Origin of the sequence: Streptomyces sp. NRRL S-37 (assembly GCF_000721605.1) — a bacterium.
Classification (GTDB): domain Bacteria; phylum Actinomycetota; class Actinomycetes; order Streptomycetales; family Streptomycetaceae; genus Streptomyces.
The window spans coordinates 1-54337 of record NZ_JOIZ01000030.1 but is presented as its reverse complement, the minus strand read 5'-3'; the positions used below and the strand labels follow the sequence as shown (position 1 = coordinate 54337).

The 54337-nt window shown below is 72.7% G+C and carries 49 protein-coding genes and 1 pseudogene; 27 read left to right on the top strand and 23 right to left on the bottom strand.

Features of this window, described 5'->3' with window-relative positions:
• Positions 1 to 99 precede the first annotated feature (99 nt).
• Both IH50_RS41800 and IH50_RS0133205 read left to right on the top strand, forming a co-directional pair.
• Entirely contained in the window at positions 100 to 267 is a 168-nt protein-coding gene (locus IH50_RS41800; protein WP_158801358.1) for a hypothetical protein, read from the top strand.
• Between the two features lie 95 nt (positions 268 to 362).
• Positions 363 to 569, top strand: coding sequence for a hypothetical protein (locus tag IH50_RS0133205; RefSeq protein WP_107062210.1), 207 nt, complete (start codon positions 363 to 365; stop codon positions 567 to 569).
• 12 nt (positions 570 to 581) lie between these two features.
• Here IH50_RS0133205 and IH50_RS0133200 read toward each other — a convergent pair whose 3' ends face one another.
• Positions 582 to 1415, bottom strand: a complete 834-nt coding sequence (locus IH50_RS0133200; protein ID WP_030870909.1) for an alpha/beta fold hydrolase — start codon at positions 1413 to 1415, stop codon at positions 582 to 584.
• 77 nt (positions 1416 to 1492) lie between these two features.
• Here IH50_RS0133200 and IH50_RS0133195 point away from each other — a divergent pair, with 77 nt between their 5' ends.
• The 4 genes from IH50_RS0133195 to IH50_RS38950 all read left to right on the top strand — a co-directional run bounded on the left by IH50_RS0133195 (position 1493) and on the right by IH50_RS38950 (position 9068).
• On the top strand, positions 1493 to 1948 hold the full coding sequence (locus tag IH50_RS0133195; protein WP_030870907.1) for a MarR family winged helix-turn-helix transcriptional regulator: 456 nt from the start codon (positions 1493 to 1495) through the stop codon (positions 1946 to 1948).
• A 222-nt stretch (positions 1949 to 2170) separates the two neighbouring features.
• A complete protein-coding gene (locus IH50_RS0133190) occupies positions 2171 to 4288 on the top strand; it encodes a serine/threonine-protein kinase (protein ID WP_051767544.1) in 2118 nt (705 codons plus the stop codon).
• Between the two features lie 87 nt (positions 4289 to 4375).
• Positions 4376 to 6832 carry a PQQ-binding-like beta-propeller repeat protein gene (locus IH50_RS0133185; RefSeq protein WP_158801356.1) on the top strand — a complete coding sequence of 819 codons (2457 nt, stop codon included), beginning with the start codon at positions 4376 to 4378 and terminating at the stop codon, positions 6830 to 6832.
• Positions 6833 to 6839: 7 nt separating this feature from the next.
• Positions 6840 to 9068 (top strand): protein kinase domain-containing protein, encoded by a 2229-nt coding sequence (locus tag IH50_RS38950; protein ID WP_030870899.1) that lies wholly within the window; start codon positions 6840 to 6842, stop codon positions 9066 to 9068.
• A gap of 616 nt (positions 9069 to 9684) precedes the next feature.
• Here IH50_RS38950 and IH50_RS0133175 read toward each other — a convergent pair.
• The 5 genes from IH50_RS0133175 to IH50_RS0133155 form a co-directional block, all read right to left on the bottom strand.
• Positions 9685 to 10974 (bottom strand): ArgE/DapE family deacylase, encoded by a 1290-nt coding sequence (locus IH50_RS0133175; protein ID WP_030870895.1) that lies wholly within the window; start codon positions 10972 to 10974, stop codon positions 9685 to 9687.
• 101 nt (positions 10975 to 11075) lie between these two features.
• Complete coding sequence (locus IH50_RS0133170) at positions 11076 to 12506, bottom strand: sensor histidine kinase (RefSeq protein ID WP_030870892.1); 1431 nt, start codon at positions 12504 to 12506, stop codon at positions 11076 to 11078.
• A complete protein-coding gene (locus IH50_RS0133165) occupies positions 12507 to 13229 on the bottom strand; it encodes a response regulator transcription factor (protein ID WP_030870890.1) in 723 nt (240 codons plus the stop codon).
• Between the two features lie 73 nt (positions 13230 to 13302).
• Positions 13303 to 13911: a CE1759 family FMN reductase gene (locus IH50_RS0133160; protein WP_030870887.1), complete on the bottom strand. Its 609-nt coding sequence runs from the start codon at positions 13909 to 13911 to the stop codon at positions 13303 to 13305.
• On the bottom strand, positions 13908 to 15002 hold the full coding sequence (locus IH50_RS0133155; protein ID WP_030870884.1) for an LLM class flavin-dependent oxidoreductase: 1095 nt from the start codon (positions 15000 to 15002) through the stop codon (positions 13908 to 13910). The genes IH50_RS0133160 and IH50_RS0133155 overlap by 4 nt, the downstream gene beginning before the upstream one ends.
• A gap of 158 nt (positions 15003 to 15160) precedes the next feature.
• Here IH50_RS0133155 and IH50_RS0133150 point away from each other — a divergent pair, with 158 nt between their 5' ends.
• The 3 genes from IH50_RS0133150 (at position 15161) to IH50_RS42195 (ending at position 16477) form a co-directional block, all read left to right on the top strand.
• Positions 15161 to 15496, top strand: coding sequence for a YnfA family protein (locus IH50_RS0133150; protein WP_030870880.1), 336 nt, complete (start codon positions 15161 to 15163; stop codon positions 15494 to 15496).
• A gap of 64 nt (positions 15497 to 15560) precedes the next feature.
• Positions 15561 to 16337, top strand: coding sequence for an SDR family NAD(P)-dependent oxidoreductase (locus IH50_RS0133145; RefSeq protein ID WP_030870879.1), 777 nt, complete (start codon positions 15561 to 15563; stop codon positions 16335 to 16337).
• Positions 16337 to 16477 (top strand): hypothetical protein, encoded by a 141-nt coding sequence (locus tag IH50_RS42195; protein ID WP_199822179.1) that lies wholly within the window; start codon positions 16337 to 16339, stop codon positions 16475 to 16477. The genes IH50_RS0133145 and IH50_RS42195 overlap by 1 nt, the downstream gene beginning before the upstream one ends.
• Before the next feature lie 42 nt (positions 16478 to 16519).
• Here the strand turns inward: IH50_RS42195 and IH50_RS0133135 are convergent, their stop codons facing one another.
• Complete coding sequence (locus tag IH50_RS0133135; protein ID WP_030870876.1) at positions 16520 to 17713, bottom strand: RtcB family protein; 1194 nt, start codon at positions 17711 to 17713, stop codon at positions 16520 to 16522.
• 215 nt (positions 17714 to 17928) lie between these two features.
• Between IH50_RS0133135 and IH50_RS0133130 the strand changes: the two genes are divergently transcribed.
• The 3 genes from IH50_RS0133130 (at position 17929) to IH50_RS0133120 (ending at position 21119) form a co-directional block, all read left to right on the top strand.
• Entirely contained in the window at positions 17929 to 18738 is an 810-nt protein-coding gene (locus tag IH50_RS0133130) for a hypothetical protein (protein WP_030870874.1), read from the top strand.
• A 119-nt stretch (positions 18739 to 18857) separates the two neighbouring features.
• Positions 18858 to 19715 (top strand): DUF3558 family protein, encoded by an 858-nt coding sequence (locus IH50_RS0133125; RefSeq protein WP_030870871.1) that lies wholly within the window; start codon positions 18858 to 18860, stop codon positions 19713 to 19715.
• Positions 19716 to 19805: 90 nt separating this feature from the next.
• Positions 19806 to 21119, top strand: a complete 1314-nt coding sequence (locus IH50_RS0133120) for a DUF2637 domain-containing protein (protein WP_030870868.1) — start codon at positions 19806 to 19808, stop codon at positions 21117 to 21119.
• Between the two features lie 75 nt (positions 21120 to 21194).
• Here IH50_RS0133120 and lysS read toward each other — a convergent pair whose 3' ends face one another.
• On the bottom strand, positions 21195 to 22937 hold the full coding sequence (gene lysS, locus IH50_RS0133115; protein WP_030870865.1) for a lysine--tRNA ligase: 1743 nt from the start codon (positions 22935 to 22937) through the stop codon (positions 21195 to 21197).
• 151 nt (positions 22938 to 23088) lie between these two features.
• On the opposite strand from lysS, the gene argS reads away from it, so the two are divergent.
• Positions 23089 to 24849 (top strand): arginine--tRNA ligase, encoded by a 1761-nt coding sequence (argS, locus tag IH50_RS0133110; protein ID WP_030870863.1) that lies wholly within the window; start codon positions 23089 to 23091, stop codon positions 24847 to 24849.
• A gap of 24 nt (positions 24850 to 24873) precedes the next feature.
• Here argS and IH50_RS0133105 read toward each other — a convergent pair whose 3' ends face one another.
• The 4 genes from IH50_RS0133105 to IH50_RS0133090 all read right to left on the bottom strand — a co-directional run bounded on the left by IH50_RS0133105 (position 24874) and on the right by IH50_RS0133090 (position 29720).
• Entirely contained in the window at positions 24874 to 25716 is an 843-nt protein-coding gene (locus IH50_RS0133105) for an arylamine N-acetyltransferase family protein (protein WP_030870859.1), read from the bottom strand.
• A 49-nt stretch (positions 25717 to 25765) separates the two neighbouring features.
• Positions 25766 to 27028, bottom strand: a complete 1263-nt coding sequence (locus tag IH50_RS0133100) for a PLP-dependent aminotransferase family protein (RefSeq protein ID WP_030870856.1) — start codon at positions 27026 to 27028, stop codon at positions 25766 to 25768.
• A 68-nt stretch (positions 27029 to 27096) separates the two neighbouring features.
• Positions 27097 to 27999 carry an SAM-dependent methyltransferase gene (locus IH50_RS0133095; protein ID WP_030870854.1) on the bottom strand — a complete coding sequence of 301 codons (903 nt, stop codon included), beginning with the start codon at positions 27997 to 27999 and terminating at the stop codon, positions 27097 to 27099.
• Positions 28000 to 28127: 128 nt separating this feature from the next.
• Positions 28128 to 29720: a helix-turn-helix domain-containing protein gene (locus IH50_RS0133090; RefSeq protein WP_030870852.1), complete on the bottom strand. Its 1593-nt coding sequence runs from the start codon at positions 29718 to 29720 to the stop codon at positions 28128 to 28130.
• Positions 29721 to 29920: 200 nt separating this feature from the next.
• On the opposite strand from IH50_RS0133090, the gene IH50_RS0133085 reads away from it, so the two are divergent.
• Positions 29921 to 30652, top strand: coding sequence for a DUF4232 domain-containing protein (locus IH50_RS0133085; RefSeq protein WP_030870849.1), 732 nt, complete (start codon positions 29921 to 29923; stop codon positions 30650 to 30652).
• Positions 30653 to 30760: 108 nt separating this feature from the next.
• Here the strand turns inward: IH50_RS0133085 and hemB are convergent, their stop codons facing one another.
• Positions 30761 to 31753: a porphobilinogen synthase gene (hemB, locus tag IH50_RS0133080; RefSeq protein ID WP_030870847.1), complete on the bottom strand. Its 993-nt coding sequence runs from the start codon at positions 31751 to 31753 to the stop codon at positions 30761 to 30763.
• 115 nt (positions 31754 to 31868) lie between these two features.
• Positions 31869 to 32183: a hypothetical protein gene (locus tag IH50_RS0133075; RefSeq protein ID WP_030870844.1), complete on the bottom strand. Its 315-nt coding sequence runs from the start codon at positions 32181 to 32183 to the stop codon at positions 31869 to 31871.
• A gap of 617 nt (positions 32184 to 32800) precedes the next feature.
• On the opposite strand from IH50_RS0133075, the pseudogene IH50_RS38160 reads away from it, so the two are divergent.
• From IH50_RS38160 to IH50_RS0133030, 8 genes and pseudogenes are all read left to right on the top strand, one after another.
• A pseudogene (locus tag IH50_RS38160) lies at positions 32801 to 34000 on the top strand (DUF6531 domain-containing protein); the annotation flags it as partial.
• A gap of 20 nt (positions 34001 to 34020) precedes the next feature.
• Positions 34021 to 34341 carry an RHS repeat-associated core domain-containing protein gene (locus tag IH50_RS43635; RefSeq protein WP_420709155.1) on the top strand — a complete coding sequence of 107 codons (321 nt, stop codon included), beginning with the start codon at positions 34021 to 34023 and terminating at the stop codon, positions 34339 to 34341.
• 535 nt (positions 34342 to 34876) lie between these two features.
• Positions 34877 to 35836 carry a D-2-hydroxyacid dehydrogenase family protein gene (locus IH50_RS0133055; protein WP_030870840.1) on the top strand — a complete coding sequence of 320 codons (960 nt, stop codon included), beginning with the start codon at positions 34877 to 34879 and terminating at the stop codon, positions 35834 to 35836.
• Between the two features lie 69 nt (positions 35837 to 35905).
• Positions 35906 to 37084: an MFS transporter gene (locus IH50_RS0133050; protein ID WP_030870837.1), complete on the top strand. Its 1179-nt coding sequence runs from the start codon at positions 35906 to 35908 to the stop codon at positions 37082 to 37084.
• Between the two features lie 137 nt (positions 37085 to 37221).
• Positions 37222 to 37827 (top strand): LysE family translocator, encoded by a 606-nt coding sequence (locus IH50_RS0133045; protein ID WP_030870835.1) that lies wholly within the window; start codon positions 37222 to 37224, stop codon positions 37825 to 37827.
• 1 nt (position 37828) lies between these two features.
• On the top strand, positions 37829 to 38560 hold the full coding sequence (locus tag IH50_RS0133040) for a B3/4 domain-containing protein (RefSeq protein WP_030870832.1): 732 nt from the start codon (positions 37829 to 37831) through the stop codon (positions 38558 to 38560).
• Between the two features lie 23 nt (positions 38561 to 38583).
• Positions 38584 to 40083 carry a PLP-dependent aminotransferase family protein gene (locus tag IH50_RS0133035; protein ID WP_037873328.1) on the top strand — a complete coding sequence of 500 codons (1500 nt, stop codon included), beginning with the start codon at positions 38584 to 38586 and terminating at the stop codon, positions 40081 to 40083.
• A gap of 149 nt (positions 40084 to 40232) precedes the next feature.
• On the top strand, positions 40233 to 40868 hold the full coding sequence (locus tag IH50_RS0133030) for a DUF4232 domain-containing protein (protein ID WP_030870824.1): 636 nt from the start codon (positions 40233 to 40235) through the stop codon (positions 40866 to 40868).
• An 85-nt stretch (positions 40869 to 40953) separates the two neighbouring features.
• On the opposite strand, the gene IH50_RS0133025 is transcribed toward IH50_RS0133030, so the two are convergent.
• Positions 40954 to 41847, bottom strand: a complete 894-nt coding sequence (locus IH50_RS0133025; RefSeq protein ID WP_078914182.1) for a helix-turn-helix domain-containing protein — start codon at positions 41845 to 41847, stop codon at positions 40954 to 40956.
• Between the two features lie 462 nt (positions 41848 to 42309).
• Here IH50_RS0133025 and IH50_RS0133020 point away from each other — a divergent pair, with 462 nt between their 5' ends.
• Positions 42310 to 42831, top strand: coding sequence for a hypothetical protein (locus tag IH50_RS0133020; RefSeq protein WP_030870817.1), 522 nt, complete (start codon positions 42310 to 42312; stop codon positions 42829 to 42831).
• A 2-nt stretch (positions 42832 to 42833) separates the two neighbouring features.
• Here IH50_RS0133020 and IH50_RS0133015 read toward each other — a convergent pair whose 3' ends face one another.
• Both IH50_RS0133015 and tgmC read right to left on the bottom strand, forming a co-directional pair.
• The gene (locus IH50_RS0133015) at positions 42834 to 43262 is read right to left on the bottom strand and encodes an ATP-binding protein (protein ID WP_030870815.1); all 429 of its coding nucleotides are present in this window, start codon (positions 43260 to 43262) and stop codon (positions 42834 to 42836) included.
• Positions 43263 to 43349: 87 nt separating this feature from the next.
• Entirely contained in the window at positions 43350 to 44561 is a 1212-nt protein-coding gene (gene tgmC, locus IH50_RS0133010; RefSeq protein WP_030870810.1) for an ATP-grasp peptide maturase system methyltransferase, read from the bottom strand.
• A gap of 206 nt (positions 44562 to 44767) precedes the next feature.
• Between tgmC and IH50_RS0133005 the strand changes: the two genes are divergently transcribed.
• From IH50_RS0133005 to IH50_RS0132995, 3 genes are all read left to right on the top strand, one after another.
• Positions 44768 to 45607, top strand: coding sequence for a helix-turn-helix domain-containing protein (locus IH50_RS0133005; RefSeq protein WP_030870807.1), 840 nt, complete (start codon positions 44768 to 44770; stop codon positions 45605 to 45607).
• Positions 45604 to 45807: a DUF397 domain-containing protein gene (locus tag IH50_RS0133000; RefSeq protein ID WP_030870804.1), complete on the top strand. Its 204-nt coding sequence runs from the start codon at positions 45604 to 45606 to the stop codon at positions 45805 to 45807. Before IH50_RS0133005 ends, IH50_RS0133000 begins: the two co-directional genes overlap by 4 nt.
• Positions 45808 to 45902: 95 nt before the next feature.
• Positions 45903 to 46502: a nucleotidyltransferase family protein gene (locus IH50_RS0132995; protein ID WP_030870802.1), complete on the top strand. Its 600-nt coding sequence runs from the start codon at positions 45903 to 45905 to the stop codon at positions 46500 to 46502.
• A gap of 57 nt (positions 46503 to 46559) precedes the next feature.
• Here the strand turns inward: IH50_RS0132995 and IH50_RS0132990 are convergent, their stop codons facing one another.
• From IH50_RS0132990 to IH50_RS0132965, 6 genes are all read right to left on the bottom strand, one after another.
• The gene (locus IH50_RS0132990) at positions 46560 to 47267 is read right to left on the bottom strand and encodes a class I SAM-dependent methyltransferase (RefSeq protein ID WP_030870800.1); all 708 of its coding nucleotides are present in this window, start codon (positions 47265 to 47267) and stop codon (positions 46560 to 46562) included.
• A gap of 208 nt (positions 47268 to 47475) precedes the next feature.
• Entirely contained in the window at positions 47476 to 49173 is a 1698-nt protein-coding gene (locus tag IH50_RS0132985; protein WP_030870798.1) for a uroporphyrinogen-III synthase, read from the bottom strand.
• A complete protein-coding gene (gene hemC / locus IH50_RS0132980) occupies positions 49170 to 50129 on the bottom strand; it encodes a hydroxymethylbilane synthase (RefSeq protein WP_030870795.1) in 960 nt (319 codons plus the stop codon). The genes IH50_RS0132985 and hemC overlap by 4 nt, the downstream gene beginning before the upstream one ends.
• Positions 50126 to 51829, bottom strand: a complete 1704-nt coding sequence (locus IH50_RS0132975) for a glutamyl-tRNA reductase (protein WP_030870792.1) — start codon at positions 51827 to 51829, stop codon at positions 50126 to 50128. The genes hemC and IH50_RS0132975 overlap by 4 nt, the downstream gene beginning before the upstream one ends.
• The gene (locus tag IH50_RS0132970) at positions 51826 to 52593 is read right to left on the bottom strand and encodes a redox-sensing transcriptional repressor Rex (RefSeq protein WP_030870790.1); all 768 of its coding nucleotides are present in this window, start codon (positions 52591 to 52593) and stop codon (positions 51826 to 51828) included. Before IH50_RS0132970 ends, IH50_RS0132975 begins: the two co-directional genes overlap by 4 nt.
• Before the next feature lie 301 nt (positions 52594 to 52894).
• Complete coding sequence (locus IH50_RS0132965) at positions 52895 to 53173, bottom strand: glutaredoxin family protein (protein ID WP_030870787.1); 279 nt, start codon at positions 53171 to 53173, stop codon at positions 52895 to 52897.
• A gap of 104 nt (positions 53174 to 53277) precedes the next feature.
• Here IH50_RS0132965 and IH50_RS0132960 point away from each other — a divergent pair, with 104 nt between their 5' ends.
• Entirely contained in the window at positions 53278 to 54189 is a 912-nt protein-coding gene (locus IH50_RS0132960) for an HAD family hydrolase (RefSeq protein WP_030870785.1), read from the top strand.
• Positions 54190 to 54337 lie beyond the last annotated feature (148 nt).

Here is a 54337-nt window from a genome sequence, read left to right as displayed (position 1 = left end):
TCGCCCACTCTGTCAGCTTCACACCCTCACAACGATGCTCACCCAATCGAAGTTACGCTCAGTCAAACAACCTTGAAGGCGAACAGTTAACTACCCCTGGTGACGGAGATCGAACCTCTCGGCTGGATCGCCGACCAGGTGATCACGGACGCCTGCCGCATCATCACCGAACAGCCCGGGCGCTGGGGCACGCTCGACCGGGACGACCCTTCCGAGGAGCCCCCCTCCTCCCTGGAGCCGTCGCCGGGGCGGCACGACCGCCGGTGACCGCCCGGCCGGCGACACCCGGCCGCGGAGGACCGTACCGGCCGCCTTATCCTCCCTCTCCGGGACACGAGCGGTCGTCGAGGAGGCCGGAAACGATGGTGGCGGGACGTATGGCGGCGGTGGTGCTGGCCACCTGGACCGTGCTGGTCCTGCTCCTGCTCGCGCCCTCGCTCCTGCCGGAGCGGTGGCAGTACTACGTCTACTCACCGGCGAGCGTGGGCCTGTGGATGCTGACCGTGCTCGTCGCGCCCGTCGTGACCTGCTTCGTCTTCTGGCCCTGGATCAGGACGGGCAACAGGTGACGTCCGGCGCCGTCAGCCCAGGAAATCCCTCAGCCGGTCGTTCAGCTCCTTCGGCTCGGTGAGCGGCAGGGAGTGGTGGGTGGCTCCGGGGAGCAGCGCCACCTCGCCCCGCGGGAGGGTCCGGCGGGCCCTGTCGGCGACCTTGGCGGCGTCGTGGGCGCGTCCGCGCCCGGCGAGCAGGACCAGTACCGGCATGCGGAGACCGGCGGCCCGGGGGCGGGTGCCGGCGATGAGTTTGCGGCCGGGGACGGTGGTGGCCAGCGCGTAGAGGCGCTGCCAGGTCTCGTCGGGGTGGGTGTCCGCCGTCTCCCAGGCGAGGAAGGCGCGGGTACGGGCCTGGCTCGGGCGGATCAGGGTGGGCAGCGCGCGCAGCAGGTAGCCGGGGCGGAATCCGGCGAAGACCTGGGTGGGATCGACGAGGGCGAGGCGGTCGACCCGCTGTGGTGCGTGCAGGGCGTACCTGACGGCCAGCCAGGCGCCGTAGGAGTGGCCGCACAGGTGGGTGCGGGTGAGCCCGAGCCCGTTCAGCAGTGCGTCCAGCCAGGCGGTCAGGTCGTCGGCGTTCCTCAGCGGTGCGCCCCGGCGTTCGGTGCGGCCGGCGTCGCCCAGCAGGTCGACCGCGTGGACCCGGTACCGCCCGCCGAGGGCCGGTGCGTTGGCGAACCAGACCAGGCCGGTGGCGGAGCCGCCGGGCAGCAGCACGAGCGGGCTGCCGTCCGCCGGGCCGTACACATGGACCCGGGTGCGCCCGTACGGCGTGGCGACGTCACGCTCCTCGGTGGAGTCGGGCCAGCGGGCGCGGAGTTCGTCGTAGGCACGGTCGAAAGCCGACGGGGACACGGACATTCCTCTCGCACAGCGATAATCTCGCTCAGCGATAATCTCGTTCAGCGAGAGAATATGCAAGGGGCCGAGGAGTGTGCATGGACGATCAGAGCCCGGTGATGGGGCTGGTTCACTCGCTGCGCGCGGTGACCATGGAATTCGACCTGCTCGGCGCCGAGTTCGCCGCGCGCCACGGGCTGCATCCCACCGATGTGCGCGCGCTGATCCACCTGCTGGACGCGGCACGGGCCGGTACCCGTGCCACACCCGGGTGGCTCGGCGAGCAACTGCGCCTGAACTCGTCCGGGACCACCGCCCTGGTGGACCGGCTGGAGCGGCTCGGGTGGGTCCGGCGCAGCAGGGACACGGCCGACCGGCGACGGGTGCTGCTGGAGGTGGAGGAGGAGGCCACACGACTCGGGTGGGCCTTCTTCGGGACGGTGATCGGCGAGGTGGTGACGGCCGCGGAAGGCTTCGAGGAGGGCGAGTTGGAGACGGTACGCCGCTTTCTGGCCTCGGTACTGGAGGCCACCAGGCGGGCGCGTTCGGCCTGACGGGTCCGCGGCACGCCGAAGCGGGAGGGAGGGCGGGCCCGGCAAGGCCTCCGAGCTGATCCTGGACGTCAGCCGCGACGGCCGACCGGTCACCGACCTGGAGCCCTGCCTCGGCGCCTACGGCCACCTGGTCGCCCCGCGCTCCGGCGACCTCGCCCACCCGAACGGCGAACCCGGTGACGGCACCACCGCACCCGGCCCCGACCCCCTACGATCGGCGCCGTGACGGAACTGGTGCGGCCGCTGGGGACCGGCGATCCGGAACGGCTCGGGCCGTGGAGGCTGCTGGGGGTGCTCGGGGCCGGCGGCATGGGGACCGTCTACCTGGGGCAGGCGGGACGGCGGCTGGCCGCGGTGAAGACCCTGCGGTCCGAGAACGCGGGCGACCCGCACTTCCTGGCACGCTTCAGGCGCGAGATACGCGCGGCCGGCGCCGTACGGAATCCGTGCGTGGCGCGGGTGTACGACGCCGACCTCGACGGCCATGTGCCGTGGTTCGCCGGGGAGTTCGTTCCCGGGCCCACGCTGGAGCGCACCGTCACCGACCGGGGACCCCTGCCGCCGGAGACGGTCCGGGTGCTGGGCGCCCTGCTCGCGCACGCGCTGCGGGCACTGCACGCGGCCGAAGTCGTGCACCGGGATCTGAAACCGTCCAACGTGCTGCTGACCGCCAACGGTGTGCGCGTCGTGGACTTCGGCATCGCGCGCCTGCCGGACGCGACGGCCCTCACCCTGACCGCACAACGGCCGGGTTCCGCGGGCTACATGTCACCGGAACAGGTCCTCGGCGGTGAACTCGGTCCCCCGAGCGACATCTTCGTCCTGGGAGCGCTGCTCGCCTTCGCGAGCACCGGACACCACGCGTTCGGCGCCCACGCCGCGCTGGTGGACTTCGCCATCGCCCACGAGGAGCCCGACCTCACCTCCGTACCGGACGGGCTGCGCCAGGTGCTCGCCCGGTGCCTGGCCAAGGATCCCGCGCTGCGGCCGACGGCGGCGGAGCTTCAGGAGCTGTGGAGCGGGGACGGCGGCCGTGCGTTCCCCGGGCGGGCGGCCGCCCGCGTCCCGGTTCCGGCGGACTGGCTGCCGCCGGGCGTCCTGCTGGACATCGCCGCCCGCGAGCGCCGCGCCGCCGAACTGGCCGGGCACCCGGTCCCCGCGGGACGCCCGGGCGGCCGGCGGCCGCTCCGCCGGCGCTCGGTGCTCGCCGCGGCCGGCGGGTCGCTGCTGCTCGCCGGCGCGGGCACCGCGGCCTGGCGGTGGTACGCCGACGACGACGCCCGGAGCGACCCGGACGCGGCTCCCGTACCGCGCTGGACGGGCGCCCCCGGCACCCAGCCGGATCCCCTGTGGGAGGTCTCCGGCCTCGCGCCCGAGCCGCCGTTCGCGCCGGCCGCGGCGGGAGCACTGCTGCTGGCCGCGCTCCCCGGCGACGGCGTGGTGGCGCTCGACGCCCGTACCGGGAAGGAACGCTGGCGGACGGAGGACATCCGCGCCGTGGTGACCGCCGAACAGCCCCTCGCCCTCGCCCTCGACGGAGACGGTGCGCCGGTCGCCCTCGCACCGGACACCGGAACCGTACGCTGGCGCGGCTCCGGCGGACTGCGCGCACTCCTGGCCGCCGACGGCGACACCGTGTACGCGCTCGACGGCTCCGGCGGGATCACGGCCGTGCGCACCGGGGACGGCACCCGGCGCTGGCGGCGGACGGCGCCCTCCGGCACCGGTGCGTCCGCGCGGGCCACCGTCGCGCACGGACTGCTCCTGCTCGCCGGGGACGACGGCGTGGTGCACGCGCTGCGCACCCGGGACGGCGCGGAGGCCTGGCGGCAGGAGACCGGCGCCGGCGCCGCGCTGCGGCCTGCCGCGGGCGACGGCGCCGTTCACCTGGGCGGCACGCGGCTGCGCGCCCTGCGGTCGGCGGACGGCACACCGCTGTGGGAACTGCCGAGCCAGGACTCCGCCGAGGGCTCCGCCGGTTTCGGGCCGCCCACGGTGCACGGCGACCACCTGTACGTGACGGACGGCGACGTCCTGCGCAGGGTGGCGCGCCGGGATCCCGCCTCCGGCACGGAGTTCGACATGAGCGGGGAGTGGGACCCGTTCGGCAGCCGGCCGGGGCCGCGTGCCGGCGCCGCTCCCGTCGTCGCGGGCGACGGCGTCCACCTGACGCCGGCCGATCCGGCGGCCGGTGTCCTCACCGTACGGATCAGCACGATGGAGGAGCAGTACCGTTTCGTCCCGCCGGGCGATCCGGCGGACGCGTGGCTGGTGACGGTGGTGCGCGGCATACCGGTCCTGCAGTGCGGGGAGCGGCTGTTCGCCCTGCCTCCGCTGTGACCCGGTTGTGACGGCGCGGGCCGCCACCTGCCGTCGTGGTGTCCTAGGATTTCCCACCGTCCTTGCAACAGAGGGGGGTTGGGGACCGTGAGGGATCTGAACGGGGCGGACCCACGGCAGTTCGGCCCGTACCGGACACTCGCGGTGCTGCGGGAGGCGGGCACCACCCGCGGCTACCTGGCGCGCGGGGACGACGGACGCACCGTCACCGTCACCGCGGCGGAGCCACGGCTGGCGGCGGTCCCCGTCTTCCGCCGCCGCTTCCGCCAGGAGCTCGCGACGGCGGCACGGCTGGCGGGGCCGTGGGCGCAGCCCGTGCTCGCCTCCGCGCCGGACGACCCGGTGCCCTGGTTCGCCTCACCGTTCGTCCCCTCCCTCTCGCTCGCCGAGGCCGTGGCCCTGGCGGGGCCGCTGCCCGAACCGGTCGTACGGGCCGTGGGCGCGGCCCTCGCCGAGACGCTCGAACGCATTCGCGCGGCGGCCGGCGGGGCGTTCCAGGGGCTCGGTCCCGAGGTGGTGCTGCTGGCCGCCGACGGTCCCCGGATCAGCGCGTTCGGCCCGCTGGGCGCGGCCACGGCGGCGGCGGAGGGGCCGGGAGGCGGACTGTCCGTGACGCTCGGCTACCTGACACCGGAGCAGGTCGCCGGCCACCGGCCGGGGCCGCCCGCCGACGTCTTCGTCCTGGGCACCCTGCTGGCGTACGCGGCCACGGGCACGAACCCCTTCGACGTGGACACCGCGGGCGCGGGCCCTCTCGGCGCGGACACCGCGGGCCCGGACACCGCGGGCCCGGACACCGCGGGCCCGGATCCCGCGGGCGCGGACCCCGCCGATGCGCGTCCCGCCGCCGGGGACGTCTCCCCGAGCGCCGCACGCCACCGGGCCTCCGAACGCATCGCGCACCGGGAGCCCGCTCTCGCCTCCGTCCCCGAGGGGCTGCGTCCGGTGCTCGCCCGGTGCCTGGCCAAGGACCCGGCGCGGCGGCCGGAGCCGTCCGTGCTCGCGGCCGTCCTCGCTCCCTCCGGCGCGGCGGCGGCGGTGGAAGCGGGCCCGCTGCCGGCCCGGCTGACCGCCGCCCTGGCGGAGCAGGCGTCGGCCGTGCTCGGGCTGGAGGCGCGGGAGGACCGGGACGACCGGAAGGGAGCCGTGCCGGCCGTCCCGGCCACACCGACCGTGCCGGACGCGAGCCCGGCACCCGAAGCCGGCCCGGCGGCCGGGCAGGACACCCCGCCGGACCGGTCCCCCGCGCGCCGTGCCGTACGCCTGGACCGCAGGACCCTGCTGACCGGGGCGCTGTCCGGCGCGGCGGGGCTGGCGCTCGGCGGCGGCGTCACGGCGTGGGCGACCGACGACCGCCCGAGCCCCGCCGCGGCGGGGAAACCGGCCGCGCGGAAGCCGCGCAAACCCGTCCCCGGAGTGCCCCCGGCGGCGCTGTGGGCGCACGACATGCCGGGCACGCTGCTCCACGGCAGCCCCGCCCTCCACGGCGACGTGCTGCTGCTGCCGGGTGACTCCCTCGTCGCCCTGAACGTCCGTACCGGCAGGGAACTGTGGCGGCGCAGGGAACCGATGGACCTCCCTTCCCACCCCGTGCGGGTCGACGACGAACTCCTCGTGACGCTGGGCGTCCAGGGGCTGCTGTGGCGCTCCGTGAAGGACGGCGCCCGCCGGCACAAGGTCCCCTACGAGCAGATCCTCGAAACCGGCGAGGACATGGCCGGCCCCGAACTGGTGGCCCGGGACGGTGCGGTGGTCTGGTTCAAGGGCAACGTCGAGAAGACGGCCGGCACCGGCACGAAGACCGACGGCACCGACGGGAAGACCCTCACCCTTTTCGCATACGACGTCGTACGGCGCGAACCGCTGTGGCGAAAACCCCTCGCGGAGAACGAGTACGTCGCCTGGGCCGTCCCCCACCGCGGCCTCCTGGTGTCGTCGCGGGACGCGCCCCGGCCCAAGGACGAGAAGGCACGGAAGAAGCAGCCCGAGGGACTGCAGGAGTTCTTCGCACTGGACCGCGCCTCGGGCAAGGAGGCGTGGGCGAGAACCATCGATGATCTGACCATCAGCGCCTCGTGCGCCCTGTCCGGCACGGGAACGCTGTACGCCGCGCAGGACAACGAGCTGCGGGCGTACGAGCTGCGTACCGGCCGGGAGCTCTGGCGCAAGCGCCATCCGTACCCGGACAGCAGGTTCGGGGAGCCGCTCCTCACCGGGGACACCCTGTACGTCGCGGACAACGACCCGACCGTGTACGCCCTCGACCCGGCCGACGGACGGCAGCGGTGGAGCCGCGGGACCGGCTTCCTGGCCGGGAGCGGCGCACCCTCCTCCGTGGCCGTCAGCGCGTCCGGCGCCACCGCGCTCTCCCTCGACGCCGTCCAGGTCACCGCGTTCGCCGCGGCGAGCGGTGAACGGCTGTGGAAGTTCCAGGCCGTGGGCGAGCAGGACTCCGGCGGCCTCGACCCGTACGAGCTGCTGACCGTCGAGGGGATCTGCGTGGTCCGGTACGGCATGTCCTTCTACGGCGTCCCGGTGGAGTGAGCGCCGTATGAGCACTGTGCGGCCCCTCGCCCACGACGACCCCGACCGCCTGGGCCGCTACCGGCTGATCGGCAGGCTGGGCAGCGGCGGCATGGGGACGGTCTTCCTGGCCCGTACGCCCGGCGGGCGCACCGTCGCGCTCAAGACGGTGCACCCGCGGTTCGCCGCCGAACCCGAGTTCCGCGTCCGGTTCCGTCTGGAGGCGGAGGCGGCCCGCGCGATCGGCGCCCGGCACGGCGCGGCCGTGGTCGACTGCGATCCCGACGGGGCCGTGCCCTGGCTGGCCACCGAGTACCTGCTCGGACCCGCGCTCGACGAGGCGGTGGGCCTGGCGGGACCGCTGCCCGAACACACCGTGCGGGCCGTGGGCGCCCGCCTCGCGGACGCGCTCGACGAGATCCACCGTACGGGCATCGTGCACCGCGATCTCAAGCCGTCCAACATCCTGCTCACCGCGGCCGGACCGAGGATCATCGACTTCGGCATCGCCCGCGCGCTCGGCGCCCAGCGGCTCACCGCGACCGGACAGGTCGTGGGCACCCCGGCCTACATGTCACCGGAGCAGGCGACGGGGCACGACCACGGCCCCGAGGGCGACGTCTTCGCCCTCGGCGGTGTGCTGCTCTTCGCCGCGACCGGACACCCGCCGTTCCCGGGGGACAGCGCGGCGGACATCCTGTACCGCGTCCGGTACGGGGAGCCGGACCTGACCCACGTCCCCGACGGCCTGCGGACGGTCATCGCGTCCTGCCTGCGCAAGGAGGCCGCCGACCGCCCGGCGCCGGCCCTGCTCTCCTCGGAACTCGGGGCGGGCGGGGGCACGTTCGCGGAGTCGCTGCCGGAGGCGGTCCTCGCCGACCTCGCCGCCCGCACCACGCGCCTGTGGGATCCGCACCCCGTACGCGCACCGGCACCCGCTCCGGACCCCGGCGCGCGTACGGAGACCGGCGCGCCGCCGGCGCCACGGCGCCGGGCCCTGTTCGCGCTGGGCGGAGGGCTCCTCGCGGCCGGCGCCCTGACGGCGGGCGCCGTCGCGTACACCCGGCGGGGGCGGCAGGGCCCCGGGAACGGCGAGCGGACCGCGGCGGACGCCGGGTCGGGCCCGCCCGAGGCCGCCTGGACGTTCACGGGGTCCTTCGACCACAAGGTCCGGCCCGTGGCGGCGGGCGGTGTCGTCCTGGTCAGGGACGCGCTCCGGCCCCGCTACACCGCCGTGGACGCCGCCACCGGGCGGAAGAAGTGGACGCGGGACCCGCTGCGGGACGTCCTGGACACGGACGGCGGACTGCTCGCCGTCCTCGACGAGGACGGCAGCCCGGCGGGATCGTCCCCGGTCCGCCCCGCGCTCCTCCGGCTCGACCCGGAGACGGGCCGCACGAGCCCGCTGCACGACTCCCTGGGCACCCCCGCCCTCGAACCGACGTTCCTGCTGACGGCCGACCGGCGGACGGTCTACGTCCTGGCCCGACTGCCCGGCCCGGGCGGGGAGCCCGCGCGGCCGTTCCTGAGCGCGTACGACCTGGTCAGCGGCGCGGAGCGCTGGCGCGAGGCACTGCCGGGGAAGGGGGTGGGGGCCGAACCTCTGAGCGCCGTCACCGAGGGCGGGCGGCTGGTCTGCGTCACCCGGCTCGGACTGGTCGTCCGCGCCGCCGACACCGGCCGGACGCTGTACGAGGAGCGGCTGGTCGACCCGGCCCGGTACGACGTGGACGAGGAGAGCGACCTGCCGGCGCCGAGCGCGGCCGCGGTACGGGACGGACGGATCCACGTCAGCCAGGGCGAGGTGCTGGCACTCGACGCGCGCAGCGGCGAGACGCTGTGGCGCTGGGGGGCCGAGGAGCCCAGCACCTGGCCCGGCGGCCCGGTCTACGGCGCGCCGGCCGTCCAGGACGGCACGGTGTACGTCGTGGCGGCGCCCGAGGACACCCAGGGCACGGCCGAGCAGGCCGCCTGGCGGCTGATCGCGCTGGACGCCGCGACCGGTGAGTTCCGCTGGGACCACCGCGCCCCGCTGCGGCTGTGGCCCGGCCCGCCCCTGCTGCACGGCGGACTGGCCCTGCTGGCCCCCTTCGACGAGCGCCGGCTGCTGTACGCGGTGGACCTGCGGGACCACAAGGCCGCGTGGACCTTCTCCGGCCCCGCGCGCGACACGGCCTCCCCCTCCCTCACGACGACGTCCGGCCACGTCCACGTCCTCCGGGCGGGCGAACTCACGGCACTGCCCCTGCGGGAGTGAACGGCGGCACGTCCACGGTCACGGCCGCCGGGGACGTCGCCCGCATCCGGCCGCACGGGGTACGCCTCCCGGGGCGGCCGACGGGAAACCCCGGGTCGACGTCCCCTCGCCGCCCGTCGCCGCACGCGTGGCGGGACTTCTCGCACCGGCTGCACGAGTCGGGGCGTCGGGCTTGCTGCCCGGAGTGGCTCCGCGCCGGGGTTCTCACGGATCGGGCGGGGCTTTCGGGGCCCGCCCTCGTCCCGTGCCGGGAGGGGGCACCTTGCCGAAGGCGCGCATGGCGAGAGCACCGGGCGCGAGGAGGAGGAAGGCGTACTCCCGGCCGAGGGCGTTCGAGGGTGAAGACCGGCTCCCGGTCCGGCGGCGGGACGGCCGGGCAGGTGAACATGCCGGCGAGTTCTCCCCGGCCGGACAACCGGAATGGCGCCGAGACCCACCTTCATGACACGGGGGGAGTCGGGTGTCCCGGCTGGCGACCTGTGCAACCGTGAGCATGTGGCAGCCGAGTGTCCACCAGAAGCTCATCCGAGCGGCATATGAGCAACACGGGCCGAAGTGCTCACGGTTCTCCAGCAGACACACCACTCCCCCGCCGCCCGAGCGGACATCCCCTTCCCTACGGACCGGCAGGCATGTCGGCTCGCTTCGTCCCGACGGTCCGCAGCACCGTCAGCACCAGGGTCCGGGCCGCCTCCACCGTCTCCCGGAGGGACACGTGTTCGCGGTCGCTGTGGGCCACCGTGATGTCCCCGGGGCCGTACTGCAGCGTCGGTATCCCGGCGCCGGTGTAGTGCCGCAGGTCGCTGCCGTAGGTGGCGCCGCGCCGCCTGGGCCGGGGGCGGCCCGTCGCGTCGGCGTACGCGGAACCGGTCACGTCCGCGAGGACGTGGCCCTCGGGCAGCCGGCCGCTCGCGAACTGCCCGCCCGGCCAGCTCACCACGGCCGGATGGTCCCGCAGCCAGGGGTCGGCGGCGCACGCCTCGGCCACGCACCGTTCGAACTCGGCGCGCGCGTCCGTCGGTTCCTCACCGAGGCGTACGCCGAACCGCCCCTCGGCGACCAGCAGGCCGGGCACGCTGCTCGCCCAGTCCCCGGCACGCACGGTGCCCACCGACAGGCCGTACGGGATCGGGTACTCGGCGAGCAGCGGGTCCGGGTCCCGGTTCCGTCCGGTCTCCAGCGCGGCCAGCGCCCGGTGCAGGGGAAGGTAGGCGTCGACGGCACTGACTCCCTGCTCCCGTGAACTGCCGTGCGCCGCCCTGCCGGGCACGGCGATGCGGAACGTCAGCGCGCCCGCGTTGGCGGTGATCAGCGTGCCGGCGGTCGGTTCGGCGATGACGCAGGCGTCGCCGCGGTGACCGCGCCGCAGGGTGGCGTAGGCGCCGAGGCCGCCGTCCTCCTCGCCGACGACGAAGTGCGCGGCGACCCGGCCGCGCAGCCGTATCCCGGCGGAACGTATCGCCGCGAGCGCGGCGAGGTGCGCCGCGAGCCCGGCCTTCATGTCGCAGGCCCCGCGCCCGTGCACGAGGTCCCCGGTCACCCGGGGCACGAACGGGTCACCGTCCCACGCGGCGGGATCGCCCGGCGGTACGACGTCGACGTGGCCGTTGAGGATCAGGGTGGGTCCGTCGCCCCCGTCGGGGGTGGTCCCGACCAGCCCCCACGCCTCCTCCCGGGGCGCCTCCGTCCCCGGGAAATCCGGTTCGGCGCGCAGCGCGGGCAGGTCCAGCGACCACAGGTCGACCTCCATGCCGAGCCACTCCAGCCGCCCGGCCAGCTGGTGCTGAAGCTCCGACTCGGCGCTGCTCCCGATCACGCTGGGCACGGACACCAGCTCCAGCAGCGTCCGCCCCAACGCCTCCTCGTCGACGGCCGCCAGCGCGGCGGCCTCCTCATCGGTCAGCATGCGCGCCCTCCCCTCACCGGGAAACGGCCCTCCACCGTCCCCCGCCCCCATACCTGCACGCCACACCTCCCGCCTACGCCTACCGCGCCCCGCCGCACCGCTCACCCGTCCGACGGCCGCCCGGCCACACCCCCCACCGTGAACCCGATCACCGTCCCCCCGCCCTCGCGGGAGAACGCGTACGGCGCCCCGCCGTGCGCGAGCGCCACCTCCCGCACGATGGACAGCCCGAGCCCCGACCCCGGCAGGGACCGCGCATCGGCGGCACGGTAGAACCGGTCGAACACCCGGACCAGATCGTCCTCGGCGATCCCCGGCCCCCGGTCCCGCACCTCCACCCGCACCGCCCCCGCCCGGGCCGGCCCCGCGACCCGGATCTCCACGGGAGCACGACCGCCCCGGTCGAACTTCACCGCGTTCTCGACGAGATTGGACAGCGCCCGCGTCAGCATCCCCGGCCGCCCGTCGGTCGCGGTGTCACCGCTCGCCTCGACCACGATCTCCCGCCCGGTACGGCGCCGCGCGAGACCCGCCACCTCCTCCGCGACGTCCGCGAGGTCGACCCGCTGCGGCGGCTCGGTGTCGGACTGCCCGGCCGCGAGGTCGACGAGTTCGTTGACGAGGTCGGTCAGCTCGCGGGCCTCCTGCGTGAGGTCGGCGACGAGTTCCTCCCGGGTGCCGGGCGGCAGCTCGTCGATACGGCGCAGCAGGGAGATGTTGGTGCGCAGCGAGGTGAGCGGCGTACGCAGCTCGTGCCCGGCGTCCTGGACCAGCCGCCGCTGGTCCTCCTCGGACTGGGCGAGCCGCCCCAGCATCCGGTCGAAGGCACGGCCGAGCCGCCCCACCTCGTCGTACCCGGCCACCGGCACCTGGATGCCGAGCCGCCGCGTCCGGGCGACGGCCTCGGCGGTGTTGGTGAGGACGACCAGGCGCCGGGTGATCCGCCGGGCCACCCACCAGCCGAACAGCCCCGCCCCGACCACCACCGCCGCCATCAGGATCAGCGTGCGCCGCTGAAGGGCCCGCAGCAGGTCCTCGGTGTCGCTGAACTCCTGCGCCACCTGCACCGCGCCCCGCTCACCGCCCAGCGCGACGGTCGCCACCCGGTAGACGTCGTCGCCGACGTCGACGCCCGTGTGCACGACCACCCGCCCCGCGGTCGCGGCGCCCGCGACCCGCCGGTCGGCGTCCACCACCGGCAGGCCGGGGTCACCGGGGTCGAAGACACCGCCGTCGGGCCCGAGCACCTGCACGTCGGTCCGCGCGGGCCGCACCAGGTCGTGGCCGGGCGCGGCGGAGGAGAAGTCGTGCGGCGACATCCGGTTCTCCCGGACCTCGTCCCGCAGGTCCTGCACGACCTCGTCGAACACGGACTGCTGGTCCACCCGCACCAGCCGGGCGGCGGCGTTGTACGACAGGATCCCGACCAGCACGGTGACCGTGGCGGTCACCGCGGCGAACGCCACCGCGAACGTGGTCCCCAGCGACAGCAGCCGCAGCCGCCTGCGCGAGACCGGCCGCCCGTACGGCACTCAGCCCTCCCGCAGCACGTAGCCCACCCCGCGCACGGTGTGGATGAGCTGCGGCGCGCCGGGCTCGTCGAGCTTGCGGCGCAGATAGCCGACGTAGACGGCGAGGTTCTTGGAACCGGGGCCGAAGTCGTAGCCCCAGATGCGGTCGTAGATGGTGGAGTGGTCCAGGACGATGCCCGCGTGGCGGATCAGCAGCTCCAGCAGCTCGAACTCGGTGCGGGTCAGCTCCAGTTCCCGCCCGCCCCGCCAGGCCCGGCGCGCCTGCGGGTCCATGCGCAGCCCGGCCGCCTCCACGAACCGGCCGACGGGTTCCGGCCGCGTCTCCGCGACGGGCTCGGGCACCGGGGCCGGTGCCGGGGGCACCCGGCGCAGCAGCGCGCGCAGCCGGGCGAAGACCTCCTCGACGTCGAACGGCTTGACGACGTAGTCGTCGGCGCCCGCGTCCAGGCCCGCGATCCGGTCCGCGGTCTCCACCAGCGCGGTCAGCATCAGCACCGGCGTGCGGTCGCCCTCGGCGCGCAGTACCCGGCACACCTGGAGCCCGTCGATGCCGGGCATCATCACGTCCAGGACCAGCACGTCGGGCCGGCTGCGGTGGGCCTGCGCGAGGGCCTCGACGCCGTCGGCGACGGCCGTGACCCGGTAGCCCTCCAGGGTGAGGGCGCGCTCCAGGGCGTTGCGGATGGCGCGGTCGTCTTCGGCGAGCAGAAGGGTGTGCGGCACCCGTCCAGTCTGCCAACCGCCACCGTCCCGCGGCCCCGGCGGCCGGTACCGGGGCCCGCTTCTTACTCCGCTCTCACCCGGTGGGCCGCAGCGCCGCCAGCCGCTCCTCGAACGGGGTGACCTCCTCGAAGGAGTCCCGCCGCGACGGCGGACGGGCGGCGGCCGTCCCGGCCGTCAGCGCCACCAGCTCCCCGGCCGCCCGCTCGATACGCCCGTCCAGGCCCTCGGCACCCCAGTCCTCGGAGGCGGCGTAGACACCGGTCGGGACGACGACGGCCTTGAGGTGGGAGAAGAGCGGCCGCAGCGCGTGGTCGAGGACCAGCGAGTGCCGGGCCGTACCGCCGGTCGCCGCGATCAGCACCGGCTTCCCGGCGAGCGCCTCGGGATCACCGGCGCCCAGCGCGTCGAAGAACGACTTGAACAGCCCGCTGTACGACGCCGAGAACACCGGCGTGACCACGATCAGCCCGTCGGCCCCGGCCACCGCCTCGAACGCGGCGGCCAGCGCCCGGCCCGGGAACCCGTTGGTGAAGGTGTGCGCGATCTCCACGGCGAGGTCGCGCACCTCGACCACCTGGACGTCGGCCGGGACCCGCGCGGCGGTCGCGGCGGCCAGCCGGTCACCGAGCAGCCGGGTGGAGGACGGGACGCCCAGCCCCGCCGAGACGACGACGAGCCTCATGCCCGCGCTCCTTCCTTCCCCCGGGCGGCGGCCAGCAGCGAACCGTGGGTGGGCGCGTCCGGCACGTCGGCCGGGCGGTTCTTGGCGAACTCCTTCCGCAGCACCGGCACGACCTCCTCGCCCAGCAGGTCGAGCTGCTCCAGGACGGTCTTCAGCGGCAGACCCGCGTGGTCCATCAGGAAGAGCTGACGCTGGTAGTCACCGGCGTACTCGCGGAACGACAGCGTCTTCTCGATCACCTGCTGCGGGGAGCCCACGGTCAGCGGGGTCTGCTCGGTGAACTCCTCCAGCGACGGCCCGTGCCCGTAGACCGGCGCGACGTCGAAGTACGGCCGGAACTCGCGCACCGCGTCCTGGCTGTTCCTCCGCATGAACACCTGCCCGCCGAGCCCGACGATCGCCTGCTCCGGGGTGCCGTGCCCGTAGTGGGCGTACCGGGCCCGGTACAGCTCGACCATCCGTTTGGTGTGGTCGGCCGGCCAGAAGATGTTGTTGTGGAAGAAGCCGTCGCCGTAGTACGCGGCCTGCTCGGCGATCTCCGGCGAGCGGATCGAGCCGTGCCAGACGAACGGCGCCACGCCGTCCAGCGGGCGGGGCGTGGAGGTGAAGCCCTGCAGCGGGGTGCGGAACTTCCCCTCCCAGTCGACGACGTCCTCACGCCACAGCCGGTGCAGGAGGGCGTAGTTCTCGACCGCGAGGTTGATGCCCTGACGGATGTCCTGCCCGAACCAGGGATAGACCGGGCCGGTGTTCCCGCGCCCCATCATCAAGTCCACCCGGCCGTCGGCCAGGTGCTGGAGCATCGCGAAGTCCTCGGCGATCTTCACCGGGTCGTTGGTGGTGATCAGGGTGGTGGCGGTGGACAGCACCAGCCGCTCGGTGCGGGCCGCGATGTAGCCGAGCATGGTGGTCGGCGAGGACGGCACGAACGGCGGGTTGTGGTGCTCCCCGGTCGCGAAGACGTCCAGGCCCACCTCCTCGGCCTTCAGCGCGATAGCGACCATGGCCTTGATCCGCTCACGCTCGGTCGGCGTACGCCCCGTCGTCGGGTCCGGTGTGACATCCCCGACGCTGAAGATCCCGAACTGCATGGCCGCTCACCCTCCAGGTTGTTTACGGTTCAACTATACCCCTGGAACGACCCCCCGCCCCCACCTATTCCACCCCCGGCCCCACAGCCACGGCACCACCGCCAGCAGCCGCACCGGGCGCCGCCCCTCACCCGACCCCCGCATGCGAGGCTTCCCCCATGCCGATCCTCCGCTCCGCCGCCCTGTTCGTCCTCGCCGCGATCCTGGAGATCGGCGGCGCCTGGCTGGTCTGGCAGGGCGTACGCGAGCACCGCGGCTGGATGTGGGCGGCCGGCGGCGTCCTCGCCCTCGGCGCCTACGGCTTCGTCGCCACCTTCCAGCCCGACGCCCACTTCGGCCGCGTCCTCGCCGCCTACGGCGGCATCTTCGTCGCCGGCTCGCTCCTGTGGGGCGCGGTCGCCGACGGCTACCGCCCCGACCGCTGGGACATCACCGGCGCACTGGTCTGCCTCGCCGGCATGGCCCTGATCATGTGGGCCCCGCGCAACGGCTGACACCTCACCCACCGCCCCCGCTTATGCTGGCCGGGACCGGCCCCGACCGCCCGAGGAGCAGCCCATGGCCACCGCCGCACCGCCCGCCGCGTCCCGTATCGCCGTCGTCACGGGTGCGAGCAGCGGCATCGGCGCCGCCACGGCCCGCCGCCTCGCCGAGGCCGGCTACCGCGTCGTCCTCACCGCCCGCCGCAAGGACCGCATCGAGGCACTCGCCGAGGAGATCACCGCGGCCGGCCACCAGGCCACCGCCTACCCCCTCGACGTCACCGACCGCACCGCCGTCGACGAGTTCGCCACCGCCTTCAAGACCGTCGGCGTCCTCGTCAACAACGCCGGCGGCGCACTCGGCGCCGACCCGGTCGCCACCGGCGACCCCGACCAGTGGCGCACCATGTACGAGACGAACGTCCTCGGCACCCTCAACCTCACCCAGGCCCTGCTCCCCAAGCTGGACGCCAGCGGCGACGGCACGGTCGTCGTCGTCTCCTCCACCGCGGGCCACGCCACCTACGAGGGCGGCGCGGGCTACGTCGCCGCCAAGCACGGCGCCCACGTCCTCGCCGAGACCCTCCGCCTGGAGATCGTCGGCCGCCCGGTCCGCGTCATCGAGATCGCGCCCGGCATGGTCAAGACCGACGAGTTCGCCCTCACCCGCTTCGGCGGCGACACGGAGAAGGCCGCCAAGGTCTACCAGGGCGTCGCCCAGCCCCTCACCGCGGACGACGTCGCCGACACCATCACCTGGGCCGTCACCCGCCCGCCCCACGTCAACATCGACCTGCTGGTGGTCCGCCCCCGCGCCCAGGCCTCCAACACCAAGGTCCACCGGGAGCCCTGATGTCCGACGACGCCGAAAAGCGCCGCCTCGTCCTGGAGAAGAAGCGCGAACGCTACGTCTGGTACTACCTCGGCTACTTCCTCTTCGGCATCCACATCGTGGCCTTCGTCATGATCTACGCGGTGACCCACGCGAAGTAGCGGGCCCCCGGCGGGGCCCGCTCTCCTCGTCACCTCGTCGCGTCAGCCCTTCACGCAGACGACCTGCCTCAGCTTCGCGACGACCTCCACGAGGTCCCGCTGCTGGTCGATGACCTGCTCGATCGGCTTGTAGGCGCCCGGGATCTCGTCCACGACGCCGGAGTCCTTGCGGCACTCCACGCCCCGCGTCTGCTCCTCCAGGTCCTTCGTCGAGAAGCGCCGCTTCGCCGCGTTGCGGCTCATCCGCCGGCCGGCGCCGTGCGATGCCGAGTTGAAGGACTTGGCGTTCCCGAGGCCCTTGACGATGTACGAACCCGTGCCCATGGAGCCCGGGATGATCCCGTACTCGCCGGAACCCGCGCGGATCGCGCCCTTGCGGGTCACGAGCAGGTCCATGCCCTCGTAGCGCTCCTCGGCCACGTAGTTGTGGTGCGCGCTGATCTCCGGCTCGAAGACCGGCTTCGCCTTCCTGAACTCCTTGCGGATCACGTCCTTCAGGAGCGCCATCATGATCGAGCGGTTGTACTTCGCGTACTCCTGCGCCCAGAACAGGTCGTTGCGGTACGCCGCCATCTGCGGGGTGTCCGCGATGAAGACGGCGAGGTCGCGGTCGACCAGATTCTGGTTGTGCGGGAGCTTCTGGGCGATGCCGATGTGGTGCTCGGCGAGCTCCTTGCCGATGTTCCGGGAACCGGAGTGCAGCATCAGCCAGACGGAACCATCCGTATCAGTACATACTTCTACAAAATGATTTCCGCTGCCCAAGGTACCCATCTGCTTCGTGGCGCGTTCCTCGCGGAACTTCACCGCGTCCGCCACCCCGCCGAACCGGCCCCAGAAGTCGTCCCAGCCGGCGGTCGCGAAGGCGTGGAAGCGGGACGGGTCGACCGGGTCGTCGTGCATGCCGCGACCGACCGGAATCGCCTGCTCGATCTTCGACCGCAGCCGCGACAGATCCCCCGGCAGGTCGTTCGCCGTCAGGGACGTCCTCACCGCGGACATGCCGCAGCCGATGTCGACGCCCACCGCCGCGGGACACACCGCGCCCCGCATCGCGATGACCGACCCGACCGTCGCGCCCTTGCCGTAGTGCACGTCCGGCATGACCGCCAGGCCCTTGATCCACGGGAGGGTCGCCACGTTCCGCAGCTGCTGGAGGGCACCCTCCTCCACTGTCGCCGGATCCGTCCACATCCGGATCGGTACCTTCGCACCCGGCAGTTCCACGTACGACATAACGTCCTCGTTCCCCCGAAAGCCAACAGAAGTCATGGATCGCAAAACCGGTGCCAAGGTCGGTGAAAAGGGATGACGGACCGGCGTCCACGGTGTTGCGTGCGATACACATTGTCTGCAGGGGACGCCCCCGTGCGGCAAGCGATTAACCAGCGGGGACACTGGGGAGACCCGGCGGGCACCGGCCCGCACCCACCGTCGAGAGGAGCCCGACCGTGCAGCGGAAGGCGTACGTACCCGGCGTCGCCGCGCTCCTGGCGGCCGTCCTGGCCGGCTGCACCGGCAGCTCGGAGGACGGCGGCCGGTCGGACAGCTCCAACCCGGGAAGCGCCGGTACGGCCACCCAGGCCGCCCAGCCCGGCAAGTACGCCACGCTCCCCGAGCCCTGCGGCGTGGTCGAGGAGGCGACACTCGACCAACTCCTGCCCGGCATCGGGGAGTTGACCGACGAGGCGCAGCGCGAGAAGGCGTACGCGGGTACGGCGACCCTCACGTACGACACGGACCGCAAGGTGGGGTGCCGTTGGAAGGTGGAGTCGGCGGAGGCGACCGACCATCTGCTGGTCGATTTCGAGCGGGCCGTCTCCTACGACAACGCCGTCAGTGACGACAGTCAGGCCGAGGAACTCTTCGCGAAGAAGCGGGAGGCGGCGGATCTTCCGGAGCCGGTGGTGACGGCGACGGAGTCGGGTGCGCCGTCCATCGGCCCTTCCGGGAGCCCGAGTTCGTCTCCTTCGGCCGGGTCGTCCGCCACCTCCTCCTCGCCGTCGGCGGCTCCTTCCGATCTCCAGCCCCGTCTGCTGGAGGATCTGGGTGAGGAGGCGTTCCTCGACGACGAGCTGAACAGCTCCGGTTCGACCGCCCAGCAGCGCACGGTGACTGTGGCGTTCCGCACGTCCAATGTGATCGTGACCGTCGAGTACGCGGAGCAGCCGGTGACCGTCGGGGTCGTCCCGGACAGCAAGGAATTGCAGGACAGGGCACGGAAACTGGCGTCGGAGCTGGCCGATTCGCTGAGCGGTTGAGTGTCGTCCGGGGGCCCTTCGTCCTGTTGCGTGAAGCGTGCGTTGGGCGGCCGTGCGGGTGGCTCACCGCGTACCGTGACCCCTCGGACCCCGTTTTGACCGCAGGGAACACGAGCGTCATGAGTGAAGGAACCATGCAGCGACGAGTACAGCGAGACCCGCGATCACCGCGAGCGAAGCGTTTTGCCCGCGTCCTTGTCTGCGCGGTCGCCGTCCCCCTGGTCGCCGCCGGCTGCTCCTCGGACTCCGGCTCCGACGAGGGCAAGGACAAGGGCGCCTCCGCCTCCGCCTCGCAGTCCGCGAGCCCGTCCCCGACGGTGCGGGCGGCGGCGTACAGGACGCTTCCGGAGCCGTGCGAGGTGTTGTCCGAGAAGACGCTGGACGATCTGGTGCCGAAGGCGAAGAAGGGCAAGGAGGGCTCCTCGGACGACGTCTCCACCCGGGGGAGCTGTTCCTGGAACAGCCTGGACAACAACGGTGTGAAGGGTTCGCAGTTCCGCTGGCTGAACGTGTCGTTGCTGCGCTTCGAGTCGGACACCACCCGTGGTGCGGGTGACGAGCTCGCCCAGGAGTACTACGACAAGCAGGTGCGGGACGCGCAGTCGTCCGAGGGTGCGAAGAGCGTCAAGGCGGAGCCGGTCGACGGTGTCGGTGACGAGACGACCGCGGTGCGTTACGAGCTGAAGAAGAAGGAAGGCACCTTCAAGCAGCAGACGGTCGTGGCGCGTGTGGAGAACGTGGTCGTCACCCTGGACTACAACGGTGCCGGTCTCGCGGGTGACAAGACGCCGGACGCGGATGACCTGATGAAGGACGCGCGGAAGGCGGCCGAGGAGGCGGTGGCCTCGGTGACGAAGGCGAACGGTCCGGGTGCCGCGGCGTCCGGTTCGGCGTCCGCGTCCCCCTCGGAGTCGGCGTCGAAGTCTCCTTCCGCGTCCGCCTCGAAGTCCGCTTCGAAGGCGTCGAGCAAGGGCTGACCCGGTTCTGAACGGGAACCGGCCACCCGTCCTCCGTACACATGTGCCACTCTGTTGCGCGCAACAACACGCATCGGGAGGGGAGTACGGGTGGCCGCGCCACTGCAGCTGACACGGATGCACCGGGTTCTCATCGGCGTGGTCGTCTTCGGTGCCGTGATCATCGCCGGAATCGGCTTCGCGGGTTCGTACGCGGCCGTCCGTGAGCTCGCCCTGAAGAAGGGCTTCGGGGATTTCAGTTACGTCTTCCCGATCGGTATCGACGCCGGTATCTGCGTCCTGCTGGCCCTGGATCTGCTGCTGACGTGGATCCGCATCCCGTTCCCGCTGCTGCGGCAGACGGCGTGGCTGCTGACGGCGGCGACGATCGCGTTCAACGGTGCGGCGGCGTGGCCGGATCCGCTGGGTGTGGGCATGCACGGGGTGATCCCGATCCTGTTCGTGGTCTCGGTGGAGGCGGCCCGGCACGCGGTGGGCCGGATCGCCGACATCACCGCCGACAAGCACATGGAGGGTGTCCGGCTCACGCGCTGGATGCTGTCGCCGGTGCCGACGTTCCTGTTGTGGCGGCGGATGAAGCTGTGGGAGCTGCGTTCCTACGAGCAGGTGATCAAGCTGGAGCAGGAGCGGCTGGTCTATCAGGCCCGTCTGCGTTCCCGTTTCGGCCGTGCCTGGCGCCGTAAGGCCCCGGTCGAGGCCCTGATGCCGTTGCGTCTCGCCAAGTACGGCGTGCCCCTGGCCGAGACGGCTCCGTCGGGGCTGGCGGCGGCGGGTATAGAGCCGGCGCTGATACCCCCGGCGCCCGAGGCGCCGGAGATGACCGTGGGCGGTCGTGCCGACGCGGTCGCGGGCGGTCGTGCCGCCGGGGCGGCACGGGTGGGCGCGGCGGTGTCTCCCGGTGAGCAGCGTCTGGAACTCGAGGGTGACTCCGCCCCCGAGCCGCAGGAGGACACCACGGGCAATCCGTGGCTGCACGCCCGCGACCCGCAGGCCGTCGAGTACCACGGTGGCTACGACCCCACCTACGATCCCGACGAGGAGTACGCCCGCTGGTACGCGGAGCAGCAGCAGGCGGAGCAGTACGAGGACCAGTACCAGGAGGAGCCGCCTCTTCAGGAGCCCTCTCCGGAGGAGACCGGCAGTTTCCCCATTCCGGTGGTTCCCGGTGGCCGCACCCGTGAGCTGGGTGAGGGGGGCGGCACTCCCGTCGCGGATCCGGACGAGGAGGCGTACTACCAGGTGTTCCGTCAGTCGATAGACGGCAGCTATCCGACGCCCCGGGTCCTCGGTGACAACATCCAGGCGACCTACGGCACGACGCTGAACCCGAGTGAGCTGAAGGCCCTGGCCGAGCGTTTCCAGCAGCGTCACACGGCGGAGCTGGAGGAGGACCACATCGCGTGAGGCGCGAGCCGCGGATATGACGACAGGGGGCGCCCGGCCGGTACCGGGCGCCCCCTGTCGTCGTGCGGGTGGAGGTTACTCCCCGAGCAGGGTCCGCACTCGCTCCTGGCCCACCGCGAGCAGCAGGGTGGGCAGGCGCGGGCCGGTGTCCCGTCCGACCAGCAGGTGGTAGAGCAGGGCGAAGAACGACCGCTGGGCGGTCTTGATCTCCGCCGGCAGTTCCTTGGGGGTGGCGTCGGCGGGGAAGCCGGCCTGGACCTTGGGGACGCCGTAGACGAGGTGGGTGAGTCCGTCGAGGGACCAGTTGTCGGCGAGTCCGTCGAGCAGCAGGCGCAGGGACTGCTGTGCCTGGTCGTCGAGGGACTTCAGCAGTTCGGTGTCGGGTTCCGCGCGGACGATGGTGCGCTGGTCGGCGGGGACGTGGGTGTTGATCCACGCCTCGGCCTTGTCGTAGCGGGGGCGGGCCTCGTCCAGGGAGCCGAGCGGGTTCGACGGGTCGAGGTCGCTGAGGATGCGCAGGGCCTGGTCCTCGTGTCCGGCGGTGATGTCGGCCACGGAGGCGAGGGTGCGGTACGGCAGCGGCCGGGGTGTGCGCGGCAGCTCGCCGCTCGCGGTGCGGACCGCGCGGGAGTGTGCGGCGGCGTCGGCGGGCAGGGCGGAGCCGTCGGCGACCTTGGCGTCGAGGCGGTCCCACTCGTCGTAGAGGCGCTGGATCTCCTGGTCGAAGGCGATCTTGAAGGACTGGTTGGGGCGGCGGCGGGCGTAGAGCCAGCGCAGCAGCTGGGGTTCCATGATCTTCAGTGCGTCGGCGGGGGTGGGTACGCCGCCCTTCGAGGAGGACATCTTCGCCATGCCGCTGATGCCGACGAAGGCGTACATCGGTCCGATGGGCTGCTTGCCGTCGAAGATCCCGACGATCTGTCCGCCGACCTGGAAGGAGGAGCCGGGTGAGGAGTGGTCGACGCCGCTGGGTTCGAAGATCACGCCTTCGTAGGCCCAGCGCATGGGCCAGTCGACCTTCCAGACCAGCTTGCCGCGGTTGAACTCGTTGAGCCGGACGGTCTCCGAGAAGCCGCACTCGGTGCAGGCGTAGGTCAGCTCGGTGGAGTCGTCGTCGTAGGCGGTGACCGTGGTGAGGTCCTTCTCGCAGTTGCCGCAGTACGGCTTGTACGGGAAGTAACCGGCGGTGCCGGAGCTGCCGTCGTCCTCGGCGGCGGCGCCGGAGCCCTCGGCGGCCTCCAGTTCGGCCTCGTCGACGGGCTTCTGCTGCTGCTTCTTCGCCGGGGCCTTCTTGGTGCGGTACTGGTCGAGGATCGCGTCGATGTCGGCGCGGTGGCGCATGGCGTGCAGGATCTGCTCGCGGTAGACGCCGGAGGTGTACTGCTCGGTCTGGCTGATGCCGTCGAACTCCACGCCCAGCTCGGCCAGGGATTCGACCATGGCGGCCTTGAAGTGCTCGGCCCAGTTCGGGTACGGCGAGCCCTTGGGGGCGGGGACGGAGGTCAGCGGCTTGCCGATGTGCTCGGCCCACGTCTCGTCGACGCCGGTGATGCCGGCCGGGACCTTGCGGTACCGGTCGTAGTCGTCCCAGGAGATCAGGTGCCGGACCTGGTGGCCGCGGCGGCGGATCTCGTCGGCGACGAGGTGGGGGGTCATGACCTCGCGGAGGTTGCCCAGGTGGATCGGGCCGGAGGGGGACAGTCCGGACGCGACGACGACCGGTTTGCCCGGGGCCCGACGCTCCGACTCCTCGATGACCTCATCCGCGAAACGGGAGACCCAGTCGGTGGTCTCGGTGCTCTGAGCCACGATCGGCACGTCCTTCTTTCTGCTCGGGCAGCCGGTACGGTCGCACGGCTGACCGTTCCATTCTCCCAGTCCGGCCCGTATCCGCGAAAACCGCTTTTCACCGCGTGGGATACTCGGTTTCCGTAGCAGTCCACGAACCCGAGAGAACGGCAGCCACTCCATGGCCTCGGTCACGTCCCTCACCGACTCCGTCCAGCAGCATCTCGCGTCCGCCCTCTCGGCCACCCGGCCCGAGGCGGCCGGCGCGGACCCGCTGCTGCGACGAAGCGACCGGGCGGACTTCCAGGCCAACGGCATCCTCGCGCTGGCGAAGAAGGCGAAGGCGAACCCGCGGGAGCTGGCGGCCGAGGTCGTCGCCCGCATCACCACCGGCGACGACCTGATCAAGGACGTCGAGGTCTCCGGCCCCGGCTTCCTGAACATCACCGTCGCCGACCGGGCGATCACCGCGAACCTCGCGGCGCGGCTCGCGGACGGCGACCGGCTCGGTGTGCCGCTGAAGGCGGACGCGGGCGTCACGGTCGTCGACTACGCCCAGCCGAACGTGGCGAAGGAGATGCACGTCGGCCATCTGCGGTCGGCGGTCATCGGTGACGCCCTGCGCGGCATGCTCGACTTCACCGGCGAGAAGACGATCGGCCGGCACCACATCGGCGACTGGGGCACCCAGTTCGGCATGCTCATCCAGTACCTGTTCGAGCACCCGGGTGAGCTGGCCCCGCCGGAGGAGGTCGACGGCGAGCAGGCCATGTCGAACCTGAACCGGGTGTACAAGGCGTCGCGTGCGCTCTTCGACGCGGACGAGGAGTTCAAGGAGCGGGCCCGTAAGCGGGTCGTCGCCCTGCAGTCCGGCGACAAGGAGACGCTGGAGCTGTGGCAGCAGTTCGTGGACGAGTCGAAGGTCTACTTCTACTCGGTCTTCGAGAAGCTGGACATGGAGATCCGCGACGAGGAGATCGTCGGCGAGTCCGCGTACAACGAGGGCATGCCGGAGACCGCCCGCCTCCTGGAGGAGATGGGTGTCGCGGTGCGCTCCGAGGGCGCGCTGGTGGTGTTCTTCGACGACATCCGCGGCAAGGACGACCAGCCGGTGCCGCTGATCGTGCAGAAGGCGGACGGCGGCTTCGGTTACGCGGCGTCCGACCTGACCGCGATCCGCGACCGGGTCCAGGGCCTGCACGCGACCACGCTGCTGTACGTCGTGGACGTGCGTCAGTCGCTGCACTTCAAGATGGTCTTCGAGACGGCCCGGCGGGCCGGCTGGCTCGGCGACGAGGTCACCGCGCACAACATGGGCTACGGCACGGTGCTCGGCGCGGACGGCAAGCCCTTCAAGACGCGTGAGGGCGAGACCGTACGCCTGGAGGACCTCCTCGACGAGGCGGTGCAGCGGGCGGCGGAGGTGGTCCGGGAGAAGGCGAAGGACCTCACCGAGGACGAGATCCGGGAGCGGGCGGCGCAGGTCGGCATCGGGGCCGTGAAGTACGCGGACCTGTCGACGTCGCCGAGCCGCGACTACAAGTTCGACCTGGACCAGATGGTCTCGCTCAACGGTGACACGTCCGTGTACCTGCAGTACGCGTACGCCCGTATCCAGTCCATCCTCCGCAAGGCCGGCGAGGTCCGCCCGGCCGCCCACCCGGAGCTGGCGCTGCACGAGGCGGAGCGCGCGCTGGGCCTGCACCTGGACGCGTTCGGGGACACCGTCTTCGAGGCGGCGGCGGAGTACGCCCCGCACAAGCTGGCCGCGTACCTGTACCAGCTGGCGTCGCTGTACACGTCGTTCTACGACAAGTGCCCGGTGCTGAAGGCCGGTTCGCCGGAGCAGGTGGCCAACCGTCTGTTCCTGTGCGACCTCACGGCCCGCACGCTGCACCGGGGCATGGCCCTGCTGGGCATCCGGACGCCCGAGCGCCTCTGACGTCGCCGCCGGGGCCCGGCCCCGTCACCGCAGGAGCGTCAGGCCCGCCGGTGCGTCGATGCCGAACTCCTCGGCCAGCACCCGGCGGGCCTCCGTCTCGTCGGACAGCTTCCTCTCGGTGACCGTGCCGTCGTCGGTGCGCGTCACGGTGAGGCGGTCGCCGTCGAGGAGCAGGTGGGCGTCCGGGGTGAGGCGCTGGACGTAGGGGCGCCGGGAGAACGGGGAACGCGGGTTCGTGGCGATGTGCCAGTTGATCATCTCGTAGTCGGACGGCTCGAACGGCTCCAGGGTGAAGGCGTACTGCGCCTGCCAGCCGCCCGCCACGTGCGCCTGGAGCACCCATGTCTCCAGCGGCCCCCGGCGCGGTGCGTGCACCAGCCGGTGCCGGCGTCCGGCGTCGTGGAACTCGGTGTCCGCCGTGAGCGGCACCGGTTCCAGCAGCGAGCCGATGGCGCCGAAGCCGACGTCGGCCAGGTGGGGCCGGGGGTCGCCGGGCAGCTCGGCGAGGAGGGCCATGTGGGTGCGCGGGCGGTCCTCGAAGCGGTCCGCGCCGACGACGACCCGTGCGGTCAGCCGGGTCACCCGGACGCCGAGCGCCTCCAGGGCCGCCGCGAACAGCGTGTTGTGCTCGTAGCAGTAGCCGCCGCGCCGGCGGCCGTGGACCAGCTTGGCCGTCAGGTCGGAGAGGTCGAGGGAGGGGGCACGGCCACCGAGGGCGTCGAGGTTCTCGAAGGGGATGGCCCTCAGGTGGGCGAGCTGCACGCCGCGGAGCGTGGCCGCGTCGGGGTGCCGCCCGCCCTCCCAGCCGATGCGCTCGACGTAGGCGTCGCGGGAGAAGGGTGTCGTCGTCCGTGCGCTGTCAGACATGGCATCACGGTACGTGCGGCGGCGGCATCCCCGCCCTCGTCCGTTGGTCCTACGCCGGGGACCGCCGCAGGTCCCGGGCCGTCCGGTGCGCCGCCGTCCGCAGCCCCTCGCCCAGCCTGCGCAGCCCTTCCGCGATCTCGTCCGGGGTCTGCGTCACGAAGCACAGGCGGAGTGTGGCGCGGTCCGGCGCACCGGCGTGGAAGGGCGCGCCGGGGACGTACGCCACGTCGTGCCGGACCACCTCGGGGAGCAGGGCCGTGGTGTCGTACGGCTCCGGCAGCCGGGCCCAGAGGAACATGCCGCCCTCGGGACGGGTCCAGGTGGAGCCGGCCGGGAGGGCGGCGGGCAGGCCCGCGAGCATCGCGTCCCGGCGGGCGCGGTATGCCCCGGCGACCCGTGCGATGTGGGCGTCGAGGTCGTTGTCGGCGAGGTAGCGGGCGGCGGCGAGCTGGTTGACGGTGGGGGTGTGCAGGTCGGCGGCCTGCTTGGCGACCGTGCAGGCGCGGCGCAGCTCGGCGGGGGCCCGCAGCCAGCCCAGGCGCAGGCCGGGGGCCATGACCTTGGAGAAGGAGCCCAGCAGCACGGTCCGGTCCCGGGCGCCCTCGTAGGAGGCGATCCACGGCACCCGTTCGCCTTCGAAGCGCAGCTCCCCGTACGGGTCGTCCTCGACGATCCACAGCCCGCACCGCCCGGCGACCTCGGCGACGGCGGCGCGGCGGGCGGCCGGCAGGGTGCGGCCGGTGGGGTTGGAGAAGGTGGGGACCGTGTAGAGCAGCTTGGGGTGCTCGCGCACCACCAGTTCCTCCAGTGCCCCGGGATCGATCCCGTCCTCGTCCCCCGGCACGGCCACCACCCGGGCGCCCGCGAGGCCGAAGGCCTGGAGCGCGGCCAGGTAGCAGGGGCGCTCGACGAGGACGGTGTCGCCGGGTTCGAGGAGGGCGGTGGCGAGGAGCGACAGGGCCTGCTGGGAGCCGGTGGTGACGAGGATGTCGTCGGCGTCGGTGGCGAGTCCGCGTGCCGAGGTGCGGGCGGCGAGCGCGGCCCGCAGGGTGGGGTCGCCCTCGGTGGTGGAGTACTGCAGGGCCCGCGCGGGTGTCCCGTCGAACACCGCGCGGTACGCCGCCGCTATGCCGTCGGTGTCGAACAGTTCGGGGGCCGGCAGCCCGCCCGCGAAGTTGATCACTTCGGGGCGGGCGGTGACGGCGAGGATGTCCCGTACGGGCGAACCGCCGGTCGACCGGGCCCTCGCGGCCAGCGGCGGCAGCGGAGCGGTCACGGCGGTGGCGGCGGTGGCGTTCTCGGTCACGGTCATGCACGCACCCTAGGGAAGTACGTGCTGTCTACAAGGGACTTTCCGCGATCCGGACAGCCGGGCCCGTCTCAGCCCTTCGTGGCGACGGCTCCGTAGACGTTGATGTCGGCGTCGGTCACGTCGTTGATGTCCTCGTAGCGGACCCGCTCGATGGGGTCGAGGCCCTCCAGGTAGGAGGGCTCCGGCCGCTCGGGGACGGGTGCGGCGCGGTCGGGGCGCCAGTGGTGCACGGGGACCACGCCCGGGTCCACGACGTCCAGGGAGTTCTCGGTGAAGAACCGCTCCACCTGCGCCCGCGTGCGCAGCACGAACGTGAACCCCCGCTCGGTGTAGGTCCGTTGGACCGCCCGGATGCTCTCGGGGTTGAGGTCCTCGGTGAGGTGGCTGAGCACCACGCGGCTGCCGGAGGGCAGGGCGCCGACGAGTTCGCGCACGATCGGGTACGCCTCCTCGTCCTCGACGAAGTGCAGGACGGCGACCAGGCACAGCGCGACCGGCCGGTCGAAGTCCAGTGTCTTCGCCGCCCGTTCGAGGATGGCGGCCGGGTCCTTCAGGTCCGCGTCGAGGTAGTCCGTACGCCCCTCGGGCCCGCTGGTGAGCAGGGCGCGCGCGTGCGCCAGCACCACCGGGTCGTTGTCGACGTACACGACGCGCGACTCGGGGGCGACGCGCTGGGCGATCTGGTGCACGTTCTCCGCGGTGGGCAGGCCGGTGCCGATGTCGAGGAACTGGCGAATGCCGTCGTCCGCCACCAGCCTGTTCACCGCGCGCCGCAGGAAGTCCCGGTTGTGCCGCACGTCGAGGTACCCGCGCGGGTTCGCCGCCAGTCCCGCGGCCGCCGCCGACAGGTCCGCGGGGTAGTGGTCCTTGCCCCCGAGGAACACGTCGTAGACCCGGGCCGGATGCGCCTTGCCGCTGTCGATCCGCCGCTGGAACTCGGCGGGGTCCTGGCTGAGCGCGTCACCGGACACGGGCTTCTCCCTCACGGTTCGTACGGGACGAAACGGTGCGCACGCACCCCTGCCGGGAGCGGCGCCCCACCCGATCACCTTACGCCGGGCGGCAGTTGGGCCGCCGCCCGGACGCGCCGTCCGCCGGATCAGGTGCCCTCGAAGTACTCCCAGGTGTTGCCGCCCAGCATGTACCCGTAGTACTCGGTCTTCGAGGCGCTGGTGCGGAACGGCTTGCCGTGGTCGTCGACCCGGATCGTGCCCTTCCGCGATCCGCTGGACCAGTCGAGCTCCAGGTACCAGCGGACGTCGCGCCCGGAGGTGTGCGCGTCGACGTAGAAGACCTCGGGGTCGGACTCGGTCACGCTGTAGGGGAAGTTCCGCTGCCCGTTGATCGGGGTGACCGTGGCGTCACCCAGGTCGAGCGACGCGTCGAACGACTTGGTGGCCACCTCGCCGCCGCAGCCGACGCCCGCCGCGTACTTCTTCCATTCGAGCGGTGCCCCACTGCTCGCCACGCGCAGGTGCAGCCCCTGCACGACGACGGTCTCCTCGCCCGTGCCCTGCACGGTGAGCGCGACCATCTGCCGGTCGGCGGCGACGGCACCGAGCGGGGTGACCCAGCCGACCACGCTCTGCTGGGAGGGCGGGGGCGGCATGTTCTGCGGGCTGCGGTCGACGAGGAAGCTCTGCTCGCAGGGGGACTCCCAGTAGTACGGCGTGGTCTGGACCGTGACCGGGACACCCCCCTCTTCCCCGCCGTCCCGGCCGGTGGAACCGCCGGCGTTCCCGCCCCGGGAGGCCGAAGGGCTCGCCGTCGGTCCGTCCTTCGCGGACGCGGAGGCGGACGGAGTGGCCGACGTGCTCGTGCTCGTGCTCGGGGAGGCCGACCGCGCGGTCCGCGACGGTGAGGGGGACTCCGAGGGGGAGACGGTGGCTCCGGCGGCGTCGGCGGAACCGTCCCGTCCGGTCCCCCCGTCCGGGAGCAGCGTCGCTCCGAGCGCCACGGCGACGACGAGGGCGACGGCCGTGCCGGCGTACAGGGCGGTCCGCCGTGAGAGCCTGCGGCCCCCCACCGGCGTACCGGACCGGGCCACGTCACCGACCACGGTGACGGCCTCCTCCTCGTCCCCCGGGGACGCGCCGGCGGGGGGCGTGTTTCCGGTGCGGCCGGGCTCGGCCTGCTCCTCGGAGGGCTCGGCCTTCTTATCGGCGGACTCGGCCCGCCCCTCGGAGGGCTCGGCCTTCTTATCGGCGGACTCGGCCCGCCCCTCGAAGGGCTCGGTTCCTCCCGCGGCCGGCTCGGCTTGCCCCTCGGCCGGTTCGGTTCCTCCCGCGGCCGGCTCGGCCCGCCCCTCGACGGACTCGCCCTCCTCCGAGGACGTGGCCTTCCGCTCCTCCGCAGACTTGGCCTTCTCCCCCTCCGGGGACTTGGCCTTCTCCCCCTCCGCGGACTTGGCCTTCTCCTTCGGGCCGCTGTCCTCCTTCACGCCCCGCAGGGCGTCCGCGCGGATCCAGCGGCGGTGGAGCTCCAGCAGTTCCTCGGGGGTCGCCCGGCACAACCGGGCCATCCGTTCCACCGGGGCGAACTCCACCGGTACGACCTCACCGCTGACGTAGCGGTGGAGTGTCGACGCACTCATGTGCAACCGCTTGCCCAGCGTCCCGTAACTGAGGCCGGAACGCTCCTTCAGCTCCCTCAGCAGCCCCGCGAAATCGTCCCCCGCCACCGTCTCTCCCATTCCCGCATCCCCGCACCACGTCCCAGCGGGACGCCGTTTCCCCAGCTCAGAGCCGTTTTCGTCATTCCATTGTCCCGCATGTCCCGGCGTGGCTGGCGACCGGGACGGACCGTGCCACACGCTGTGGTCATCCAAGCAGCCGTTCCTGACCACCAGTTGAGCGGCCCGCACACTCCAGCCACATCCGAAGGGGTTCCACCATGTCCGTACGCACCGTCCGCACCCGCCTGTTCGCCGCGTCCACCGTCGCCCTGGCGGCGCTGGCACTGACGGCCTGCGAGGGCGGATCGGACACGGGCGCCGACAGCCCGTCCTCCTCCACCACGGCCACCGCCGAGGCGAAGCCGTCCACCGCGGACTCCGCCGGCACGTCCGGAGACAACGGCTCGAACGGTACGGACGCCCAGGGCGACAAGGGCGGTTCGTCCGGCTCCTCGGGCGCCGGCGAGAACAACGGCACGGCAGGCGGGTCCGGGAACGGGAACGAAAAGGGCTCCGGGAACGACTCCGGCACGCAGGACAAGGGCACCCTCGGCAAGTGCTCCGCGTCCGCCGTGAAGATCACCGCCACCGAGGTGGAGCGCCCGGTCAACCACCTGCTGCTGACCGCCACCAACACCGGCTCGAAGAGCTGCTACCTGCCCGCCTACCCGCAGGCGAAGTTCGGCGAGGCCCAGTCCGTGCCGCCGGTCTTCGAGGAGACCAAGCCGCAGGCGGTGACGACCCTGGAGCCCGGCAAGTCCGGTTACGCGGGCGTGCTGCTGTCGGCCGCCGACGGCAGCGCCGGGAACGGGCACACGGTGAACACCCTCACGATTCCGTTCGGTGACGGCTCGATCGCCACCGTGAGCCTGCCCTCCGGCGGCGTCCACGTCGACGACGCCCTGCAGGTCACCTACTGGCAGTCCACCATGGACAACGCCCTGTACTAGAACGCGGCCCCCGCCCTGCTCCCCGGCCCGCCCGTCCCGCCCGGCCCGCTCCTCGGCAGGCAGGGAGGGACGGGCCGCGGGCATGCGGCAGGGGTCAGGGGCCAGGCGTCAGCGCAGGGCGCGGGCCGCCTCGACGGCCCAGTAGGTGAGGATGCTGCGCGCACCGGCCCGCTTGATGCCGGTCAGCGACTCCAGGATCGCCCGGTCCCGGTCGATCCAGCCCTTCTCGGCGGCGGCCTCGATCATCGAGTACTCACCGGAGATCTGGTACGCGGCCACCGGCACGTCCACCGCGTCCGCGACCCGCGCCAGGACGTCCAGGTACGGGCCCGCCGGCTTCACCATCACCATGTCGGCGCCCTCCTCCAGGTCGAGCGCCAGCTCGCGCATCGACTCGCGGAGGTTCGCCGGGTCCTGCTGGTACGTCTTGCGGTCGCCCTTGAGCGAGGAGCCGACGGCCTCCCGGAACGGCCCGTAGAAGGCGGAGGCGTACTTGGCGGTGTAGGCGAGGATCGCGACGTCCTCCCGCCCGATCTGGTCGAGGGCGTCGCGGATGACGCCGATCTGCCCGTCCATCATCCCGCTCGGCCCGACCACGTGGGCGCCCGCGTCGGCCTGCACCTGGGCCATCTCGGCGTACCGCTCCAGCGTGGCGTCGTTGTCGACGCGCCCCTGCTCGTCGAGGACCCCGCAGTGCCCGTGGTCGGTGGTCTCGTCGAGGCACAGGTCGGACATGACGAGCAGGTCGTCCCCGACCTCGGCCCGCACGTCCCGCAGGGCCACCTGGAGGATCCCGTCCGGGTCGGTGCCCGGCGTCCCGACGGCGTCCTTCTTGGACTCCTCCGGCACGCCGAACAGCATGATCCCGGAGATCCCGGCCGCCACGGCCTCCGCCGCCGCCTTCTTCAGGCTGTCCCGCGTGTGCTGCACGACACCCGGCATCGCCGCGATCGGCACCGGCTCGCCCGCGCCCTCCCGCACGAAGGCCGGGAGGATGAGGTCGGCGGGGTGCAGCCGGGTCTCGGCGACCATGCGCCGCATGGCGGGGGTGGTACGCAGACGCCGCGGCCGCGTGCCGGGGAAGGATCCGTACGTCGTCATACCACCTACGCTACGCCCGCCCCACCCGTGCCTTTGCCGACGCGCAGTCGGCCCGCGCCTCCGGGGGCCGAGCCCGGCGTCTCCCCGGACCACGGCCATGTCACGCGCGTCCCTCTCAGGCCGCCGTGTCCCACTTCCCGGGAAGGTCCTCCTCGTCCGGCGGCCGGTGCGCGGCCTTCTCGCGGGCGCGCAGGACGGCCCAGGCGAGGAGGGACGCGCAGGTGAGGTACCAGGGCAGCGGCCAGAGGACGGGCCACCAGCCGGCTGACGGTGCGAGGAGGAGGTCGGCCGCGGCCGCGGCCATGCCGGCGGCGAGGTTCCAGCACAGCAGGCGCCCGGCCCACCGGACAGGGCCGGTGAACCGGTTCGGGGCGGTGGGGCGCCGCGTACGGGAACGGCAGGAGGGCAGGGATCTGCCGGGTTCGCTCATCGCGGGAGGGTCCTTCACGGAAAGGGGGCGAACGTGGCCGGATCGGCCGGACGCGATCAGTGTGCAAGCCGTGGGACCGCTCCCACAGAACCGTCACGGAGCGAACACGCTCTCTGAGACAACTTCCCGCCAGGCGTTTTCCCGCATCCGCCCCGAGAGGACCGCGCAAGCGCTGTCCGCATGGTCGGGTCACCCCGTCGCGAACCTGGCCGAAAAAACCCTCTGGAGAGCGGCAAGCATTCCGAATTGTCCCTACCTTGAAGCTTTTCGGTCGATGCCGTCCTGCGAAAAGGGTAGAGGGCGGACAATTTCACGCCTCTGTCGGTCCACTTCGCCCAAGAACACCCCTACTTGCCACCGCTAAGCGGTAGGGCTGATTCCGGCCCGTATGCATATGACGTTCGAGGGCACGCCGCGTCGCCTTGTGTGCGTCCTGTGACACCTTGTGGGGCGCCGGTGACCGTGGGGGTCTCCGGTTCCGACTGTCTGCCTGTCGTACTCCTGACTCCCTGTGGGGGAAGCTGATGCACTCGCGTGCCGCGCGCACGCCGTCGTGGCGTGCCCGGAGAACACACAGAACCGCCCTCGTCGCGGCGATCACCACGGCCGCCGTGGTGATCGCCGCGGCACCCGGCCTGGCAGCGACGCCGAAGCCCGTGCTGCCGGAGCCGGAGAGCCCGTGGACCGAGCCGACCAAGGTCGAGGCCCCGGTCACGCCGGCGGGTTCGACGAAGCCTCCGGTCTCCCGCGCGGAGGCGGAGCCGTCCGCGGAGGTCGCCGCATGGCATGCGGCGCAGGAGGCCCGCACGGCCGGAGAGGACGCCACCGCCCGCGCGACCGGAAAGGGCTCTCCCGCCCGTACGGCCGCTGCCGCCGAGACGGCGTACGTCCCCGAGGGGCAGGGCGAGGTGCCCTGGCACCGCATCCTCGACACCCGCCTGAACGACGCGCTGGTGGCGCGGGTGAACGTCTCCGACGGCAACCTGATGCTGGCGGCCACCGACTTCGACATCGCCGGGGTGGGCCGGAAGCTCCGGCTCACCCGTACCTACAACTCCCTCGACGCGCCCTGGGGGAAGGTGTCGCAGCGCTGGTGGCAGGCCTACGAGCGTTATCTCCAGGTCGGCGAGGGCGAGGTCGTCGTCTTCGACGCCACCGGCGACGCCCTGCGCTTCGAGGAGACGAGCACGGGGGGTTACACCACCCCGACCGGCTACTCCAAGGACCTGAGGAAGAACGCGGACGGCACCTACACGCTGACCGACCGCAAGTCCGGCACCCGGGACACGTACGACGAGCACGGCACACTCACCAGGGTCACGGACAGGAACGACGGCACGATCACCGTCGACCAGTACGACGAGGGCAGCGAGCACAAGGGCTTCAAACTCACCGAGACCCGCTCCGGCCGCTGGATCGACCTGGTCAAGACCTACGGCAACCAGTGGCAGGCCAAGGACCACACCGGCCGCACCGCCGTCCTCGACCTCGACGCGGCCGGCAACCTCGTCAAGGTCACCGACACCGCGGGCAAGGCCACCGCCTACGAGTACGACTCCTCACGCCGGGTGACGAAGGTGACCACCCCCGAGGGCACGGTCGCCCTCTTCACCTACGACGGCCACAACCGCGTCACCTCCGTGCAGCGCGCCACCGAGTCCTCCCCCAGCGGCCACACCGGCCCGACCTGGCGCTACGACTACAGCGCGGCCACCCCGTCCGACGCCGGCACCACGACGGTCACCGACCCCGACGGCGACGAGACGGTCTACACGCACAACGCGGACGGCGAGGTCACCAAGGTCACCGACCCGCTGACCCCACCGGCCTGTACAAGATGGGCCACCGCTACTACGACCCCGCCCTCGGCCGCTTCACCCAGCCCGACCCCTCCGGCCAGGAGGAGAACCCCTACCTCTACGCCGCCGGCGACCCCGTCAACCGCGTCGACCCCACCGGACTCCTGTGGGACGACATCGCCGGGGCGCTGAAGTCGGGAGCGAAAACCGTGGGGCGCTGGGCGAAGCCGACGCCCGGCTATGTCGCCGCCTGCTACACCACGAATTCGATACTGGACGAAGACGGTAGCGACTGGAGCGAAGAAATGGGGGACCTGTGGGCTTGCGCTGATCCCACCGGCGGGTTCATCCCCGACTGATCGGGGCAAGGCAGGAGGGCGGGGGCCGAGATCCCCCGCCCTTCCCACCTCTCCGCACGACGTCTTGACAACGGGAGGAAGGCCATCTCATGGAGAACTCCAAGAAGATACGGGTCGCCCTCTGGGTGATCGCGATAGCAGTTGGCGTCATCGTCGGTATCTGGACGGTCGACTGAGCCCTCACGGGTGCCACCGCGGGTGCCCGTGCCGTCGTGCCGGCGTCCGGTACGGCTGGAACCGCCGGCGCCGGTGCCGGGTCGTGCCCATGGTGACGGCGGTGACCGTCCGGGAACGCTCGATCCGCCCGCCCCGCCGCCCCGGACTGCGCCGAACCTGGACGACGAACACCGCGCTCCTCCCCGCGCCGGCCCGCGCGCCCTGCTGCTGGACCCGTGGGTCCCAGGCGGACTGATCGTCGGCTGCGAGGCCCTGTTCATCTCCCACGCCCCCGGCCACGACCGCAGCTCATGCCGGACAATCCAGGGGCGCCCGCCCGAGCCGTGGCGGGGGCACCGGCTCACGGGAAAGGACCGACATGCGGCTTCGCTGTGCCGTGCTCGACGACTTCCAGGACATCGCCACCACGATCGCCGACTGGAGCCCCCTCCACGACCGCGTGGAGGTGACCCCCTTCACCGAGCACTTCGCCACGGAGGACGAACTGGCCGCGGTGCTCGCGGACTTCGACATCGCGGTGACGCTGCGGGAACGCGTCCCGTTCCGCGCCTCCCTGCTCGACCGGCTCCCCCGGCTGAAGCTGCTCGTCGCGTCCGGCATGCGCAACTCGGTCATCGACTACGCCGCCGCCGAACGCAACGGCGTCACGGTCTGCGGCACCCAGAGCTCCCCCACCCCGCCGGTGGAGCTGACCTGGGCGCTGCTGCTCGGGCTGGCCCGCGGCATCGTCCCGGAGAACAACGCCCTGCGCACGGGCGGCCCCTGGCAGTCGACGGTCGGCGCGGATCTGCACGGCCGCCGCCTCGGTCTGCTCGGACTGGGCAAGATCGGCAGCAGGGTGGCGCGGGTGGGCCTCGCCTTCGGCATGGAGGTCACCGCGTGGAGCCCGCACCTCACCGAGGAGCGCACGGACGAGGTGGGCGTCGAACTGGCCCCCTCGAAGGAGGAACTGCTCCGCACCGCCGACTTCGTGTCGCTCCACCTCGTCCTGGGCGACACCACCCGGGGCATCCTGGGCGCCCCCGAACTGGCCCTGATGAAGCCGACCGCCCACCTGGTCAACACCTCCCGCTCGGCACTCGTCGACCAGGACGCCCTGCTCACCGCGGTGCGCGAGGGCCGTATCGCGGGCGCGGCGGTCGACGTCTTCGACACGGAGCCGCTCCCCGCCGACCATCCGATGCGCACCGCCCCCCGCCTCCTGGCCACCCCGCACCTCGGCTACGTCTCCCGGCTCAACTACCGCACGTACTACGGCCAGGCGGTCGAGGACATCGAGGCCTACCTGTCCGGCACCCCGATCCGCCGCCTCGGCTGAGGTCGCGGGGCGCTAGAGTGTGCGCGTTGGCCTTCGACGCCCCCGCGGGAGCGTTCGAAGGCTTTTTTCATGCCCTCCGACACCTCCGAACCCACCACGTACCGCGCGTTGCTCGGCAACCGCGAGTTCACCGGCCTGTACGCGAGCTTCACCCTCACGGTCGCCGCGAGCACGCTGTCGGGCTTCGCGCTCGCCACGCTGGTCGACCGGCAGACCGGCTCCCCGTTCCTGACGGCCGTGAGCATGTACGGCGCCGCCTTCGCGACCGTGCTCGGCGCGATGACGCTGATGTCGGTCGCGGACGGGAACCGCCCCCGCCGCACCCTCGTCGCGCTCCAGTGCGTCTCGCTGCTGGGCGTGGCCGCGCAGGCGGTCCCCGGACTGCCACTGGCCGTCCGCTTCGCCCTCCTCCTGGTGCTGGGCTTCTTCCAGTCCCTGGGGACCGGCACCCGGATGGGGCTGCTCGCCGAGGTGGTGCCGGCCTCCGCGTACGTCCCGGCACGTTCGCTGATGAACATCACCTCGGGCGGCATGGCCGTCCTCGGCTACGCGCTCGGCGCCGTACTGCTGCGGTACCTGAGCCCACAGGACGTCTTCGCCGCCGCGACGGCCCTGACCGGCACCGGACTGGTCGTGGTGGCGACGACCGTCCGGGAACGCTCGATCCGCCCGCCCCGACGCCCCGGCCTGCGGCAGACCTGGACGGCCAACACCGCGCTCCTCTCCCGCTCCGGCCCGCGTGCGCTGCTGCTGAACCTGTGGGTCCCCAACGGACTGATCGTCGGCTGCGAGGCCCTGTTCATCTCCTACGCCCCCGACCACGCCGGTGTCCTCCTGGCCGCCGGATCGGCGGGCATGCTCCTCGGCGACCTGACCGTCGGACGGCTCCTCACCGCCGAACGGCGACGCCGCTGCGCGTTCGCCCTGCGCCTGCTGCTCGCCGCCCCCTACCTGCTGTTCGTCCTCCACCCTCCCCTGCCTGTGGCGACGGCCGCCGTGTTCGTCGCCAGTGCCGGTTTCGCCGCCACCCTCCCCCTTCAGGAGCGGCTCCTGACGCTGACCCCCGACCCGGTCCGCGGCCAGGTCCAGGGCGTCGAGTCGGCCGGCCGCATGACGTGGCAGGGCATCGGCGCCGCGCTGGCGGGCGGCATCGCCCAGCACCTCGCCCCCGCCACGACGATCACCGCGCTCGCCGCGGTCTCCGTCACCGTCACCGTGCTCTCCCGCCCCTTCGTGGCCCGCACCTGAGCCGCCGCCCGACGGGGGTGGCGGGCAGGCCGGCACCCCGCGGCTTTTGGACCGGTCGGACCGGTGCCTTTTGGCTCTGCCCATCGGACCATGACCGCAGCAGGCTGGGAGGACCGTCGACCTCCCGGAGGGTTCCCTTGAGTCCCGCGTTCCTGCTGACCACCCTGGTCGTGGTGGTCACCCCCGGCACCGGCGTGGTGTACACCCTCGCCGCCGGGCTGTCCCACGGCCGCCGGGCGAGCGTGGTGGCCGCGCTCGGCTGCACCCTCGGCGTCGTACCGCACCTGGTGGCGACGATCAGCGGTCTCGCCGCGCTGCTGCACACCAGCGCCGTCGCCTACTCGGTGGTGAAGTACCTCGGTGTCGGCTACCTGCTGTACATGGCGTGGGCGACGCTGCGCGACAAGGACGCACTGGCCGTCGAGGCGGAGGCCGAACCGCGGCCGGCGCTCCGCGTGATCACCTCAGGAGTCCTGATCAACGTGCTGAACCCGAAACTGACGATGTTCTTCGTCGCGTTCCTCCCCCAGTTCGTCCCCGCCGGCACGCCCGGCTCCCTCGGTCTCATGCTCCAGCTCGGCGCGGTCTTCATGGCCCTGACCTTCGTCGTCTTCGCCGCGTACGGCATGTGCGCCGCGGCCGTGCGCGACCGCCTGACGGCCCGCCCCCGGATCATGACCGGCGTCCGCCGGGTGTTCGCCGTCTGCTTCGTGGGCCTGAGCGCACGGATGGCGGTGGCGTGACATGCGGTTCCGGCACACCGACGCCATCTGGTCCGACCACCCCCACCTCGCGGCGGGCGCGCTCCACACCACCGGCGTCGGCCGGGCGGCCGACACCGGCCCGCGCGTCGCGGAGTACACCGCCCGCGCCCTGGCCCGGCTGGCCGACGCCCCCGAGGGCCGGTTCCCCGAAGTCCTCGCCTGGCGCCGGGTCTTCGCCCGGATGGGGCTGAAGCCGACCCAGTACCGGTGTGCCTCGGAGTCCCTGCTGCGGCGGCTGCGCAAGGAGGGGACACTGCCGCGCATCCACCCGGTGGTCGACCTGTGCAACGCGGTCTCCGTCGCGTACGCCGTGCCGGTCGCGGTGCTCGACGCCGACCGCGTCACCGGCCCGCTGCTCGAAGTGCGCCACGCCCGCGGCGACGAGGAGTACACGACCTTCGGCGGCGGTACGGAACACCCGGCACCCGGCGAGGTGACGTACGCCGACTCCGCCGGGCGGGCGCACGCCCGCCGCTGGACCAACCGGCAGAGCGGCCACTCCGCGGTCGGCGATCACACCAGCCGGGTCTTCGTGGTGGTGGAAGCCGTACACGACGGCGGAGCGGACACCGTCGCACAGGCGCTGCGGACGATCGCACGGGAACTCACCGCACACTGGCAGGTCACCCCGACGACGGCTCTTCTCACCTCCTCGGAAAGGGAGTTCACGTTCGGCGACGAGCCGTTGTCCGGCACTCGGGCGGCCCCGTAACGGTGCGCGGCACCGGTGGCACCATGGGTGCGGTGAGCGAGCGGGAGACACCGACGAGCGGCACGGCGGCGCACGGCTCCGACTTCCTGCAACTACGGCCCGAGGACGCGCCCTCGGGCGGCAAGGCGGACTGGCTGGCCGGACGGCTGCGGCAGGCGATCACCGACCGCCGGCTGACCGTGGGCAGCAGACTGCCGGCCACCCGGGTGCTCGCCGCCGAGCTGCGCGTCTCCCGGGGCGTGGTCACCGAGGCGTACCGGCGGCTCGCCGAGGACGGCCACGTCGAGGGGCGCCGACGCGGCGGCACGGTGGTGGTCGCGGCGCCCCCCGCCCGTGAGGAGCCGAAGGTCCCGCCCGCCGGTCGGGCAGCACCCCACTCCCCCTTCACCGGCGAGCCCGGCGCCGACGTCTTCGACGCGCTGCGCGCCGCCGACGCCCGCGTCGACCTCACCCCCGGCCGCCCCGACCTCTCCGCATTCCCCCGCACGGCCTGGCTGCGCGCCGAACGGGCCGTGCTCGCCGAACTGTCCACCGCGGACCTCGGGTACGGCGATCCCCGCGGTGCCCCGCGGCTGCGCCGCGCCGTCGCCGACTGGCTGGCGCGCAGCCGCGGCATCCGGGTGGAGCCGGACGGGATCCTGATCGTCGCCGGCACCGCGCAGGCGCTCACCCTGCTGCACCCCGTGCTGTCGGCGGACGGCGTCACCGGTGTCGCGGTGGAGGACCCCGGCTCGCTCGGCACCCGCCAGCACCTGCACAACGGCGGCCTGGCCACCCCGCCGGTACCGGTCGACGACCAGGGCCCGCGCGTCGACGCGCTGCGCGCCACCGGCGCCCGCGCCGTGCTCCTCACACCGGCCCACCAGTTCCCCACCGGGGTCGTGACGAGCGGCGAGCGCCGCCGTGAACTGCTGCGCTGGGCCGCGGACGGCGGCCTGATCCTGGAGGACGACTACGACGCCGAGCACCGCTACGACCGCCCTCCCGTACCCGCGCTGCGCTCCCTGCTCGCCGACCGCCTGTGCTACATGGGCAGTGTCTCCAAACTCCTCGCCCCCGCGCTGCGGATCGGCTGGATGATCCCGCCGCCCCACCACCTGGACGCGCTGACCGACGCGAAACGCTTCACCGACCTGGGCAACGCCGTACTGCCGCAACTGGTCCTCGCCCGGCTGATGGAATCGGGCCAACTGGAGCGCCACCTACGGCTGCTCCGCGCCCGCCACGTCCGCCGCCGCGACGCGGTGATCGACGCCGTCACCGCGCACCTGCCGGGCGCGGTCGTCCACGGCGCCTCGGCGGGCCTGCACCTGACGGTCACGTACCCACAGGACGTCCCCGACACCGCACTCGCGGCTGCCGCCCTCACCCACGGCGTGAAGTGCCATCCCCTGTCCTGGCACCGCCAACTCCCCGGCCCTCAGGGCCTGGTCCTCGGCTACGCGGCCGACCCGCCCGGAGTCCTCACCGAGGGCGTACGGACCCTCGGCCGGGTGCTGCGCGAGCTGACCCGGCGTTCCTGAGCCCCGTGTCACCGTCTCTCTCCATCTGTAACAGGGGCGTAGTAGCGGACGGCCGGACGAAACGCGGGACCGGACCGGCCGCTCTTGGTGGGTGGAAACGCCGCCCGGACCGACGGGCCGGCACCCCTACCGACACCGAGGAAGACACCATGCGCGTCAACAAGCTCACCATCGCAGCCCTGGCCGTCGTCGCGGGCCTCTCGCTCACCGCCTGCCAGAACGACGACGCCGCCGCCACGGGCCGGAACGACTCGCCCGCCACGTCCTCCTCTTCCTCCTCGAAGGGCGGTTCGGGTTCGGGCGGCTCGGCCCAGGGAACCGCGGAGGACGCCGTCGGGGAGGGCTCGGACCAGGAGCAGAACGCGACCGGCACGTGCCGCACCGACGAACTGGAGGTCACGGCGCAGGACAACACCATCGGCGGCGACGAGACCAACAGCGTCGCGGTGACCTTCACCAACGGCGGCGGCCGGGACTGCACGCTCGCGGGCTTCGCCGGTGTGGACCTGAAGACGAACGCGGGGACGGTGTCCGCGAAGCGCACGGGTGAGCCGGCCCCCGCGACCGTCCTGAAGGACGGCAAGTCGGTCTCCTTCTTCATCTCCTACCCGGCCAACGACACGGGCGGCTCCGGCGTCCGCATCACCGGGTTGGTGGTGACCCCGCCGAACGAGACGAAGTCGGTCACCCTCGACTGGCCGGGCGCCGCCTCGCTCCCCGTCACGGACGGCTCCGGCACCCCGGTCCAGGTGGGTCCGATCGGCAGCGCCGGCCAGGGCGGCTGACCCGTGCCGGCCCCTCCGCCTCACGCGGGGGAACAGCACACGACGTACCGGGCCGCCTCGGCGGACGGTACGGGCGGGCACGGACTCAGGCCGCGCTCGCCGCCCCGCTCGTTGCCGTCGGTCCGTACCGGCAGTCGCGGCAGCGGCCGGGTTCCGGGGCGCGGAACACCCGCTCGCAGCCGTCGCAGTCCTGCAAGGGGTGCGGACGGCGGGCACCGGCCGTGACCGGTGGAGGCGCCGGGGCCGCGGGAAGCGGCGGGGGCAGCAGTTCACGGAGGCGGTAGGCGAGCACGCCCGTCGGGTGCTTCACGGTGACGGGCAGGTCGGCGGTCAGGACATGGTGAACGGCGGCGGGGCCGACGCCTCGTTCGAGCCAGTCGACGACGCTCGGGGCCAGTCTGTTCACGTCCCGCTGGGACAGGGTGAGGCGCCCGTCGGTGCGGCGCAGGCCCGCGAGAAGGGCGACCGCCTCCTCGTACCGCCGCCCCGGGCGGACGGGCTCGCGCGGCGGGTCCACGGGGGCGGAAGCGGGTACGGACGCCTCGAGAACCTCCACAGACGCGTCCGGAACAACCGGGACAGCGGGAACAACCGGGGCAGCGGGGACAACCGGCTCACCTGGGGCTTGGTCGTCCTCCTGGGAGATCTCCCGGCCACCCGTGCCCTCCACCGGGCCCCGAGCGCGGGCACGGCCCGTCCCCGCGCGCCCGGCCGTCCGCGCGGACAGCGGCGTGTGGTGGGCGTACGTGCGCGTCACCAGACGGCCCGCCTCCGTGTGCTCGCGCACCCGCTCCAGGTAGCCGTGCGCCTCCAGCTCCCGCAACGCGAACGCGATCCGGTCCCGCCCCTCGGGGAAACGCTCGGCGAGACTGCGGATGTCGACCGGCGTGCCCTCGGGCACCGACAGGATGTGGGCCGCCAGCCCGATCGCGGTCAGCGACAACTCGCGGTGCTGGGCGAGGTGGTTGCCCACCACCACGTACTGACCGGACTGGTGCGTGCGTACGTGGATGACACCGGAGGGTGTGGCGGATCGTCGAACACCCTGAATCGGGAGCGGGGCAGGACTAGGCTTCTTCTCAGCCATGGGGAAGCTCTCTTTCCTCGTTGGTCAGGCCCTCGCCTCGGGAGTGCTAGTCCCGGCGGGGGCCGATGCATGTACGGGCTTGGGGGAGCGCCGAGTTGCTCCGGCCGCTCCTGTGCCGAGACTGCCCGCCCGAACCACCACCGCGCCAGCCAGTTCGACGCGTTTCACCCGCTCGGGTGACCTACGCGAGGTTTGGTTGGGTTGGTTGGTTTTTACCCTTGGTTCTTAGGTCTTTTACCGCCCGCAGCCCCGGCGCTCACACCACCGGGTCCCGCCGCACCCGACTCCGGTGCTCCACCACCCGAGGCATCCCCCTCCGGCCCTGCTGTCAGCGACAGTGGTTACGGTGCCCAGGTGACCACCGCTGACGACCGCGCCCTTCCCCCCGCCCTCGCCGACCTGGCCCGCACGGAGATCGACTACGCCGACGGCGAGGGGATCGACTTCGAGCCCTACGACGCCTTCGACCCGGCCGAGAAGACCACCGACTGGCTGCGCCAGTGGACGGGGAACCACGCACTCGACGGCGACGCCTACCGGGTGTTCGGACAGGACGGAACCGGCGGCCTCGCGGCCCTCTGGTACGGGCGGCCGGGCCGCCCCCTCGCCGAGCAGCCCGTGGTCTTCCTGGGCTCGGAGGGCGAGCGCGGCGTAGTGGCCGGGAACCTCTCCGACTTCCTGTGGATGCTGGCCGACGGCTGCGGGCCTTTCGAGGCCGTGATGTACGGAGCCGACGCGTCACGCCCCGACGCGGCCCTCACCGCACTCGCCGAACGCCACGCCACCACCCCCCGCCGCCCGGCCCGCGACATCCTCGCCGAGGCCCGCGCCGAGTTCCCGGCCTTCGCCGAGGACATCGACGCACTCTGCCGCTGAGGTCACCGGAAACGGCCGAGCTCCAGCTCGGCCCAGACGGTCTTGCACGGGAACAGCCCCGGCAGCACACCCCACCGGTCGGCCGACTCCTCGACCAGCAGCAGCCCGTAGCCCGACTCGGCGGGCTCCGGCGGAGCGTCACGGGCCACGGGCGCGCTCTCGCCCCTGGGGTCGGTCACCTCGATGCGCAGCACCCCGGCCACGGTGACGGTGAGGGTGAGCCGGAAGCCCCGGCCGGGGACACGGCCGTGCACGACGGCGTTCGCGGCGAGTTCGGCGACGATCAGCCGGGCCGGGTCCAACGGAAGCCCCCAAGCCTCCAGTTGCTCGGCGGCGAGCAGCCGGGCGAGACGGGCACCCCGCCGCGTGCCGGAGAGCGGCACGGTGAACTGGTGGAGCGGGGTGCGCGGTGCGACGATTCCTCGATTCATGTCACTCAGAGTGTTCAGTCACATTCCGCTTGTGAAGGCGAGCGACCCGTGCGACCGGAGGCTGCCCGGCCCCGTCCGGGTCGCCGCTCAGGGTGACGGCAGCGGAAGGCAGGGCACGTGCGGGTGCCGCAGGTGCTGTCCGCCGTCGTAGACGCACAAGCTGAAGGTCTCCGGCCCCGGCCGCCCTGCCGCGTCGTAGGCGTCGAGAACGCACTCGACCCGTTCCCACAGCCGCACCGGACCCCCTTCCCGCACCTGCCACGCGCCGTCGCCGTCGCCGTCCGGTGTGAGCGCGGCAGCCGACCCGCTCACCACGTCGACCAGGTGCACGACGTCGCCGACCGTGACCAGTTGGGCGTCGGGTACGGCACTCTGCACGAGGAAGCGCAGGTGGAAGGCATCCTTGGTCGCGGCGGTGATCCTCTCGGGACCGTGCCGGGCGACCCGCGCCCTCCCCGGCAGCCCGGCCGCCACCCAGTGGGCGGGGTTGCCGAAGGCCGGCGCCGCGTGCGTACGCGCCGGCATGAAGGAGACCGTGCCGCCCAGCAGACGCCCCTCGGCGGTGCCGTCCCCGGTGACGGTGAGCAGGACGCGGGCGTACCCGTGGAGCCAGCCGGAGAGCGTCAGCAGGATCTTCCCGCCCGGCCGGGTCTGTGCCACCAGGGCTGGGGGTACGGCCCGGAAGGAGCAGGCGGCGACGATCCGGTCGAACGGGGCCTCGGGCCAGTACCCGTACAGCCCGTCCGCGACCGCGAGGGTGGGCGCGTGACCGCAGCCGTGCAGCGCGCCCGCGGCCCGCTCCAGCCGGTGCGGGTCCACCTCGACGCTCGTCACGCCGGCCGATCCGAGGCGTTCGCAGGCGAGCGCGGTCGAGTACCCCGTCCCGGTGCCGATCTCCAGCACCGTGTGCCCCTCCCGCACGTCGGCGTCGGCCCACATCCGCACCACGAGCGACGGCAGCGTGGAGGACGAGGTAGGGGTCCCTCCGTACCGCTCGGCCGGGTGCTCCCAGTCGGGTTCGTCACCGTCGAACTGTGTGACGAGCGTGATGTCGGAGTACGCGGCGGCCAGCCAGCGCCCGTGGTCGAGGCGGGCGGTGACCGGCTGCCACCGGGTCGGCCCCTGCCCGTCGCGCTTCTCGCCGGGCAGGTAGAAGCCGGGCACGAACCGGTGCCGGGGCACCGTCTCGACGGCCGCCCGCCAGCCCGGATCGTCCAGCGCCCCGCGTACGGCGAGGTCCTCCGCCATGATGGCGCGCAGCCGCGCGGCATCGGTTTCGAGGTCGACGGGCAGCACCATGGGGCCCCTTCTCTCTCCGCGACGCAAAATTTCCCGATTTTCGCCACTCAATGTGCTCGCGCATGTGCGCATTGTGAATCAGGGCAGCTCGTACGGCTGATGGCTGTACGCCAACTGTCCGGTTTCTGCCCGCCCTGCCCGGGGTGACCGGGCACGGGCGGCCGGAGTTGGTCCGGGGAAGGGCGTGCGACGGGAGGACGGCGAGCATGAGCGGGTGGGAAGCGGGGCTGGACGACGAAGAGGCCGGGGCCGTGATGCGTACGGTCACACGGCAGTTGAAGCTGTGGCGGGAGGCGGCCGGCCTCACCCAGGCGGAGTTCGGGGCGGCGATCAAGTACGGGGAGGAAATGGTCTCCTGCGTGGAGCGGGGACGGCGGATTCCCCGGCCGGAGTACCTGGACGCGGCGGACAAGGTGCTGGGCGCGGGCGGCAAGATCGCCGCGATGAAGAAGGACGTGGCGGAGATCCGGTACCCGAAGAAGGTACGGGACTTGAAGAACCTGGAGGCGGAGGCTGTTGAGCTGTGCGCGTACAACAACTCCGTCATCCATGGGCTGTTGCAGACCGAGGACTACGCACGGGCCGTGTTCAACGCACATCGACCGGTGCTCACCGAGGAGGAGGTTGAGCAGCAGGTCACGGCACGCTTGGCACGCCAGGAGATCCTTGATCTCATGACTGGGCGGCGCGTCTTCAGCTTTGTGCAGTGCGAGTCGACGCTTCGCAGGCCCATGGGAGGCAGAATGGTGATGCGCCAGCAGCTCGAACGGCTGTTGGAGGTAGCTCAGTTGCGCAACGTGGACCTTCAGGTCCTCCCCCTGGACCGCGAGGTGAACTCCGGGACCGGCGGTTCGTTCCGGCTGCTCAAGCTCAAGGGCGGAACCACAGTCGCGTTCAGTGAATCGCCCCTCAGCAGCAGAGCGACGACTGACCCCAAGGAAACGACGGCCCTCGACATCCGCTATGGAGCTCTGCGCGCCCAGGCTCTCAGCCCGCAGGATTCGTTGCCCCTGATCGAGAAAGCACTGGGAGAGACAAGAACATGACGCTCAATGCCTCTGAAACCGACACCAAGCCGGAATGGATAAAGAGCAGCTACAGCACGTCTGACGGTCCCGACTGCGTCGAGGTGGCCACCGCCCCCGCCCGCATCCTCGTCCGCGACTCCAAGGACCCGGACGGCCCCCGCCTCGCCCTCACCCCCACCACCTGGGCGACCTTCCTGCCGTACGCATCCGAGCACTGACGCGCCCGAGCGGACCGGTCGCCCGCGCGACGCCCCCGGAAGCGTGAGCACTCCGGCGAGAAGTGCTCACGCTTTCGTCGTGGTAGGCATGCGCGGTGATCGGTCGCCTTCCGCTGGACGAACAACTCGCCGCCCTGAAGAGCACGCTGTCCCGCAACGAGACCCTGCTGGAGGTGCTCGACCGGACCGCGGTGCTGGACCTGCCCGGCTGGTACCTGACAGCGGGCTGCCTCTTCCAGACCGTGTGGAACGTCGTCACGGGCAGACCTCCCACCGAAGGGATCAAGGACTACGACGTCTTCTACTTCGACGACCGCGACCTGTCCTGGGAGGCGGAGGACGCGGTGATCCGCACCGCGGCCGAGACCTTCGCGGACCTCCCGGCCGAGGTCGAGGTCCGCAACGAGGCCCGCGTCCACCTCTGGTACGAGCAGAAGTTCGGCGTCCCGTGCCCCCCGCACACCTCCACCGAGGCGGCGATCGACAGCTTCGCCGCGACCACCTGCTGCCTGGGCGTACGGCTGGAACCCGGTGGCCGGTGGCGCGTCTACGCGCCGCACGGGCTCTCCGACGTGTTCGGGCTCGTCGTACGCCCCAACCCGGTCCTCGCACCGCGTGCCGTGTACGAGGCCAAGACGGCACGCTGGCGCCGGCAGTGGCCCGAGCTGACCGTGCTGGAGTGGCCCGCGGCGTGAGCCGTACCGCGCACCCGTCGGGATCAGGTCGTCGACCGGAACCCGGGCCGACGTGAGTCACGGCAGCGGACCGCGCCATGCGGTGAGCAGCAGGGTGTCGGCCGCTCGCGGCCCCTGCCCGGCGGGCAGGAGGTCGCCGCTGATCCGGGTGAACCCTGCCTCGTCGAGGAGCTTGGTCCACACGTGCTCCTGGAGCACCCAGCGGCGCATCGTGGCCGGCGCCCCGTCCGGGGCCCTGGCCGGAATGTCGGCGTGCTCCACGTCGGGCTGTGCGGGTGCCCCGCCGAGGTAGTGGGCGAGGGTGGAGAACACCAGCCGTCCGCCCGGCCGCAGCGCGGACGCCGCCGTCGGCAGCAGGTGGTGCGGCTCGGTGAAGTCGACCGCGCCGAACACGCTGTAGAGCACGTCGTACGTGCCGGGCGCCGCCCGCAAGTGCTCCACGACGTCCGACCGCACCAGTCGCAGACGCGGCGCGAGACGGCCGTACAGGTCCGTGGCCATGGCGTGCTGGGCGGGTGAGGCGTCGACGGCGACGACCCGGGCGGGCCGGTGGTGGACGGCCAGGTGGGCGGCGTGCCGGGCGGCGCCCGCGCCGAGGTCGGCGACGCACAGCCCGGACAGGTCACCGAGGATGTCCGGGCCGGGCCCGCGGTCCTGGCCCCAGGCCCACCGGAACGTGTCGGGCACGGTCCGGTCGGTGGTGTGGCGGGCGCGGCCGTAGTGGTGCCACAGGTCTGCGGAGGTGGGGGCTGTCACCCGCCCCATGGTGACGGGCACGGCCTCCGGGCGGGCCGGTTCGCGGGAATGTCACCCGGGCACGTTCTGGACTCCGGCCGACCAGGTCCAGAGGGCTGTCGCCCGTCTCCCGAACCCGCTGCGGCGTCCCGGCGTAACACGGTCAACGGGGTTCCGTGGTGGTGACGTCGGAGGCCGGACGAAGAGGGGCGCCCCCGGAAGGGCGCCCCGTCTCACCTCAGGTCGTCGACCGCCGCCTCCGTGCCCCCGGCCGCCGCTCACTCGGGCGGGTGACCGGGTCACCCGCGTCCAGTGCGGCCAGCCGGCGTCGCGTGCCGAAGTCGGCCAGGGCCTCCGCCAGCTTGTGGACCGACGGCTCGGGGGCCATCACGTCCACCCGCAGGCCGTGCTCCTCCGCCGTCTTCGCCGTCGCCGGGCCGATGCAGGCGATCACCGTCACGTTGTGCGGCTTGCCCGCGATGCCGACCAGGTTCCGGACCGTCGACGACGACGTGAACAGCACCGCGTCGAAACCGCCGCCCTTGATCGCCTCACGGGTCTCCGCCGGGGGCGGCGACGCGCGGACCGTGCGGTAGGCGGTCACGTCGTCGACCTCCCAGCCCAGGTCGATCAGGCCCGCGACCAGGGTCTCCGTGGCGATGTCGGCGCGCGGCAGGAAGACGCGGTCGATCGGGTCGAAGACCGGGTCGTAGGGAGGCCAGTCCTCCAGGAGGCCGGCCGCGGACTGCTCGCCGCTCGGCACCAGGTCCGGCTTCACGCCGAAGGCGACCAGCGCGTTGGCGGTCTGCTCGCCCACCGCCGCGACCTTGATGCCGGCGAAGGCACGGGCGTCGAGGCCGTACTCCTCGAACTTCTCGCGGACCGCCTTCACCGCGTTGACCGAGGTGAACGCGATCCACTCGTAGCGGCCCGTCACCAGGCCCTTGACGGCCCGCTCCATCTGCTGCGGGGTGCGCGGGGGCTCCACGGCGATCGTCGGGACCTCGTGCGGCACCGCGCCGTAGGAACGGAGCTGGTCGGAGAGCGACGCCGCCTGCTCCTTCGTCCGCGGCACGAGCACCTTCCAGCCGAACAGCGGCTTGGACTCGAACCACGAGAGCTGGTCACGGCGGGCGGGGGCGCTGCGCTCACCGACCACGGCTATCACCGGCCGGCCGCCGTCCGGGGACGGCAGCACCTTCGCCTGCTTCAGCGTCTGCGCGATCGTGCCGAGCGTCGCCGTCCAGGTGCGCTGCCGGGTCGTCGTACCGGCGACGGTCACCGTCAGCGGGGTGTCGGGCTTGCGTCCGGCGGACACCAGTTCGCCCGCCGCGGCGGCCATGGAGTCCAGCGTGGTGGAGACGACCACCGTGCCGTCCGACGCGCCGACCTCCGTCCAGCAGCGGTCCGATGCCGTGCGCGCGTCCACGAAACGGACGTCCGCGCCCTGCGCGTCGCGCAGCGGCACACCGGCGTACGCGGGGACGCCGACCGCCGCCGCGACACCGGGGACGACCTCGAACGGCACCCCGGCCGAGGCGCACGCCAGCATCTCCTCGGCGGCGTACGCGTCGAGCCCGGGGTCACCGGACACCGCACGCACGACCCGCCTGCCGCCCCGCGCGGCCTCCATGACAAGATGTGAGGCATCCCGCACAACGGGAACACCAGCGGTTGTTGACGCGCCGTCGACGACCGTCAGCTGGGGCGTGCCCGTGCCCGGAACCGACGTGTCGGCATCCGTGCGCACCTCGGCGACGCCCTGCCTCGCGTGCGTGCGTACGACGTCGAGCACCTCGTGCTCGGCGACGAGGACGTCCGCGTTCGCCAGCGCCTCCACGGCGCGCAGGGTCAGCAGTCCCGGATCCCCGGGTCCGGCACCGAGGAAGGTGACGTGCCCGTGTTCCGGAGGGGCGGGAAGGGTGGTGGGGCTCACTGTGCTCGCTCCCCCATCAGACCGGCCGCGCCCTGCGTGAGCATCTCGGTGGCGAGTTCGCGACCGAGCGCCATCGCCGCTTCGTGCGTCTCGGGCACGGGACCGGTGGTGGACAACTGCACCAGCGTCGAGCCGTCGGTCGTGCCGACGACGCCGCGCAGGCGCATTTCCTTGACAGACTGCCCGTCGGTCAGGAGATCGGCCAGCGCCCCCACGGGTGCGCTGCAGCCGGCCTCCAGAGCGGCGAGCAGGGAACGCTCGGCCGTCACGGCGGCCCGCGTGAGCGGGTCGTCGAGTCCGGCGAGCGCGGCGATCAGCTCCGCGTCGTGCGCGGCGCATTCGACCGCCAGTGCCCCCTGGCCGGGGGCGGGCAGCACCGTGTCGACCGACAGGACGTCGGTCACCTCGTCACTGCGCCCGATCCGGTTCATCCCGGCGGCGGCCAGCACCACGGCATCCAGGTCGCCCTGGTGGACGTACCCGATGCGGGTGTCGACGTTGCCCCGGATCGGGACCGTCTCGATGTCCATGCCGTGGCTGCGCGCGTACGCGTTCAGCTGCGCCATGCGGCGCGGCGAACCCGTGCCGATGCGGGCGCCGCGCGGCAGGTCGGTGAGCTTCAGCGCGTCGCGGGTGACCATCACGTCGCGCGGGTCCTCGCGCACCGGGACGGCCGCCACGACCAGTTCGTCGGGCTGCGTGGTCGGCAGGTCCTTCAGCGAGTGCACCGCGAAGTCCACCTCGCCCCGCGCCAGTGCCTCGCGCAGCGCGGCCACGAACACGCCCGTGCCGCCGATCTGCGCGAGGTGCTCGCGCGAGACGTCGCCGTACGTGGTGATCTCGACGAGCTCGACGGGCCGTCCGGTCACCTGGCTCACGGCTTCCGCCACCTGCCCGGACTGGGCCATGGCGAGCTTGCTGCGCCTGGTCCCCAGCCTCAGTGCCTTCTCAGTCATGCCGGCCCTCGGTTCCTTGCGTTCTTCTCGGTGCTTTCCCCGGCCCGGGAGACGGAGGCCACCGTCTCGGGGTCGAGGTCGAACAGGGTGCGCAGCGCGTCCGCGTACCCGGCGCCGCCGGGCTCGGCCGCGAGCTGCTTGACCCGTACCGTCGGCGCGTGGAGCAGCTTGTCGACCACCCGCCGCACGGTCTGGGTGATCTCCGCGCGGTGTTTGTCGTCCAGGCCGGGAAGCCGCCCCTCCAGTCGGGCGATCTCGCCGGCCACCACATCGGCCGCCATGGTGCGCAGGGCGACGACGGTCGGCGTGATGTGCGCCGCCCGCTGTGCCGCCCCGAACGCGGCGACCTCGTCGGAGACGATACGCCGCACCTGGTCCACATCGGCAGCCATCGGGGCGTCCGCGGAGGCGTCCGCGAGCGATTCGATGTCGACGAGGCGCACGCCGGCCAGGCGGTGCGCGGCCGCGTCGATGTCGCGCGGCATCGCCAGGTCCAGCAGGAACAGCACGGGCGCGGGGCGCGGCGGCTCGGCCACCGGCTCCGGGCGGCGCCGCTCGGGGATCCGGCCGACGGCGGAGACGGTCGCGGCGAGCGCGCCGATCAGCTCGGCGTCGGCCTCCGGGCCGCCGCGGCCGGTCCGCTCGTCGTGCCGGCGGCCGGCGGTCGTGCCCGCGGCCCACGTGGCGTGCTGCTCCAGCGTCGCCGCGTCCATTCCGGCGACGGCGGCCTCGCCCATCACGGAGAAGCCGGGCCGTACGGCGGACAGGTCCAGCGGGCAGCCCTCCTCCGTGCCCACGGAGGTGGGCGGGAGCGGTGCCTCCCCGGCCGGGACGGTCCCGGCGGCCGGCTGCTCGCCGATCCGGCCCTCGACGCCCGCGGCGATCGCGTCGGCCGTGAGGACCAGGCCCGTCGCGCCGGTGCAGGAGACGACGACGTCGGCACGTGTCAGCTCGAACGGCACCGATCCCATCGGGACCGCGCGGGCCAGCACGTCCGTGTCGTCGCCCTCGGTGAGGATCTCCGCCAGGCGCTCGGCGCGCTCGGGGGTGCGGTTGGCGATCACTATCTCGGCGACACCGGCCCGCGCGAGCGTGGCCGCGGCCAGCGACGACATCGAACCGGCACCGATGACCAGGGCCTTCTTGTCCCGCGCCCACGTCTCGACGGGCGCGCCGACGGCGAGCTGCTCCAGGCCGAAGGTGACCAGGGACTGCCCGGCGCGGTCGATACCGGTCTCGGAGTGGGCCCGCTTGCCGACCCGCAGCGCCTGCTGGAACAGGTCGTTCAGCAGCCGTCCGGCGGTGTGCAGCTCCTGCGCGCGGGCGAGCGCGTCCTTGATCTGGCCGAGGATCTGCCCCTCGCCCACGACCATCGAGTCCAGCCCGCAGGCCACCGAGAACAGGTGGTGGACGGCCCGGTCCTCGTAGTGCACATAGAGATAAGGAGTGAGCTCCTCCAGGCCGACCCCGCTGTGCTGGGCGAGCAGCGTGGACAGCTCGGCGACACCGGCGTGGAACTTGTCCACGTCGGCGTAGAGCTCGATGCGGTTGCAGGTGGAGAGGACCGCGGCCTCGGCGGCCGGCTCGGCGGCGACCGTGTCCTGCAGCAGCTTGATCCGCGCGTCCTCGCTCAGCGAGGCCCGCTCCAGCACGCTGACCGGCGCGCTGCGGTGGCTCAGTCCGACGACGAGGAGACTCATGCCGGCATCACGGCGGGTACGTCCCCGTCGGGCCCCTGGTCGGCGGCGGTCTGCTTGCGGGGGGCGGCCGGGGCCGCGGCGGCACGCTCGGCCGTGGCCTCCTCGCCGGCCTTGCGCTGCTCGTGGAAGGCGAGGATCTGCAGCTCGATGGAGAGGTCCACCTTGCGCACGTCGACACCGTCCGGGACGGTCAGCACGGTCGGCGCGAAGTTCAGGATGGAGGTGACACCGGCGGCCACGAGACGGTCGCAGACCTGCTGGGCGGCGCCGGCGGGGGTCGCGATCACGCCGATCGACACGCCGTTGTCCGTGATGATCGACTCGAGCTCGTCGGTGTGCTGCACCGGGATGCCGGCGACGGGCTTCCCGGCCATCGCGGGGTCGGCGTCGATCAGCGCGGCGACCCGGAAACCACGGGAGGCGAACCCGCCGTAGTTGGCGAGGGCGGCGCCGAGGTTGCCGATCCCGACGATCACGACCGGCCAGTCCTGGGTGAGGCCGAGTTCACGGGAGATCTGGTACACGAGATACTCGACGTCGTAGCCGACGCCCCTGGTCCCGTACGAGCCCAGGTAGGAGAAGTCCTTGCGCAGCTTCGCGGAGTTGACCCCCGCGGCGGCCGCCAGCTCCTCCGAGGAGACCGTGGGCACCGAGCGCTCGGAGAGCGCGGTGAGGGCGCGGAGGTACAGCGGAAGGCGGGCGACGGTGGCCTCGGGAATCCCTCGGCTACGGGTCGCCGGTCGGTGAGTTCGGCCAGTTGCCACGGTGCTCCTGCGGGTAGAGCGGGGCTTCAGGCGGTCATACGTCAGGTCATACGTCCCCGGACCGCCCCGTCGCATGCAGGCTATGTCTTTGTGAACGCGTGCACAAAGATTGTGTCCGATTTGCCCGGCCAACGTGACCGGGGTCACGCGCCCCCGGCGCACTCGTGAGGAACCGGCGCACGAGTGCCACCGTCCCTTTTCTTCTGGGGGCAAAACCGCACACTCTCCTCTGTGAATCCCGCCCCCGAGACCAAGTCGCCATCGATCCTAAGCGACTTTCCGGCCGGTTTGGACTGGTCGGTCAGTCGGTGAGGGCCCTGCGGAGACGGCCCTCGTCCACACGCCAGAAGGTGTGCTGCTCGCCGTCGACGAGGACGACGGGGATCTGCTCCCAGTACCGGTCGTACAGCTCCCGGTCCTCGGTGATGTCCTTGTGCTCCCACGGGACGCCGAGCTCCCCGCACACCTTCTCCACCACCACCTGCGCGTCGTCGCACAGATGGCAGCCGGGCTTGCGCACGAGGGTGACGAGCCGGTCCTGCGGGGCGTCCGGGGTGTTGCGGCGGAAGAGAGGGCTCATACGGGCCATTGTCCCGCGTGTCTTGACGCCCCGGCTCCGGAGAGTTCACGACGCCGGAACCTCTGGGCTCCGGAACATCCGCCCCGACTGGCTATGCTCACGCCATGGCCGCTCTCGGATGGCTCACTCCCCGCAGGCGCTCCGCCACGGCACGCAGCGTGCTGGCAGGCGAGGCCTCGGCGGAGGCAGCGCGCAAGTCCACCCAGGAAGTTTCCGAACGCGAACCGGAGTTCCCGGTCGTCGGGGACGAACGGGCCGCCGCGTTCTTCGACCTGGACAACACGGTGATGCAGGGCGCCGCCCTGTTCCACTTCGGGCGGGGACTGTACAAGCGGAAGTTCTTCGAGACGCGCGACCTCGCCCGGTTCGCCTGGCAGCAGGCGTGGTTCCGGCTGGCCGGGGTCGAGGACCCCGAGCACATGCAGGAGGCCCGCGACTCGGCACTCTCCATCGTCCAGGGCCACCGCGTCTCCGAGCTGCAGTCCATCGGCGAGGAGATCTACGACGAGTACATGGCCGAGCGGATCTGGCCGGGCACCCGGGCACTGGCACAGGCGCACCTGGACGCGGGGCAGCGGGTGTGGCTGGTGACGGCGGCGCCGGTGGAGATCGCCACGGTGATCGCGCGCCGGCTGGGGCTGACGGGCGCGCTCGGCACGGTCGCGGAGTCGGTCGACGGCGTGTACACGGGCAAACTGGTGGGCGAACCGCTGCACGGCCCGGCGAAGGCGGAGGCGGTCCGCGCGCTGGCGCTCGCGGAGGAGCTGGACCTGAGCCGCTGCGCGGCGTACAGCGACTCGCACAACGACATCCCGATGCTGTCCCTGGTCGGCCATCCCTACGCGATCAACCCGGACTCCAAGCTCCGCAAGCACGCCCGCCGCATGGACTGGCGCCTGCGCGACTACCGCACCGGCCGCAAGGCGGCCAAGGTCGGCATCCCGGCGGCGGCGGGCGTCGGCGCGGTGGCCGGCGGCACGGCGGCCGCCATCGCCCTCCACCGCAAACGCCGCTGACCACGGACCACAGCCCGCACGAGACTGCGGGCAGTCGTGCCCCGTAGCCGCGGGCAGTCGTGCCTCCCCCAGTGCCTTAAAGGCCTGGGAGGTACCCCCAGGGCGGCACGGGTGGGCGATGGGGGTCCCCCCGCTCATGGGGGTCCCC

Bases quoted from the DNA above. Each gene is read 5' to 3' on its own strand.
- IH50_RS0133205 (WP_107062210.1), top strand. From the start codon at position 363: ATGGTGGCGGGACGTATGGCGGCGGTGGTGCTGGCCACCTGGACCGTG.
- IH50_RS0133200 (WP_030870909.1), bottom strand. From the start codon at position 1,415: ATGTCCGTGTCCCCGTCGGCTTTCGACCGTGCCTACGACGAACTCCGC.
- IH50_RS0133195 (WP_030870907.1), top strand. From the start codon at position 1,493: ATGGACGATCAGAGCCCGGTGATGGGGCTGGTTCACTCGCTGCGCGCG.
- IH50_RS38950 (WP_030870899.1), top strand. From the start codon at position 6,840: ATGAGCACTGTGCGGCCCCTCGCCCACGACGACCCCGACCGCCTGGGC.
- IH50_RS0133175 (WP_030870895.1), bottom strand. From the start codon at position 10,974: ATGCTGACCGATGAGGAGGCCGCCGCGCTGGCGGCCGTCGACGAGGAG.
- IH50_RS0133160 (WP_030870887.1), bottom strand. From the start codon at position 13,911: ATGAGGCTCGTCGTCGTCTCGGCGGGGCTGGGCGTCCCGTCCTCCACC.
- IH50_RS0133155 (WP_030870884.1), bottom strand. From the start codon at position 15,002: ATGCAGTTCGGGATCTTCAGCGTCGGGGATGTCACACCGGACCCGACG.
- IH50_RS0133150 (WP_030870880.1), top strand. From the start codon at position 15,161: ATGCCGATCCTCCGCTCCGCCGCCCTGTTCGTCCTCGCCGCGATCCTG.
- IH50_RS0133145 (WP_030870879.1), top strand. From the start codon at position 15,561: ATGGCCACCGCCGCACCGCCCGCCGCGTCCCGTATCGCCGTCGTCACG.
- IH50_RS42195 (WP_199822179.1), top strand. From the start codon at position 16,337: ATGTCCGACGACGCCGAAAAGCGCCGCCTCGTCCTGGAGAAGAAGCGC.
- IH50_RS0133135 (WP_030870876.1), bottom strand. From the start codon at position 17,713: ATGTCGTACGTGGAACTGCCGGGTGCGAAGGTACCGATCCGGATGTGG.
- IH50_RS0133125 (WP_030870871.1), top strand. From the start codon at position 18,858: ATGAGTGAAGGAACCATGCAGCGACGAGTACAGCGAGACCCGCGATCA.
- argS (WP_030870863.1), top strand. From the start codon at position 23,089: ATGGCCTCGGTCACGTCCCTCACCGACTCCGTCCAGCAGCATCTCGCG.
- IH50_RS0133105 (WP_030870859.1), bottom strand. From the start codon at position 25,716: ATGTCTGACAGCGCACGGACGACGACACCCTTCTCCCGCGACGCCTAC.
- IH50_RS0133100 (WP_030870856.1), bottom strand. From the start codon at position 27,028: ATGACCGTGACCGAGAACGCCACCGCCGCCACCGCCGTGACCGCTCCG.
- IH50_RS0133090 (WP_030870852.1), bottom strand. From the start codon at position 29,720: ATGGGAGAGACGGTGGCGGGGGACGATTTCGCGGGGCTGCTGAGGGAG.
- IH50_RS0133085 (WP_030870849.1), top strand. From the start codon at position 29,921: ATGTCCGTACGCACCGTCCGCACCCGCCTGTTCGCCGCGTCCACCGTC.
- hemB (WP_030870847.1), bottom strand. From the start codon at position 31,753: ATGACGACGTACGGATCCTTCCCCGGCACGCGGCCGCGGCGTCTGCGT.
- IH50_RS0133075 (WP_030870844.1), bottom strand. From the start codon at position 32,183: ATGAGCGAACCCGGCAGATCCCTGCCCTCCTGCCGTTCCCGTACGCGG.
- IH50_RS43635 (WP_420709155.1), top strand. From the start codon at position 34,021: ATGGGCCACCGCTACTACGACCCCGCCCTCGGCCGCTTCACCCAGCCC.
- IH50_RS0133055 (WP_030870840.1), top strand. From the start codon at position 34,877: ATGCGGCTTCGCTGTGCCGTGCTCGACGACTTCCAGGACATCGCCACC.
- IH50_RS0133050 (WP_030870837.1), top strand. From the start codon at position 35,906: ATGCCCTCCGACACCTCCGAACCCACCACGTACCGCGCGTTGCTCGGC.
- IH50_RS0133040 (WP_030870832.1), top strand. From the start codon at position 37,829: ATGCGGTTCCGGCACACCGACGCCATCTGGTCCGACCACCCCCACCTC.
- IH50_RS0133035 (WP_037873328.1), top strand. From the start codon at position 38,584: ATGGGTGCGGTGAGCGAGCGGGAGACACCGACGAGCGGCACGGCGGCG.
- IH50_RS0133030 (WP_030870824.1), top strand. From the start codon at position 40,233: ATGCGCGTCAACAAGCTCACCATCGCAGCCCTGGCCGTCGTCGCGGGC.
- IH50_RS0133015 (WP_030870815.1), bottom strand. From the start codon at position 43,262: ATGAATCGAGGAATCGTCGCACCGCGCACCCCGCTCCACCAGTTCACC.
- tgmC (WP_030870810.1), bottom strand. From the start codon at position 44,561: ATGGTGCTGCCCGTCGACCTCGAAACCGATGCCGCGCGGCTGCGCGCC.
- IH50_RS0133005 (WP_030870807.1), top strand. From the start codon at position 44,768: ATGAGCGGGTGGGAAGCGGGGCTGGACGACGAAGAGGCCGGGGCCGTG.
- IH50_RS0133000 (WP_030870804.1), top strand. From the start codon at position 45,604: ATGACGCTCAATGCCTCTGAAACCGACACCAAGCCGGAATGGATAAAG.
- IH50_RS0132990 (WP_030870800.1), bottom strand. From the start codon at position 47,267: ATGGGGCGGGTGACAGCCCCCACCTCCGCAGACCTGTGGCACCACTAC.
- hemC (WP_030870795.1), bottom strand. From the start codon at position 50,129: ATGACTGAGAAGGCACTGAGGCTGGGGACCAGGCGCAGCAAGCTCGCC.
- IH50_RS0132975 (WP_030870792.1), bottom strand. From the start codon at position 51,829: ATGAGTCTCCTCGTCGTCGGACTGAGCCACCGCAGCGCGCCGGTCAGC.
- IH50_RS0132965 (WP_030870787.1), bottom strand. From the start codon at position 53,173: ATGAGCCCTCTCTTCCGCCGCAACACCCCGGACGCCCCGCAGGACCGG.
- IH50_RS0132960 (WP_030870785.1), top strand. From the start codon at position 53,278: ATGGCCGCTCTCGGATGGCTCACTCCCCGCAGGCGCTCCGCCACGGCA.